We start from the raw sequence: 55,915 nt of genomic DNA on the forward strand, positions 1-55,915 counted from the left end.
AGCCTCCGTCACGTTCGGGGCGGCCGTCTGCACGGCGTCAGGAGCGGGTGCCTGCACGGCTTCCGGGGCCGGCGCCTCCACCGGCTCGGGGGCAGGGGGCTGCACCGCTTCGGGAGCAGGGGGCTGCACCGCTTCGGGAGCAGGGGGCTGCACCGCTTCGGGAGCAGGGAGCTGCACCGCCTCGGCGGCGGGCGCCTCCACTGCCTCGGGGGCCGCTGCCTCCGCCACCTCGGGGGCAGGAGCCTGGACTGCCTCGGCGGCAGGTGCCTCCGCTGCTTCGGCGGCCGCCGTCTGCACCGCTTCCGGGGCAGGCACCTCCACCGCCTCGGGAGCCGGCGCCTGCACAGCTTCCGGTGCCGCGGCATTCGGGTCGGCGGACGTCGCAGGAGCCGCCTCCGCCACGGGAGTCACCTCGGCTTCGGTGACGGCCACCGGGGCCGTCTCGGCAACCGGCGCAGCCGGCACCTCGGCCTCGGCGCTCGCCTGGACCGGAACCGCCTCCGGCTCCGGGGTCGCCTCCGCCGCCGGAGCGGCCTCGGCCTCGGGAGCCGGCGCGGCCGGCACCTCGGCCTCGGGGGCCGCCTGAACAGCAGTCACCTCGGCGGGGACGGCCTCCACAGGGGCGGCCACCGGCTCCGGGGCGGGAGCCGCAGCGGCAGGCGCCGGAACGGGCGCGGGTGCGGCGACGGCCACCGGTGCCGGCTCCGGGGCTGCCGGAACGGCCTCCGGCGCGGCAGCGACGGGCACCGCCTCGGGCGCCGGAGCGGCCTCCGGCTCCGTCGGCTGTGCCGGGGCCACATGGATGACGTCGGGCTCCGGAGCGGTCGCCACCGGCTCGGCGGGCGCCGGCTCGGGAGCCGACTGCTCGTCAGCCGGGACCGGCGGCTCGGCGACGGCGACCGGCGCCGGCGCCTCGGCCGCGGGCTGCGGGGTCAGGTTCGGGACCAGACGGTCGACGAACGCCTGTGCGGCGCCAGGGGCCACTCCCCCGGCGGGCGCGACGGCCGGGCCACGCTGACCCGGGACGGCCTGTGCGGCGGCGGGTGACGCCGCCTCAGCCGCCGGAGCGGCCGCCTCGGCCGCTATGCCGGGCGCCGCGGCACCGGCGCCCTGCGGCGGGACGAAAGCGGGAGCGTCGTCGAGGTACTCGACGCCGCCGACCTGCGGGGCCGGGGAACCGACAGGCTGCTGCGGAGCCGCCGGGCCGCGGTCGGCGAGGGAGCGGACGACGCCGCCGGTGGGGTCCGGCACGGGCGGGCCCATGTGCAGCGGGCGGGGCGGCGCGGTGGCCGGCGCCGGGGGCGGGGTGCGCACACCGGTGTAGTCGAGGGAGCCCGTGTCGCGGCCGCCCGTCTCGTGCGTGCCGGCCTGCGGGGCGGGCTGCTCCATCCAGGCGCCCTGGGCGCCGGGCATCAGCAGCAGGTCGTCCTCGTCCGCGGTGTCGTTGTCGAGGAACGCATACGTGGAGGTCGCGGGGGCTCCGGTGTCGGCAGGGGCTGCGGCGTCCGCTGTCAGCGGCTGGCCGGGCAGTGCGCCTGCGTTCTCCGGCTGTCCCTCGTCCGGGAACCGGCCGGTGTCGGTCATGCGTACCCCTCGCCCATCGGTAGTGCTCCTTCCAACCGCTCACGCCCATAGACAAGAACGAGCGTGGGTGCCTCGCGGCACGTTGTGTGCCGTCCGGTGTCACCCTGCCCTGTACGCGCCAAGCGGGGGGTGCGTTCGGACCATTGGCGACTGTGGTGTCGGACACCGAGCGGCTGCACAACGATCCGCCAGCCTACCCCCCGCAGGTGCCCCCGCACTCAGGGGTGCGTACGACGACCGCTCAGCAGGAAGGCTACGGCGCGCTCGCGCTCGGTCCAGGCGGTTGTGTCCAACTCCACTGCCTGGAGCAGCGTGCACTCCACGGTGTAGCCGCCCTCGGCGAGGACGCGGCCGATGGCCTCGGCGTCGTCGCGGGTGGCGGCGTGGGCGACGATGCGCTCGGGGCGCCGGTCGGCGCAGGCCGCGACGACGGGGGCGCCGCCGCCGCCGACGCGGACGACGTCGGGTTCGGGCAGGTCTTCGAGGACCTGGGGGGCGGTGCCCTGGACGACCTGGAGCAGCACGCCGTGCCGACGGGCGGCCGTGTGGGTGCGCCGGCAGGCTTCGGGGTCGTGGTCGACGGCGATGACGGCGGCGCCGAACCGTGCGGCCTCGACGGCGGCGGCGCCGCTGCCGGAGCCGATGTCCCAGACGAGGTCGCCCACGCGGGGACCGATCCGGGCGAGTTGGGCGGCGCGCAGCTCGGTGGACTCGCCCTCGCCGAGCCCGGGCCCGTACGCGCCGGCGGGCGGGGCCCAGCCGCGGTCGGCGGGCGCGGTGCCGGGGTCGCGGCCGGCGATCCAGGCGCCGCCGCGGGTGGTGGGCGTGCCGGAGCCGCCGATGACGATGACGACGTTGGGGTCCCGCCAGGTGTGGTCGGCGGCCCGGTCGGAGGTGACGACGGTGACCTGTTCGCGCTCGGTGCCGAGCTCCTCGCAGATGACGAAGGTGCGGTGGACGTTCCCGAGGAGGAGGGCCAGTTCGGCGGGGCCGGCGCCCGGGGAGGTGAGGACGGCGACCTTGGGGTGGGCGCGGCAGACGTTGACGGCGCGCCGCAGGTCGCGGCTGTGGGCGACGACGACCTGGGCGTCGTCCCAGGGCATGCCGGCGCGGGCGAAGGCGGTGGCGACGGCGGAGACGGCGGGCACCACCTCGACCTCCAGGCCGTGCTCGGGTGCGCGCAGGGTGCGGACGACGCCGAAGAAGCCGGGGTCGCCGTCGGCGAGGACCACGGCCGAGCCGCGGTGCTGGGCGATGCGGCGGGCGGCGAGGTCCACGCTGCCGAGACGGATGCGTTCGGCGGTGGGCGGGACCTCGGGCAGGGCCAGGTGGTGGGCGGCGCCGGCCACGAGGGTGGCGGCCCCCAGGGCGGAGCGGGCCGCGGCCGTCAGCGGTGAGCCGTCCCAACCGATCACCGTGACCCGGTCGGCCATCGTCGTCTGTCTCCTGGGCTTGTCTCGGGTCCGGGGGCCCACGGGGCGCGGCGGGCAGGAGTGAGCGTACCCCGGCCGGGTGGCCGGAGCAGGTGGCGGCGTCAGCGCCAGTCGGGGTAGGCGGCGGCGTAGTCGTAGCCGCTGCCGGGGCGGCTCTCGCGCACCTCGTCGAGGTCCTCGGGGAGCAGGCTCCAGACGATGAGGTCGGTGCGGGACTCGGTCCAGCCGGCGTCCTCGGTGCGGGTGCGCGCTATCCAGGCGCTGCGCAGGACGCCCTCGCTGACGCAGCCGGTCTTCTGGGCGACCTGCTGGGCGGCGGTGTTGTCGGCGGCCGTGCGCAGTTCGAGGCGTTCGAACTTCTGGTCGCGGAAGAGCCACTCGGCGACGGCGAGGACGGACTCGCAGGCGTAGCCCTCGCCGCGGGCCCAGGGGGCGGTGACGTAGGCGGCCTCCGTGGCCAGGGTGCGCCAGTCGGTGTTGCGCAGGTGTACGGCGCCCACCAGGCGCTGGGTGAGGAACTCGGTGACAGCAAAGACGATTCCGCGGCCGGAGGTCCGCTCGCCCGGTGCCCGGCGCAGGGCCCAGTCGCGGGCGTCGGCGGTGGTGTAGGGGTACGGGGCGGAGGTCCAGGCCGTGATGAGCTCGTCGTTCATCATCTCGGCGAGGGCCGGGATGTCCCCGGCTTCGAACGGGCGCAGCACCAGCCGGTCCGTACTGATGGAGATGTCCGGAAAGGTGGAAGTCATGCGCTGCTCCAACGCCGGGGCGGGTGGGCTCGGGGGTGATGCGTGTGTACTCGGGTGCACCAGCATGCAGCATGGGTGGGTGGGTACGCCAAGCGCCAGGCCCCGCGCACGTCGGATGCGTGCGCGGGGCCTGCGGCCGTACGGGCGGCGGAGGTTACAGGGCGTCAGCTCTGCGGGGTGCCGAAGGCGGGGATGACGGCGCCGTTGCTGAACTTCTCCTGGATGAACTTCTTGACCTCGTCGGAGTTGAGGAGCTTGGCGAGCTTGGCGATGCGGGGGTCGCCCTCGTTGCCCTTCTTGACGGCGAGGAAGTTGGCGTAGGGGTTGCCCTCCGCCTTCTCCAGGGCCAGGGAGTCCTTGGCGGGGTTGAGCTTGGCGCCGATGGCGAAGTTGCCGTTGATGACGGCGGCGTCGACGTCGGCCAGGCGGGAGGGGATCTGGGCGGCCTCCAGCTCGGTGAACTGGACGCCCTTCTTGTCCTCGATGTCGGAGAGCTTGGCGTTGCTGCCGACGCCGTCCTTGAGCTTGATGACGCCGTTGTCGGCGAGCAGCTTCAGCGCGCGGCCCTCGTTGGTGGCGTCGTTGGGGACGGCGACGGTGGAGCCGGAGCCGAGGTCGGAGACCTTCTTGTCCTTCTTGGAGTACAGGCCCAGGGGCTCGATCTCGACGTTGACGACGGGGACGATGTCCGTCTTGTTCTTCTTGTTGAAGTCGTCGAGGTAGGGCTTGTGCTGGAAGAAGTTCGCGTCGACGTCGCCGTTCTGGGTGGCGGTGTTGGGGAGCACGTAGTCGTTGAACTCCTTCACCTCCAGGTTCAGGCCGGCGTCCTTGGCGAGCTTGTCTCTGACGAAGTTGAGGATGTCGCCGTGCGGGGTGGGGCTGGCGGCGACGACGAGCTTGGCGGCCGGGTCGGCGTCCTTGCCCTTCTTCGAGCTGGAGGAGGAGGTGTCGGAGGGGGCGCTGCAGGCACTCAGGCCGAGGGTGAGTGCGGCGGCGGCCGCGACGGCGGCGGTGAGCTTGACGGTGGTACGCACGAAGAGTGCCTTCCTTGCTTGGTTTTCTCTTGGTTCCCCGGGTGTTGCCGCCCGGCAAAGGGTCCGGGCTCCTGGGGGGTTTACGGCCGTGGAGGCCGTGGTTCAGGTGGTCTTGGCGGGCTCCGCGGCCTCGGTGGAGGTGCGGGGCCGGGGGACCGTGGGCGCCCAGAGCCTGCGCAGGCCCACGGGTGCGCTCTGCCGGCCGCTGCGCCGGTTCAGGCGGCGTACGGCCAGGTCGCCGGCGAGCTGGACGATCGTCACGATGGCGATCAGCAGCACGATGGTGACGTTCATCAGACCGGTCTCGTGGCGCATGTAGCCGTAGGTGATGGCCAGGTTGCCGAGGCCGCCGCCGCCGACCGCGCCGGCCATGGCGGAGTAGCCGAGGAGCGCGATGACGGTGGTGGTCAGGCCGGCGATGAGGGAGGGCAGGGCCTGCGGGAGGAGCACCTTGAAGATGACGGTGAAGGTGCCGCCGCCCATGGACTGCGCCGCCTCGGTCAGGCCGTGGTCGACCTCGCGCACGGCGGTCTCCACCAGCCGGGCGAAGAAGGGCACCGCGCCGATGACCAGGGCCACGACGGCGGCACTGGGGCCGATGGAGGTGCCGACGATCATGCGGCTGAAGGGGATCAGCCAGACGAGGAGGATGATGAAGGGCAGCGAGCGGCCGAGGTTGACGACCACGCCGATGACCTTGTTCACCACCACGTTCTGCAGCAGCGCGCCCCGGTCGGTGAGGACCAGCAGGAGGCCCAGCGGGATGCCGCCGACGACCGCCCAGACGCTGGACCACCAGACCATGAAGAGGGTGTCGAGACAGGCGTCGCGCAGCAGGGGCTGCATCTCGGTCCAGGTCACTTGGCACCTTCCTTCAGGAGCGCGTCGGCAGGTGCCGGGGTCTTGACATCGGCCACGTCGACCTGGAGGCCCTGCTCGCGCAGGAAGCCGATGGGGACGACGTTCTCCTCGAAGCGGCCGGGCAGCTCGATGCGCATGCGGCCGACCTGCTTGCCGGCGACGGTGTCCATCGCGGCGCCGAGGATCGAGATGTCGATGTTGTACGTGCGGGAGAGCTGGGAGATGACCGGCTGGGTGGCCGCCTCGCCGTGGAACGTGACGTCGACGACGGTGCGGTCGGGGCCGGAGGGTTCGCCGCCCACGGGGAAGAGCTCTGCGGCGAGCTCGGAGCCGGGGGTGGCGAGGATCTCGGAGACGGTGCCGGACTCCACGACGCGGCCGCCCTTCATCAGGGCCGCGGAGTCGCAGATCGTCTTGACGACCTCCATCTCGTGGGTGATGAGGAGGATGGTCAGGCCGAGCTGCTGGTTGAGGTCGCGCAGCAGCTGCAGGATGGAGCGGGTGGTCTCCGGGTCGAGCGCGGACGTCGACTCGTCGGAGAGCAGCACCTTGGGGTCGCCGGCCAGGGCGCGGGCGATGCCGACGCGCTGCTTCTGGCCGCCGGAGAGCTGGGCGGGATACGCCTTGGCCTTGTCGGCGAGGCCGACGAGGTCCAGCAGCTCCAGGGCCTTGCGCTCGCGCTCCTTGCCGGAGACGCCGAGGATTTCCAGCGGCAGCTCGATGTTGGCCTGGACCGTGCGCGAGGACAGCAGGTTGAAGTGCTGGAAGACCATGCCGATGTGGCTGCGGGCGCTGCGCAGCGCGGCATTGGCGCGGGGGCCGCGGCCGGCGAGGGCGGTGAGGTCCTGGCCGGCGACGGTGACCGTGCCGGAGCTGGGGCGTTCCAGGAGGTTCACGCAGCGGATGAGGGTCGACTTGCCGGCGCCGCTCTGGCCGACGACGCCGTACACCTCGCCCTCTCGGACGTGCAGGTCGACGCCGTCGAGGGCGGTGACCTCGCGGCCGCGTGAGCGGTAGACCTTTGTCAGGCCCGTAGTGGTGATCACAGGGGTTTCCGTCACTGTCGAGTGCGCGGCGGTGGGAGTGCCGGCACGGGCATTCATTGCGGAAGCGCGGCATGGGATCCCCGGGGCGGGCGCGGGGTGCGCGGCGCGGGGGGTCCTGGTGACGCGGGGCGAGTGGTCCGGTCCGGCGGTGGGTGCCGGGCGCGGGGTCCACGGGGTCTCGCTTCGGGGCGCGAGGCTACAGAACGGGGGCCCTCAGCGGTCACACATTCGACACATGCAACGAGCAGCACCGGGCGTCGTCATCGCCTCGGTCGCAAGGGTGCGGGTGCTCGTCGTGGTCATGCGGGCAAGTAAAACAGACGGGCGTGCGAATCGGCCAAGCTTGTCCGAATGCCGGACACGAGTGATCAACCCGTGGACGGGCGGGGTCGGCATGGGAAGGGACGCACCGGGCGATTACAGTCGTCCCATGCCTGTCGAGCCCCCTTCGTCCCCCCGCACCGCCCGGGGTGCCCGTTGATCGGCGCACTGACGCTCGCGGCCGGTCTGGCCGCCCTCGCGCTGGCCGCCTGGTGCGGCTTCGCCTTCTCGCGCGACCAGCCCACCAAGGACTGGCACTTCATCGGCATGGCCGTGGTGACGGTGCTGGCCCTGGTGCAGCTGGTCATCGGTGTGGTGCGGCTGGCCGGGGGCGACAAGCCCGGCCAGGGCACGGCGATCTTCGTGGCCTATCTGCTGGGTGCGGCGGCCGCGGTGCCGGCGGCGGGCTTCATGTCCCTGGCCGAGCGGACCCGCTGGGGCTCGGCCACCGTGGCGGCGGGCGCCGTGATCCTGGCCGTGCTCGAAGTGCGGCTCTACGACATCTGGGGAGGCTGACCGTGCCGGAGCCCACGACACAGGACGAGGCGCAGGGGAAGCGGACGGGCGCCGGGGCCGGCTTCGACCTGGGCCAGGGCCCGGGCCGGCTGCTGGTCTGGCTCTACGGGGTCTTCACCGTCGCGGCGGCCTCCCGCTCGGTCGTCCAGATGATCGTCGACTTCGGCCGGGCGCCCCTGGCGTACGTGCTGTCGGCCGCGGCGGCGCTGGTGTACGCCTTCATCACGTACTCCCTGGTCCGCGGCGGCGAGCAGGCCCGCAAGGCGGCGCTGGTGTGCTGCGCCGCCGAGCTGGCCGGCGTCGTCGTGGTGGGCACCTGGACGCTCGTCGAGCCGTCGGCCTTCCCCGACGCGACGGTCTGGTCGGACTACGGCATGGGCTACCTGTTCATCCCGGTGATCCTGCCGCTGACCGCCATGGCCTGGCTGCGCCGGGCCGAGCGCTGAGGCCCGGCCGGCGCGCCGGCCGTCAGGCGCTCGCCACGAAGGCGGGCGCCGGCACGGCCTCCTTCTCCAGGACGACCAGCGTGAGGGTGCGCGAGACCCGCTCGGTGCCGGTGCGCTCGTAGCCGCGGCTGCGGTACAGGCGCAGGCTCACCTCGCTGCGCTGGCCGGTGGTGAGGCGGTACCGCTTGGCGGACCACTCCCCCGCCAGCCGCTCCTCGATCGCGGCCAGCAGCCGTCCGCCCAGGCCGTGCCGGCGCATGCGGGGGTGGACGATGAGGCCGGTGATGACGGCCGTGCCCGCGCCGTCGACGGTGCCGCGCACGGAACCGACGACCTCCTCGCCGAGCCGGGCCACGAGCACACAGCCGCTGCCCAGTTCGGCGCGCAGGTCGTCGAGGCTCTGCGTGAGGGGCTCGATGGAGTAGTCGCCGTAGAGCTCGGCCTCGCCCTGGTAGCAGAGGTACTGGAGTTTGAGGATCTGCTCGGCGTCGTTCCCGGCCGCGGCCGAGATGGTCACGCTCATGCCCATGTGCGCATGCCTCCCCTTGTGGGTCGCTTACCGCTCCTTTCCCCCGCGTCAAGGAGCCGCAATCTCTGCCATGAGCATTCTGCGCAGGCATCCCAGGCAGCGGGAACGTACAGGTCCTACAGATCCTTGTGACATTCCCAACTTCCCTGCGATTTCCTGGTAGGTCGGGTCGCCCGCCGAGAGCAGCGCCCCCAGGAGCGTGGGACAGCGGCCGGGCAGGCGGCGGACGGCCGCGCGCAGTTCGCGGCGGGCCTCGGCGGCCAGCACCGACTGTTCGACCCCGGGGCCGGTGCCGGCGGGCGGGTCGGCGGTGGGGTCGTAGGGCACCTCGCGCAGCGCCCGGCGGCGGGCCGCGCGGGCCTCGGCCCGTACCGCCGTCCGTAACCGGGCCGCGGCGCCGTCCGCCCGGCGGTCGCTCAGCAGCCGCAGCCAGACGGACTGTTCGAGATCGGCGGCGTCGATGCCGGCGGCGGACGCCTCGGCGGCGCACTCCGCCTTGAGCAGCGGGCCCAGCCGGGTCAGGAGGTCACTCAGCGTCATGGCGGCGGGGACGTCGCCGCGCCCGGCGGCGGTTTCCGCCGGCGGGGCGAACCACCCTTCCGGGTGGCCGCCCCGTGGGCGGTGACGTCACCGCCGCCGGACCGGGGCGGTTACTTGCGGAACGCGTCCCGCGCCATCGCCGCGGTGTCGGGGTTGTCGGAGAAGATGCCGTCGATTCCCGTGGCGAAGTACGTCCGGAACGCACCGAACGCATCACCGTAGGCGTTCGGGTCCGTGCCACGGCGGAAGTCCGCCGGCAGGAAGCTGTTCTCGTTGCGCATCGTGTAGGGGTGCAGGATCAGGCCCGCGGCGTGCGCGTCGCGCACCAGCGTGGTCGGCTTGGTGAGCTTGTCGTTCTTGTCGCGCGGGATGACGAGGTTCAGCCAGGGGCCGATGCCCTGGGCGAAGCCGGCGACCCACTTCAGGCCCTGCGGGGTGATGAGGTCGGCGACCGTGCGCGGGTCCTTGGCCTCGGTGAAGTCCCACGGGCGGGTCGTCAGGTCGTCGAGCAGCAGGACCTTCGGGCAGTCGACGCCCAGCCTGTTCAGCCGCTGGAGGCTGCTGGGCTCGAAGGACTGCAGGAAGGTGTAGCCGTTGCGGCCCGAGCGCCCGTAGCGGCGCAGCAGCTTGGCCAGGCGCTCCTCCAGGCCGAGGCCGGCCTTGCGGAAGTAGGTGGGGTGCTTGGTCTCGACGTGCAGCCAGATGCGGCGCCCGCGCTTGCGGCCCTGCTCCTCGGCCCACTTGAGGACCTCTTCGAAGGTGGGCACCTGCCAGCGGCCGTCGTAGAGGGTGTTGTGCTGGCGGGTGGCGGGGATGCGCTCCTTGGCGCGCAGCGTCCTCAGCTCGGCGAGGGTGAAGTCCTCGGTGAACCAGCCGGTGTGGGCCTCGCCGTCGACGGTCTTGGTGGTCTTGCGGGAGGCGAACTCCGGGCGCGAGGCGACGTCGGTGGTGCCGGTGATGTCGTTCTCGTGACGGCAGACGAGGTGGCCGTCCTTGGTGGGGACGAGGTCCTGCTCGATGACGTCGGCGCCGTTGTCCAGGGCGAACTGGTAGGAGGCGAGGGTGTGCTCGGGGCGGGAGCCGCTGCAGCCCCGGTGGCCGATGACGGTGGGCACCGGCAGGTCCTTGTACGAACCCCCGTGGCCCCTGCCCGCGTCCGCAGCCGTGCCCGCCGCCACCGCCGGGGCCGCTCCGCCGCCGAGGACGGCCGCTCCCGCGCCGAGGGCCGCCGCGGCCCCCAGCACCGTGCGCCTGCCCGGCCGCTGCTCCTGCTGCATGAACTCTCCTCGTTCCGTGGTGTTGCGTTGGCCGGGCGATCGTATGCACGTACGACTTCCCTGTTGAAGAACGGAAACGGAACGGAGTGAAAAGTCACGTCAACACTCTGTTTCGAGTCGGTCAACCACACGTGCACAGGGGTGGTACCGGCGAGTATCGTCAGCGACCGCGCCCCGTGCGCCTGTCCCGAACATCACGACCGGAGGGTCCGTTGTCCCGCATCTTGCTCAAGGCGTTCCTCGGATTGCTCATGCGCGTCCTGTACCGCCCGAAGGTCGAGGGGGCCGAGCACATCGCCGAGAGCGGGCCGGTGATCCTCGCCGGGAACCACACCACGTTCATCGACTCGCTGTTCCTGGCCCTGGTCCTCAAGCGGCAGGTGTTCTTCATCGGCAAGGACGAGTACGTCACGGGCAAGGGCCTCAAGGGGCGGCTCATGGCGTGGTTCTTCACGTCGTCGGGCATGATCCCGGTCGACCGGGACGGCGGCAACGGCGGTGTGGCCGCGCTGATGACGGGCCGGCGGGTGCTGGAGGAGGGCAAGGTCTTCGGCATCTACCCGGAGGGCACCCGCTCCCCCGACGGCCGCCTCTACCGCGGCCGGACGGGCATCGCGCGCCTCGCGCTGATGACGGGCGCGCCCGTGGTGCCGTTCGCGATGATCGGCACCGAGAAGGTGCAGCCCAGCGGCAAGGGCATCCCGCGCATCGCGCCGGTGACGGTGCGCTTCGGCGAGCCGCTGGACTTCTCCCGTTACGAGGGGATGGACCGCGACCGCTACGTCCTGCGCGCCGTCACCGACGAGGTGATGAGCGACGTGATGAGGCTGTCGGGCCAGGAGTACGTGGACATGTACGCCACCAAGGCGCGGGCGGCCAGGGCGGCCTGACCCCTTCCTCGTCCCGGCCCGGGGTCGGCCCGGGCTCACGCCCCGCCGATGCACCGAGGCTGGAAGCCCGGGTCGGCGGGGCCCTTGCGTCCGAGGGCGTTCAGCACCCACTGGGCGACGACCGGGTCCTTGGTGGCCTGGTCGTGCATGTAGAGGTCGAGCGGGCACTTGTCCTGCAGGACGACGTTGGTCAGGCGCTCGGCCGGGCCGGTGAGCAGGGCGCTGGTGTAGGGGATGACCACCTCGTCGTAGCGGGTGGTGACGACCGTGTAGTCCGGGCCGGCGGGCGTCTCGTCGCCCTCGTTGAGCTTCTTCAGCAGGTCGGAGCCGAACTGCTGGTCCACGCACGAGGGGCAGAAGGTCCAGCCCGCCGGGATGGCGAGCGGGTTCTTCGTGCCGTGGTTGGAGGGCACGATGCCCACGAGGTCGTCGACCTTGTCCGCGCCGCCGAGGAACTTCACGTAGTAGCGCGGCAGCATGCCGCCCTGGCTGTGGCCGACGATGTCGACCTTCTCCGCGCCGGTGGCACCGCGCACGGCCTCGACGAAGTCCTTGAGTTCGGCGGCGCCCTGCGGGATGGGGGCGGTCTCCATCTTCCCGTAGTTGAAGGCGAAGACGCAGTAGCCCGCGTCCTTCAGGGCCGGGGAGAGCTTGGCCCAGTTCTCCGCCATCAGCTTGAACGTGCCGTTGACCAGCACGACCGGCTGCGGGTGCGCCGCATCCGGCTTGCAGGACCAGTCGTTGGCGCCCCGGGGCGGGATGTCCAGCGGCGAGGCGGAGGCCGGGGTGGCGTTCAGTCCCATGAGGCCCAGGGCGGCCGTGGCCGCCGCGGTGACCAGGAACCGTGCGGTGGTGCGCAGACGCATGGTGGGGATTCCTTCTGAGCACGGCGTCCGGCTGTGGACGCCCTCGTCCGAACCGCGTTCGACAATGTCGACCGGTGGACGAGATGCTCTCCGGTGCGTCAGGACGGCGTCAATAGGGTTACTGGCCGGTAAACGTCACAGGGGCCGGGGCTTGCCAGCCCCGGCCCCTGTGCGGTTTGCTCATCCGAGCTCTACCCGGCTCAGCCGCCGTAGCCTTCCTCCAGGCGTTGCCCGCGCAGCAGGAACCAGGCCGCGACGGAGGTGACGAGCAGCACCACGGCACCGACGCCGGAGGCGATCTGCAGCCCGTCGACGAAGGCGTCCTGCGCCGAGGCGAGCAGCGCCGCGCCCGTGTCGGCCGGCAGGGTGCCCGCCGACTCGACGGCACCGCCGAGGGACTCGTGGGCCCCGGCGGCCTGCGCCGCGGGAACGTCCGCGGGGACGGCGAAGCCGCGGTAGACGCCCGTGACGATCGAGCCCAGCAGCGCGATGCCGAGGGCGGCGCCGAGCTCGTAGGCCGTCTCGGAGACCGCCGAGGCCGAGCCCGCCTGCTCCTTGGGCACGCTGGAGAGGATCACGTCGGCGGTGACGGTGAACGAGAAGCCCGCTCCCACGCCGACCACCAGCAGCACCGTGCCGAGCACGGGGTAGGAGGTGTCGGGCTCCAGCCACACGAGGGCGCCCAGCGCCAGGCCGATCGCCGCGAGCCCGCCGGCCACCACCGACCGCACCGACCAGCGCCGGGCGGCCTGCCCCGCCAGCAGACCGGCCGTCACCGCGCCGATCGCCGCGGGCAGCTCGGCCAGCCCCGCCTCCAGGGGACTGCGGTCCTGCACCAGCTGCAGGAACTGGGACAGGAAGAACACCATTCCGGACAGGCCCAGCACGGTCAGCAGGTCCGCCATGACCGCGCCGGAGAAGCCCCGGTGGTGGAAGAGCCGCATGTTCAGCAGCGGCGAGTCCAGCGTGAGCTGGCGCCGTACGAACCACCACAGCGCTCCCGCGCCCACCGCGGCCACCAGGCCGGTCTCCCAGGTCAGGCCGTGCGTGGCGCCTTCCTTGATCGCGTAGACGACGGCGATGATGCCCACCATCGACAGCACCACACTGAGCAGGTCCCAGGGCCCGGGCGCGGGGTCGCGCGACTCGGGCAGCAGCTTGATGCCGACCAGGACGAGCACGGCCATGACCGGCAGGTTGATCAGGAAGACCGAGCCCCACCAGAAGTTCTCCAGCAGGAAGCCGCCCACCACCGGGCCCACCGCGGCGCCCGCGGAGGCCATGGCACCCCAGATGCCGATGGCCAGGCTGCGCTCCCGGGGGTCGTGGAAGATGTTGCGGATCAGGGCGAGGGTCGAGGGCATCAGCGTCGCGCCCGCCACGCCCAGCAGCGCCCGGGCGGCGATCATCATCTCGGGGCTGGTCGCGTAGGCGTTGAGCACCGACACCGCGCCGAAGGCCACCGCGCCGCACAGCAGCAGCTTCTTGCGGCCGATGCGGTCGCCGAGGCTGCCCATGGACACGAGCAGGCCGGCGATGACGAAGGAGTAGACGTCGCCGATCCACAGCAGCTGGGTCCCCGAGGGGCGCAGGTCCTCACTGAGGAACGGCGTCGCGAGGCCCAGCACCGTGGCGTCGACGGCGACGAGGAGCACGGCCAGGGCGAGGACGGCGAGGGCGAGCCAGCGGCCCGGCCGCGGCGCTTCCACGCTCTCGTGGGCACCGGACGGCGGGGTGCTGGTCCTGCTGCTCACCGGTCCATCCTCCGCTGTGCACCGCCGAGCAGCAGCTCGGCGACCATGCGGGTGAGGTCCTTAGCGGCCACCCGCCCATCGTGCACGGCCCATGCCCCCGAGGCGATCAGCCCGTACAGCGCGTCGGTGAGCCAGGCGGGTGAGAGGTCGATGCGGAAGGCACCCTCCTCCTGGCCGCGCACGAAGAGCGCGTGCACCCGGGCGTCGAGGCGGTTCCAGCCCTCGTTGATCTCGCCCTCGAAGAGCTGGTTCTCGCTGTAGAGGAAACCCAGGATGCCGGCGACCGGCTCGGTGCGGTCGATGAGCCTCCGTACGGCCTGTGCGGCGTCGCCCTCGTCGAGGCGGGCCTCGTCCAGCGCCCGTTCGAACTGCTCGATGCCGAGCTGTTCGAGGGCACGGACGAGCGCGTCGCGTCCGGCGAAGTGGCGGTGGAGGGTGGCCCGGCTGATGCCCGCGGCCTTGGCGATCTCGTCCATGGAGGCGGTCGCCTTGCGGGTGAGCAGGGCTGCGGCTGCTCTCAGTACACGTTCACGGTCGAGGCTCATGACACGACGATAACCCGAATGAGACACTGATGTCTCATTCGGGCTGTCGCCGTGTCGTTTGTTACATCTGTGAGCCGGTGATCAGTTGTGCCGGGCGTCCGCCCACGCACGCTGGACGACCAGGTCCGCCTTGACCTCCTGCAGCTGCACCGCGACGGCCGACGGGGCCGTGCCGCCGCGTCCGCTGCGCGAGGCCAGCGCGCCGGGGACGCTGAGGACCGAGCGGACCTCGGGCGTCAGGTGCGGGGAGATGGCGGCGAACTGCTCGTCGCTCAGCCCGTCCAGCTCGATGCCCTGGGCCTCGCACTCCTTGACGCACTCCCCCGCGACCTCGTGCGCCACACGGAAGGGCACTCCCCGCTTGACCAGCCACTCGGCGATGTCGGTGGCCAGCGAGAAACCGGCGGGGGCCAGCTCCTCCATCCGGGCGCGGTGGACCGTGAGGGTCGCCATCATCCCGGTGAAGGCCGGCAGCAGGACCTCCAGCTGGTCGCAGGAGTCGAAGACCGGCTCCTTGTCCTCCTGCAGGTCGCGGTTGTACGCGAGCGGCAGGGCCTTGAGCGTGGCGAGCAGGCCGGTGAGGTTGCCGATCAGCCGCCCGGACTTGCCGCGCGCCAGCTCGGCGATGTCGGGGTTCTTCTTCTGCGGCATGATCGAGGAGCCGGTGGAGAAGGCGTCGTGGAGGGTCACGAAGGAGAACTCCTTCGTGTTCCAGATGATGACCTCCTCGGCGATCCGCGACAGGTCGACGCCGATCATCGCCGTGATGAACGCGAACTCCGCGACGAAGTCGCGCGAGGCCGTGCCGTCGATGGAGTTGCCCACCGAGCCGCGCTCGAAGCCGAGGTCGGTGGCGACCGCCTCCGGGTCCAGCCCGAGCGAGGACCCGGCGAGCGCGCCCGAGCCGTAGGGCGAGACCGCCGTGCGCTCGTCCCACTGCCGCAGCCGCTCCGCGTCCCGGGACAGCGCCTGGACGTGGGCGAGCACATGGTGGGCAAAGAGCACCGGCTGGGCGTGCTGCAGATGCGTGCGCCCCGGCATGGCGACGTCCGGGTGGGCCTCGGCGAGGCCGACGAGCGCCTCCTGGAGGTCGGCGATCAGGCCGCCGATGATGCGGGCGTGGTCGCGCAGGTACATCCGGAAGAGCGTGGCGACCTGGTCGTTGCGGGACCGCCCGGCGCGCAGCTTGCCGCCGAGGTCGGGCCCCAGCCGCTCCAGCAGCCCCCGCTCCAGGGCGGTGTGCACGTCCTCGTCGGCGACGGTGCCGGTGAAGGTGCCGGCGGCGACGTCGGCCTCCAGCAGCCCCAGGCCCTCGATCATCCGCTTCAGCTCGTCGTCCGTGAGCAGCCCGGCCTTGTGCAGGACGCGGGCGTGGGCGCGGGAGCCGGCGATGTCGTAGGGGGCGAGCCGCCAGTCGAAGTGGACGGAGGCGGAGAGCTTGGCGAGGGCCTCGGCCGGCCCGTCCGCGAACCGGCCGCCCCACAGCCGTACGTCGCCGCCTCCGGCGGGGGCCTGCGCTCCGGTGGTCATCGTCGGTTGCTCCTCTGCATGGCGCGGTGCTGCGGCCTCCCCGGCCCGGGGGCCGGGGAGGCGCGGGGTGGGGGGTGGCGGTGGACTAGTGGGCCAGGTCCCGCTTGGCCGCGATCTTCGAGGACAGGCCGAAGATCTCGATGAAGCCCTTCGACATCGACTGGTCGAACGTGTCGCCGGTGTCGTAGGTGGCGAGGTTGAAGTCGTAGAGCGACTTCTCCGACCGCCGGCCGGTGACGACGGCGCGACCGCCGTGCAGGGTCATCCGGATGTCACCGGAGACGTGCTCGTTGGCCTCGGCGATGAAGCCGTCCAGGGCCCGCTTGAGCGGGGAGAACCACAGGCCGTCGTAGACGAGCTCGGCCCACCGCTGCTCGACCTGCCGCTTGTACCGGGCGAGCTCGCGCTCGACGGTGACGTCCTCCAGCTCCTGGTGCGCGGTGATCAGCGCGATGGCGCCGGGGGCCTCGTAGATCTCCCGGGACTTGATGCCGACGAGCCGGTCCTCGACCATGTCGAGCCGCCCGACGCCCTGGGCGCCGGCCCGCTCGTTCAGCTGCTGGATGGCCTGGAGCACGGTGACGGGCTTGCCGTCGATGGCGACGGGGACGCCCTTGTCGAAGGTGACGATCACCTCGTCGGCCTCCCGGGGGGTGGCCGGGTTGGCGGTGTAGTCGTAGACGTCCTCGATCGGGGCGTTCCAGATGTCCTCCAGGAAGCCGGTCTCGACGGCCCGCCCGAAGACGTTCTGGTCGATGGAGTACGGCGACTTCTTGGTGGTCGCGATCGGCAGGCCCTTGGTCTCGCAGAAGGCGATGGCCTTGTCGCGGGTCATGGCGTAGTCCCGGACCGGGGCGATGCACTGCAGCTCGGGGGCGAGCGAGGAGATGCCGGCCTCGAACCGCACCTGGTCGTTGCCCTTGCCGGTGCAGCCGTGGGCGACGGTGGTGGCGCCGTGCCTCTTGGCGGCGGCGACGAGGTGCTTGACGATGGTGGGCCGCGAGAGGGCGGAGACCAGCGGGTACCGGTCCATGTAGAGGGCGTTGGCCTTGATCGCCGGGAGGCAGTACTCCTCGGCGAACTCGTCCTTGGCGTCGGCGACCTCCGCCTCCACCGCACCGCAGGCGAGCGCGCGCTTGCGGATGACGTCCAGGTCCTCGCCGCCCTGGCCGACGTCCACGGCGACGGCGATGACCTCGGCGCCCGTCTCCTCGGCGATCCAGCCGATGGCGACGGAGGTGTCAAGGCCGCCGGAATAGGCGAGTACGACGCGCTCGGTCACGGGGTTTCTCCTTACGGTGCGGTGCGCTGCGCTCTCATGCGCTGTTAGGCATAACTATGCACTGCGCCGTATGTTTCGTCAATAGCTCGTGGGGGTGAATCCATCCCGAGTGGATGACTGCCGGCCGGTCTACGATGCGAGTGTCGAGAGGCCCGATCAGGGGAGGTAACTGGTCATGACCGTGCAGGACGACTTCTTGCGAGAGACCGCCGAGCGGGCGGCGTCGGTGTTCGAAGGCTTCAAGATCGAAGTGGTGGGGGGCCGCGTCATCATGACGCCGCAGAGCGACATTCAGGGCTGGACCATCCGGCGCATCCAAAACGCCGTGGAGGACTCCGGTCTCGCCGAAGAGCGCTTTCTGACGGACGTCCTCATCAGCTTTCCCGAGGGCGACCCGCCGCGCTGCCCGGATGTAGCGATCATCGAAGAGGGCTCCACGCGGCCGTACACGCACGAGGATCTACTGGCCGCGATCGAGGTCGTCTCCACGCAGAGCGACGACAATGACTACCGGATCAAGGTGGAGCAGTACGCCCGGTATGGCGTCCCCGCATACCTGATCGTCGACCCGTTCGAGGGCAAGTGCACGCTGCTCACCCACCCGAGGGGCGACACCTACGCGACCAGCGTCATGTACGCGTACGGCGAGATGATCACTATGCACCTGACGGACGGCAGCAAGGTCGAGATCCCCACGGACAAGTTCAAGCGCTGGGGATGACCCCCACTGACCCCCCGGATTTGGATCACAGCGCGGAACAGGATATTTTCTTTCTGCACGCCCCACCGGGAAGAAACGCCCGGAGGGAACGTCGCACCGGGACGTGGCGCAGCTTGGTAGCGCACTTGACTGGGGGTCAAGGGGTCGTGGGTTCAAATCCCGCCGTCCCGACCAGCGATTTTCGCAGGTCGTAGGCCGTTTCCGCACAGCGGGAACGGCCTTTCGCGTTGCCCGGGAAGGGACGCCGACGCCCGCGTACGGGGGCCGGGCCCGTACGCGGGGGCCGCTCAGCGTTCCTTCTGCGCCAGCCTCAGCAGGTGGTCCGCCAGGGCCTGGCCGCCCACCGGGTCGCGGCTGATCAGCAGGACGGTGTCGTCGCCGGCGATGGTGCCGATGATCTCGTGGACGCCCGCCTGGTCGATGGCCGAGGCGAAGAACTGGGCCGCCCCCGGCGGGGTGCGCAGCACCACCAGGTTGGCGGACGCCTCCGCCGAGATCAGCAGCTCGGCGGCCAGGCGGCCCATGCGGGCCTCCGTGGCGGACTCCCCCAGGGGGGCGCGTGGCGTGCGGTCGCCGCCCTCGGAGGGGACGGCGTAGATCAGCTCGCCCCCGGTGTTGCGGATCTTGACGGCACCCAGCTCGTCGAGGTCGCGGGAGAGCGTCGCCTGGGTGACGGAGAGCCCGTCGTCCGCCAGCAGCTTGGCGAGCTGGCTCTGGGACCGCACGGCCTGCCGGCTGAGGATGTCCACGATCCGGCGGTGGCGTGCGGTGCGGGTCTGCGGCACGGCCTGTCCGCCGTGGCCCGGCTCGGTCTCCTGCGCCTCGGTCATCGTTGTCGTCAGTCTCCGGATCGTCATTCCTCGTGGGCCCCGCCGGCGGCGGCGTCCAGGACGCCGGGCAGCGCCCGGAGAAACGCCCCCACCTCATCCTCGGTGATGATCAGTGGCGGGGCCAGCCGCACCACGTCGGGCGCGACCGCGTTCACCAGGAGACCGGCTTCCTGGGCCGCCTGCTGCACCTTCGGTGCGAGGGGCTCGCCAAGGACAATACCCAGGAGCAGGCCCGTACCACGGACGTGGTCGACGAGGGGGTGGCCGAGCGCCGCGATCCCGTCACTCAACAGACCGCCCACGCGCCGGACGTGGGCGAGGATCCCCTCGTCGGCGAGGGTGTCCAGGACCGCGAGCGCGGCCGCGCACGAGACCGGGTTGCCGCCGAAGGTCGAGCCGTGCTGACCGGGCGTCAGCAGCTCGGCGGCGGGGCCGAAGGCCAGCGTGGCGCCGATGGGCAGGCCGCCGCCGAGCCCCTTGGCGAGGGTGACGACGTCGGGCTCGACGCCCTGCGCGAGGTGCTCGAACCAGTGCCCGGTGCGGCCGATACCTGTCTGGATCTCGTCGAGGACCAGCAGCGTCCCCGTGGCCCGGGTGATCTCGCGGGCGGCGGCCAGGTAGCCGGCCGGCGGTACGACCACGCCGTTCTCGCCCTGGACCGGCTCCAGGACGACGAGCGCGGTGTCGGTGGTGACCGCCGCCCGCAAGGCGTCGGCGTCGCCGTAGGGGACGTGGGTGACGTCGCCGGGCAGCGGCAGGAAGGGGCCCTGCTTGCCGGGCTGGCCGGTGAGGGCGAGGGCGCCCATGGTCCGCCCGTGGAAGCCGCCCGCGGCCGCCACCATGTGGGTGCGGCCCGTCCGCCGTCCGATCTTGAAGGCGGCTTCGACCGCTTCCGCGCCGGAGTTGGAGAAGTAGACCCTGCCGGGCCGGCCGGCCAGCGTCAGCAGCCGCTCGGCGAGCTCGACGGTGGGCTCGGCGGTGAAGAGGTTGGAGACGTGGCCGAGGGTGGCGATCTGGTCGGACACCGCCCGGACGACCGCGGGATGGGCGTGGCCGAGGGCGTTGACGGCGATGCCGCCGACGAAGTCGAGGTAGCGGTTGCCGTCGGCGTCCCACACGGCACTCCCCTCCCCGCGCACGAGCGGGATGCGGGGCGTGCCGTAGTTGTCCATCAGCGCGCCCTGCCAGCGCTTCGTCAGGTCCGCATTGCTCACGACTCCCCCTCGGGGTCCGGGACGACCATGGTGCCGATGCCCTCGTCCGTGAAGATCTCCAGCAGGATGGCGTGCTGGACCCGGCCGTCTATCACCCGGGCGGTGGTGACGCCGCCCCGCACGGCGTGCAGGCAGCCCTGCATCTTGGGGACCATGCCGCTGGACAGCTCGGGCAGCAGCTGCTCCAGCTCGCTCGCGGTGAGCTGGCTGATGACGTCGTCGCTGTTCGGCCAGTCCGCGTACAGCCCCTCGACGTCGGTGAGGACCATCAGCGTCTCGGCACCCAGGGCGGCGGCGAGCGCGGCGGCGGCGGTGTCGGCGTTGACGTTGTACACGCCGTCCGCGTCACCGTCGTCGTCGCTGCGCGCGATCGAGGAGATGACCGGGATGCGGCCGTCGTCGAGGAGGGTGCGGACGATGCCCGGGTCGATGCCGGTGACCTCGCCGACCCGGCCGATGTCGACGCGTTCGCCGTCGACGTGGGCGTAGTGCCGGGTGGCCGACATCAGGTGGGCGTCCTCGCCGGTGAGGCCGACGGCGAGCGCGCCGTGCCGGTTGAGCAGCCCGACGAGCTCGCGCTGGACCTGTCCGGCCAGGACCATCCGGACGGCGTCCATCGCCTCGGGCGTGGTGACCCGCAGCCCGGCCTTGAACTCCGACTCCAGTCCCAGCCGGTCGAGGTGGGCGCTGATCTGCGGGCCTCCGCCGTGCACGACGACGGGCTTGAGGCCGGCCTGCCGCAGGAAGACGACGTCCTGGGCGAAGGCGCCCTTGAGCTCGTCGTCGACCATGGCGTTCCCGCCGAACTTGATGACGACGGTCTTGCCGTGATGGCGCGTCAGCCAGGGCAGGGCCTCGACGAGCGTGCGCGCCTTGGGCAGGGCGGTGTGCCGCCGGGTGCTCGTGGACTTCTCGGTGAGGGTCATGAGGAGTACGCGCTGTTCTCGTGGACGTAGTCGGCGGTGAGGTCGTTGGCCCAGACGACGGCCGATTCGGTGCCCTCGGCCAGGTCGGCGGTGATGCGGACCTCCCGGTAGCGCATGTCGACGAGCTCGCGGTCGTCGCCGACGGAGCCGTTCCGGCAGACCCACACGTCGTTGATGGCCACGTTCAGCCTGTCGGGGTCGAAGGCGGCGGAGGTGGTGCCGATGGCGGAGAGCACCCGGCCCCAGTTGGGGTCCTCGCCGTGGATGGCGCACTTGAGGAGGTTGTTGCGGGCGATGGAGCGGCCCACCTCGACGGCGTCGTCCTCGGTGGCCGCACCGATCACCTCGATGCGGATGTCCTTGCTGGCGCCCTCGGCGTCGCCGATGAGCTGGCGGGCGAGGTCGTCGCAGACGGTCCGTACGGCCTCGGCGAACGCGGCCTCGTCCGGGGTGATGCCGGAGGCGCCGGACGCGAGCAGCAGCACGGTGTCGTTGGTGGACATGCAGCCGTCGGAGTCGACCCGGTCGAAGGTCTTCCGGGTCGCCGCGCGCAGGGCGGCGTCGAGGCCGGGGGTGTCCACGTCGGCGTCGGTGGTGAGGACGACGAGCATGGTGGCGAGGCCGGGGGCGAGCATGCCGGCGCCCTTGGCCATGCCGCCCACCGTCCAGCCGTCGCCCTGGGCGACGGCGGTCTTGTGAACGGTGTCGGTGGTCTTGATGGCGATGGCAGCCTTCTCGCCGCCGTGCTCGGAGAGTTCGACCGCGGCCTTGTCGAGGCCGGCCAGGAGCTTGTCCATGGGCAGCCGGACGCCGATGAGGCCGGTGGAGGCGACGGCGATCTCGCCCGCGCTGTGGCCGAGGACGTCCGCGGCCTTCTCGGCGGTGGCGTGCGTGTCCTGGAAGCCCTCGGGGCCGGTGCAGGCGTTGGCGCCGCCGGAGTTGAGGACGACGGCCGACACCTGGCCGCCGCGCAGGACCTGCTGGGACCACAGGACGGGCGCGGCCTTGACGCGGTTGGCGGTGAAGACGCCGGCCGCGGCGAGACGGGGACCGCGGTTGACCACCAGGGCCAGGTCGGGGTTGCCGTTCTCCTTGATCCCGGCCGCGATGCCCGCGGCCGTGAATCCCTTTGCTGCGGTGACGCTCACGCCGTCTCCTTGTGTACCGACTCGATGTTCTTCGTGGACTGCTGGTTGGGGTGACACGGGGTCAGCCGTGACAGAAGGCTCGCGAGCACCCGGCGTACGCTCACGGCGCCACTCCGGTGGCCGGGAGGCCCAGCTCCTCGGGGAGGCCGAGGGCGAGGTTCATGCTCTGGACCGCGCCGCCGGCGGTGCCCTTGGCGAGGTTGTCGATGGCGCTGATCGCGACGAGGCGGCCGGCCGCCTCGTCGAGGGCGACCTGGACGAGTGCGGTGTTGGAGCCGTACACGTGGGCCGTGGCCGGCCACTGCCCCTCGGGCAGGAGCCGGACGAACGGCTCGTCCTGGAAAGCCTTCTCGTACGCGGCCCGGACGGCCTGCGCGGTGACCCCCGGCTTCGCCTTGGCGCTGCACGTGGCGAGGATGCCGCGCGGCATGGGCGCCAGGGTGGGCGTGAAGGAGACGGTGACGGGCTCGCCCGCGGCGGCGGAGAGGTTCTGGCTCATCTCCGGGGTGTGCCGGTGGCCGCCGCCCACGCCGTACGGGCTCATGGACCCCATCACCTCGCTGCCGAGCAGGTGCGGCTTGGCGGCCTTGCCGGCGCCGGAGGTGCCGGACGCGGCGACGATCACCGCCTCGGGCTCGGCGAGGGACGCCGCGTAGGCGGGGAAGAGCGCGAGCGAGACGGCGGTCGGGTAGCAGCCGGGCACGGCGATCCGCCGGGCGCCGCGCAGCGCCTCCCGTCCGCCGGGCAGCTCGGGCAGCCCGTACGGCCAGGTACCGGCGTGCGGCGTGCCGTAGAACCGCTCCCACTCCCCCGCGTCCTTCAGCCGGAAGTCCGCGCCGCAGTCGATGACCGTCACCGCGTCGCCGAGCTCGGCGGCGACGGCGGCGGACTGTCCGTGCGGGAGGGCGAGGAAGACGACGTCGTGGCCGGCGAGCGCCTCGGCGGTGGTGGGCTGCAGGACACGGTCGGCCAGGGCCGGCAGGTGCGGCTGGAGCGCACCGAGCGGCTGTCCGGCGTTGGAGTTGCCCGTGAGGGCGCCGATGCGGACCTCGGGATGCCCCAGCAGCAGGCGCAGCACTTCCCCGCCCGCGTATCCGCTCGCCCCGGCCACTGCCGCTCGTATCGCCGCCATCGATTCCTCCTCGGTGATGGCATGACTATACGAATGAAGGCAGTTTTATGCAATAGGGGCCGCATAAAGCGCCACCCGACGAGGAGGGGCACGAGGGCAGGGGACCCCGCCCGGCCGGCGGCCGGGCGGTGGCGAGCGTTACGAGCGGCGGCGGGGCTTGCCGCGCTTGGCGGCGGCCTTGGGGGCGCCGGAACCGCCGCGGCCCTTGGCCGCCGACTGGCCCTTGCCGGCCGCGGGCTTCCGCCGGGCGCCCGCGGCGTCGGGGCGCTTGCGCTGCTGCTTCGGCTGTTCCTGGGCAGGGGTACGGCCCCGGGAGCTGTTGACGGTCCGACCGCGGACGATCCCGATGAAGTCCTCCACCATGTCGGTGGTCTTCTCCTCCGGCCACGACAGCGCGACGCGCGACGCCGGGGCGTCGACGACCGGCCGGTACGTGAGGTCCTTGCGGTGGTGCAGGCGGGCGAGCGACTGCGGGACGACGAGCACACCGATGCCCGCCGCGACCAGCTCGATCGCGTCCGCCGTGGTGGCGGGGCGCTCGAACGCGGGCTTGCCGGGCAGCTGCTCCCATTCGAGGGTGTCGTCGAGGGGGTGCAGCACGATCTCGTCGGCCAGGTCCTCGGCCACCACTTCCTCGACCGCCGCCACGAGGTGGTCCTTGGGAACCACGACGACCGTCGTCTCGGTGTAGAGGGGGATGGCGCTGAGAACGGTCTTGTCGACCGGCAGCCGCACGAATCCGGCGTCGGCGCCGCCGTCCAGCAGGAGCCCGGGGGCCTCGGCGGCGGTCACCTGGAGGAGCGTCAGCGGGATGTCGGGCAGCCGCTCGTTCCAGATGCGCACCCATTTGGCCGGCGTCACGCCCGGGACGTACGCGAGGCGGAAGGAAGGGGGTGCGTCGGAGCCTGTCACTCCCCCAGGTTACCGGGCGTGGTCGGAGGTATCGCACACGCTCGCTACTCTTGACACCATGACGTCGCACCACACCGCCCAGACGATGAAGCCCGCAACCGCGGCGAAGAAGCTGGGTGTGTACCTTGAGGCCACCCCCGCCGAGTTCCGCGAGGGTGTCGTCTCGCGCAGCGAGCTCAACGCGCTGCAGACCGACCCGCCCGAGTGGCTGCGGGAGCTGCGGCGCAACGGTCCGCACCCCCGCCCCGTCGTCGCGGCGAAGCTCGGCATCTCCATCTCCGGTCTCGCCCGCGGCGGTGTGACGGAGGCCCTCACCACCGAGCAGATCGACGCGCTCAAGCAGGACAACCCCGAGTGGCTGCAGAAGGAACGCGCCACCCAGGCCGAGGTCCGCAAGGAAGCGGTGCGCATCAAGGAGAAGAACGCGGAGCGCGCCGCCGAGCAGGCCCGCGACCCGCGTTCCTGATCTCCGGCACCTCCGGCCCTTCCGGCTCCGACTCGCGGACGCTGCCGGCGGTCCCCCGACAGGGGGCCGCCGGCAGCGTCCTTTTTTGCGCGCGGAGCATCGGAGCACCGTGTGCGCCCACCCCCGCGTACGACGTTCATGTACCGCACAACAATGACCGGACCCAACAATTCCTCCACGCCTGAGTCCGTGCGCTGCCGCACCACCGACACCGCAGCGACCTTGGCAAAGTTGCTGTCGAGTCGATCTCCCCTCGTGATCATCTGCGAAGGGGGTTGTGCGTCTACGACAAAGGGGGTTGTTCGGTGAGCATGTACACCAGCGATGTGGTGGTGACGGGCCTGGGGGCGACGACGCCGCTCGGCGGGGACGTCGCCTCGACGTGGGCGGCGATGCTGGCCGGGGAATCGGGGATCAGCGCGATCGAGGAGGAGTGGGCCGCGGAGCTGCCGGTGCGGATCGCGGGCCGGCTGAAGGCCGATCCGGGCGAGGTCATCGACCGGGTGCAGGCCCGCCGCATGGACCGGTGCGAGCAGATCGCGCTCGTGGCCGCCCGCGAGGCGTGGGCCGACGCGGGCCGGCCCGAGGTGGACCCGGAACGGCTGGCCGTGGTGATCGGCACGGGCACCGGGGGCGTCCTGACGATGCTGGCCCAGGACGACGTGCTGGAGACCTCCGGTGTGCGGCGGGTGTCGCCGCACACGGTGCCGATGCTGATGGCGAACGGCCCCGCGGCGTGGGTCAGCATCGAGCTCGGGGCCCGGGGCGGGGCGCACACGCCGGTCAGCGCCTGTGCGTCCGGCGCGGAGGCCATCGCCATGGGGCTGGACCTCATCCGGCTGGGCCGGGCCGACGTGGTCGTCGCCGGGGGCGCCGAAGCCTGCATCCACCCGCTGCCGCTGGCCGGGTTCGCGCAGGCCAAGGCCCACTCCACCCGCAACGACGCACCGCAGCGGGCCTCACGGCCCTTCGACGCCGACCGGGACGGCTTCGTCATCGGCGAGGGCGCCGCCGTGGTCGTCCTGGAGCGCGCCGACCGCGCCGCCGCCCGCGCGGCCCGGGCCCACGCGACGCTCGCCGGGGCCGGCGTCACCTCCGACGCCCACCACATCACCGCCTCGCACGCCGACGGGCAGGTGCGCGCGATGCGCCTGGCGCTGGCCGCGGCGGGGCTCGCCCCGCAGGACGTCGGGCACGTCCACGCCCATGCGACGTCCACGCCCCTGGGCGACCTCGTCGAGGCCCGGTCGGTCACCGAGGCGATCGGCAGCCACCCGGCCGTCACCGCCACCAAGTCGATGACCGGGCACCTCTTCGGCGCGGCCGGGGCCGTCGGCGCGCTCGCCGCGATCCTCGCGGTGCGCGACGGCGTCATCCCCGCCACGCAGAACCTGGAGAACCCCGACCCGGAGGTGAAGCTCGACGTCGTCACCGGCGGCCCCCGGCGCGGCCCGCTGCGGGCGGCGCTGACGAACTCGTTCGGCTTCGGCGGTCACAACGCCTCCCTGGTGTTCACACCCGCCCCCTGATCCGGGCACGGGCCGGGGCCGGCACACCCGGCCCGCGCCCGGTGGGCGCGCTGCGGACCGCGTCGCCCGCCGTCGGGTGCAGGCGCAGCGCGCCGGCCAGGGCGCCGAGGGAGAGCAGGGCGAGGAGGCAGAAGGCGACGCCGTAGGGGGTGGCGGCGGTCGCCGGGCCCGGCAGCCACGCGCCGAGGGGGTCGCCGGCGCGCAGGGCGAGGGTGGCGGCGGCAACGCCGAGGCCCGCGGCGGCCTGCTGGGCGGTGGACTGCAGGGTGTTGGCGTGTCGCATGCGCTCCTGCGGGACGTCGGCGAAGGCGATGACCTGGTAGCAGGTCAGGCCCAGGGAGCGGGCGGCGCCCGCGGCGACGGCGAGGACGAGGACGACGGCCACCGGCGTCGTGGCGGTGAGGACGCCGCACAGGGCGGTGGTGACGGCGACGCCCAGCGCGGCGGCGATCAGCAGGGGGCGGAAGCCGAAGCGGTCGAGCAGGCGGTTGGCGGCCGGTTTGATGGCGATGTTGCCCACGAAGACGAAGAGCACCACGGCGCCCGACCGGATCGCGCTCCAGCCGAACGCCTCCTGGAACAGCAGCGGCAGCAGGAAGGGGACGGCCGCGACGACGACCCAGAAGAGCGAGCCCCCGGACACCGAGGCCCGCAGGGTCGTCACCTTCAGCATCCGCAGGTCGATCAGCGGCTCGTCCGTGCGCAGCAGGTGCCGGGTGGCCGCCGCCGTCAGCAGGACGGCCGCACCCGCGGCACACAGCACCTCGGCCCGGTCCGCGCCCGGTTCGGACAGCAGGTGCGCGGTCCAGGTCAGCGCGCCGAGGCCGGTGGAGACGAGGGCGACGCCCCACCGGTCCAGGCGCGGCGGCGGGCCGGCGGTGTGCGGCGGGGCGTCGATCAGACGGCGGGCGACGGCGAACGCCACCGCGCCCAGGGGGAGGTTGACGAGGAACATCCACCGCCAGCCGGCGTAGGTGGTGAGGAACCCGCCGGCCAGGGGTGCGATCACCGGAGCGGCCAGGGCCGGCCAGACGACGTACGAGACCAGCCGGGGCATGTCGGTCTTCTCCGCGCCGGAGACCACCACCAGCCGTCCGACGGGCACCATCATGGCGCCGCCCGCCCCCTGCAGGACGCGCATGGCCACGAGCATGCCGAGGCCGGTGCTCAGGGCGCAGGCGAGCGAGGCCAGGGTGAAGACGGCGATGGCGGTCAGGAAGACGCGGCGTGCGCCGAAGCGGGCGGTCAGCCAGCCGCTGAGCGGTATGAGGACGGCGAGCGTGACCAGGTACGCGGTGACGACCAGGCCGATGGCGGCCGGGGCGACTCCGAGGGCGTCCGCCATCCGGGGTGCGGCCGTCGAGACGATCGTGCCGTCGAGGTTCTCCATGAAGAAGCAGCCCGCGACCAGAAGCGCGGTGTGGCGTTGCCTGGCGTCGATCATCTCGGCTCTCCCTTTCCGGTTCCCGGCCATGGTGGTCCGAGGCATGGTTGACTACAAGGTCCGCATACTCAGCCAGGATTGACCCTCATGCAACTACCGGACATGAACCTGCTGCCCGCGCTCGACGCCCTGCTGCGCGAGGGCAGCGTGACGGGCGCCGCCGCCCGCATGAACGTCTCGGCGTCCGCGATGAGCCGCACGCTGGGGCGGCTGCGCCGGGTGCTGGGCGATCCGCTGCTGGCGCCCGCCGGGCGGGGGCTGACGCTCACTCCGCGGGCGGTGGAGCTGCGGCCGCAGGTGGAGGCGGCCCTCGCGGGGGCGCTGGCGGCGCTGCGGCCGGCCGATCCGCTCGACATCGCCTCGGTGGAGCGGAACTTCACGCTCCGAACGAACGACGCCTTCGCCGTGGTCGCCGGTCCGGCGCTGACCGCGCGGGTCGCCCGCGAGGCGCCCGGCATCCGGCTGCGCTTCCTGCCCGAGGGCGACGAGGACCCCGCCGACCTGCGCGACGGCGTCGACCTGGACGTCGGGCACCTGCCCGGCCTCCCCCACGACGTGCGCAGTTCCCCGCTCACCCGGCACCGTTACGTCGCCGTCTGCCGGGCCGGGGCGCCGCACGCCGACGAACCGCTGACCGTCGAGCGGTTCGCCGCGCTCCCCCACATCACCGTCACCCGCCGGGGCCGCCTGCACGGCGTCGTCGACGACCTGCTCGCCGGTCTGGGCCTCGGCCGCCACGTCCTGGCGACCGTGCCGAGCCATGCGACGGCGTGCTTCCTGGCCCTGGACTCGGACGCCCTGGCCCTGGTGGCCGCTCCCGTGGCGGCGCACGCCGCCCGGCTGATGCCGCTGGTCGTCCGGGACGTTCCGCTGTCCCTGCCGGACGTCGCGACGGGCATGGCCTGGCACGTGCGTCTCGACGACGATCCGGCGCACCGGTGGCTGCGGGAGGCGGTGGCGGAGGCCGACCGCGGGCTCGTCAGCGAGCCGCGGTGAGTTCCTCGTACGCCGTGCGCAACCGGCGGACGCCCTCGGCCAGTTCGGCGGTGCCCGCCGCGCCCGCGAAGCACAGGCGCAGGTGGGGGGCCGGGGGCTCGGCGCAGTAGAACGGGCGGCCGGCGTTGACGGCGACCCCGGCGCGGAGCGCGGCGGCGGCCAGGGCGCTCTCGTCGGTGCCGTCCGGGAGGCGGAACCAGATGTGGAAACCCCCCTGTGCCACGACCTCCGGGACGAGCACGGGCAGTTCGCGGGCCAGTTCGGCCAGGAGCACCTCGCGGCGGGTGCGCAGTTCGGCGGCGACCGCGCGGCGGTGACGGGACCAGGCGGGCGCGCCGACGAGTTCGAGCGCCGTCTCCTGCAGCGGGCGGGGCACGAAGAAGCTGTCGACGACCTGGATGGCCCGCAGCCGTTCCAGGACGGGGCCGCGGGCGGCGAGGGCCCCCACGCGCAGGCTGGGCGAGGTGAACTTGGTCAGCGAGCAGACGTGGACGACGACGCCGTCCACGTCCTGCGAGGCCAGCGTGGGCGGCAGCGGCGGGGCGCCCTCGTGGACGAGGCGGCGCGCGAAGTCGTCCTCGATGACGAAGGCCCCGGCCGCGCGGGCGATCCGCAGGACCTCCCGGCGCCGGCCGTCGGCCAGCACCGTGCCCGTGGGGTTCTGGAAGAGCGGCTGGCAGACGAAGACCCTGGCCCCGCTGGCCCGGAAGGCGTCGGCGAGCAGGTCGGTGCGTACGCCGTGCTCGTCCACGGGCACGGGCACGGGCCGCAGTCCCGAGGCGCGCGCGGCGGAGACCATGCCGGGGTAGGTGGGGGACTCGACGAGCACGGGTGCGCCGGGCGGGGCGAGGGCGCGCAGGGCGGTGGTGAGAGCGCTCTGGCCGCCGGAGGTGATCAGTACGCCGGAGGGGGCGACCGTTCCGGCCGGGCCGCCGATCTCGCGGGCGAACCAGGACCGCAGCTCCTCGACGCCTTCCAGCGGCGGGCGCTCCCACGCGCCCGGCCGGCGCCCGGCCCGGCCGAGCGCGGCGGCCAGGGCGCGTTCGGGCTGGAGGCCGGGGTGGAGGTAGCCGCCGCTGAGTTCGATGACGCCGGGCGGTGGGCTGGCGAGGGAGGTGAGGACGCCGCCGGAGTCGACGGAGCGCGGGACGGCCTCGTCGCCGGTCTCGGCGCTGAGCGCGACCTGCTGCCAGGACGTGTCGCCGGTCCGGGCGGGGGCGCTGTGCGGCTCGGCCCGGAAGACGCCCGCGCCGGGCCGGGTGCGGACCAGGCCCTCGGCGGCCAGGACGGCCAGCGCCCGGGAGACGGTGACGGGGCTGACGTGGAAGCGCTCGACGAGAGCCCGGCTGGGCGGCAGCTTCTCACCCGGAGAGTAGCGGTCGAGCTCTCCACGCAGGATCCCGGCGAGTTCGGCGACGCTGTTACGCTCGTGCATGACAGCACAAGATAGCGCTACTGCCCCTTCTTCGATAGCGGTGAGCACCCGGGCCGAGCCCGTCCCCGGGACGGACACCGCGGGCCCGCGCGGCCGTTCCGCCGGAGGGACGCTCCTCGCCGTGCTCGGGGTCGGCATGTTCTCGCTGACCTTTCCCGCGACCGCCTGGGCCCTGGAGGGGCTGGGCCCGTGGTCGGTGACGTCCTGCCGGGCCGTGCTGGCCGCGCTGATCGCGGGGGCGTGCCTGCTCGCCGGGCGGGTGCCGCTGCCGGCCCGCCGCCACCGCCTCCCCCTGGCGGCCGTGGCCGCGGGCACCGTCGTGGGGTTTCCACTGCTCACCACGCTGGCGCTGCAGACCTCCACCACCTCGCACGCGGCCGTGGTGGTGGGCCTGCTGCCGCTGACGACGGCCGCGTACTCCTCGCTGCGGACCGGGACCCGGCACTCGCGCGGCTTCTGGGCGGCCGCACTGACCGGGGCGGCCGTGGTCGTCGTCTTCGCCCTGCAGCAGAGCGGCGGGCGGCCCTCGCTCAGCGACCTCTACCTGCTCGGGGCCCTGCTGATCTGCGCGGCGGGTTACGCCGAGGGCGGCAGGCTGGCGCGGGAGCTCCCCGGCTGGCAGATCATCGGCTGGGCGCTGGTGCTGTGCCTGCCGCTGTCGCTGGCCGGGGCGGTCCTCGCCCTGCTCGCCGAACCCGTGCGGCCCACCGGGCACGCGGTCGCCGGACTGCTCTGGCTGGGCACGGCCCAGTTCGTCAGCCTGTGGGTCTGGTACCGCGGCATGGGCGTGATCGGGGTGGCCCGGGCCAGCCAGCTGCAGCTGGCCCAGCCGCTGCTCACCCTGGTGTGGTCGGTCGCCCTGCTGGGCGAACGGCTCTCCCCCGCCGCCCCCGTGGCGGCCGTCGCCGTGCTCGTGTGCATCGGCGCCACCCAGCGGGCCTCGCGATGAGTCCCGCCCCGGCACGGCCGGTGCGCCGGCCGGGGACTTCCTGAGCGCGCCCTATACCGCCGGTCGCCCTAGGCTGGGAGTATCCGAGTGCACCTGTCTCTCACGACGAAAGGGTCACGTCGATGCATGCGAGCAAGGGCGACCGGTTGGTGGTGCACGGCCGTGTGGTCGGCAAACAGGACCACACCGTGGAGATCATCGAGGTCCTGGGCTCCCATGGCAGCCCGCCCTACCGGGTCAGGGACGACAAGGGGCACGAGACCATCATGTCGCCGGGGCCGGACTCCGTGGTGGACCACCGCAAGGCCGGCGACCAGCGGTAGCGCCGTAGCCGTCAGCGCGGCGGGCGCGCGCGGTGGGGGTAGTGGTCCTTCACCACGCGCGCCATCGCCCCGATGCGATCGGCCGCCACCTGCTTGGCGGAGAAGTAGACGTTGCCGAGCACTTCGGGGTGCGTACGGCTCAGGGCGATGTGGCGGGAGAGCTCGGCCGGGTCCTGCCAGGGGGCGGGCTGCGCGGGGTCGCCGGCCCGGTAGAGGGCCTCGCCGATGTAGAGGTGGACGCCCGTGCCACGGACGGTCCCGGCCCACCAGGGCACGAGCTTGGCGTAGTCGGCGGCGGCGAAGCCGATGTGCCAGTAGCACTGCGGGACGATGTAGTCGATCCAGCCCTCGCGGACCCACTTGCGGGTGTCGGCGTACAGGTCGTCGTAGGTCTGCACCCCGGCCCGGGTGTCGGAGCCCAGGGGATCGGTGGAGCGGTTGCGCCAGACGGCGAACGGGCTGACGCCGAACCGCACGTGCCGCTTGCGTTTCTTGATGCGCTCGCGCGTCTCCCGCACCAGGCGGTCGATGTTGTCGCGCCGCCAGGACGCCCGGTCGGGGAAGCCGGCGCCGTAGCGCTCGTAGGCCGCCGTGTCGTCGAAGCTCTGCCCGGCCACGGGGTAGGGGTAGAAGTAGTCGTCGAAGTGCACGCCGTCCAGGTCGTAGCGCCAGACCGCGTCGAGCATGGCGTCCTGGACGAAGCGGCGGACCTCGGGCAGGCCGGGGTTGTAGTAGAGCTTGCCGCCGTAGGCGACGGCCCAGCCGGGGTGGACGCGCGCCGGATGGGAGGGGACGAGCCGCCGGGGGTCGGTGTGGTTGGCGATGCGGTAGGGGTTGAACCAACCGTGCAGCTCCAGACGGCGTCTGTGTGCCTCGCGCACCGCGAAGGCCAGCGGGTCCCAGCCGGGTGACCGCCCTTGAGTGCCGGTCAGGTACTCCGACCACGGCTCGTAGCGGGACGGCCAGAAGGCGTCGGCGGTCGGCCGGATCTGCAGCAGCACCGCGTTGAGCCGGCGCGCCACCGCCGTGTCGAAGAGGGCCAGCAGCTCGGCCCGTTGGCGCTCCGGCGACAGACCGGGCGCCGAGGGCCAGTCGACGTTGACGACCGTGGCCATCCACGTGCCGCGGAACTCACGCCTGCGGGCCGGGGCGCCGCCCCCCGCCGGCTCCAGTGCAGCCGTCTCTCCCGTCGCCAGCATCACCGTCATCGCACCCGCCGCCGCCACGGTGAACCCTCTTCTGCTGATATGCCCCATGTGTAACCCTCCTTTTCCGCCCGTGTTCGATCCGTCACACACGTGTGCGCAGAGCATGCCCGCCCCGGCGCCCTCGGCACCGCGCCGCGCGGAGTAACGTCTTTCCGGGGCGGGACCGGATGACCTCCGGCCGCCACCGGACCAAGATCAGCGACTCAGCGAAAGGCACGATGTGACCGACATCGAACGCGTCGGAGTGGTGGGCTGCGGCCAGATGGGCGCGGGCATCGCGGAGGTGTGTGCCCGGGCGGGGCTGGACGTCAGGGTCGCCGAGACCACGGGCGAGGCGCTGGAGCTGGGCCGTACCCGCCTGACCAACTCCCTCGGCAAGGCCGCCGAGCGCGGCAAGATCACCGAGGCGGAGCGCGACGCCACCCTGGCCCGTCTGAGCTTCACCACGGACCTGGGCGAATTCGCCGACCGCGACCTCGTCATCGAGGCCGTCGTCGAGAACGAGCAGGTCAAGACGGAGATCTTCCAGGTCCTGGACCAGGTGGTCACCCGGCCCGACGCCATCCTGGCGTCCAACACCTCCTCCATCCCGCTGGTGAAGCTGGCCGTGGCGACCTCCCGTCCCGACCAGGTGATCGGCATCCACTTCTTCAACCCGGCCCCGGTGCAGCAGCTCGTCGAGCTGATCCCCGCGCTGACCACGGGTGAGGAGACCATCAAGCGCGCCGAAATACTGGTCGGCAACGTCCTGGGCAAGCACGCCATCCGCGCCCAGGACCGCTCCGGCTTCGTCGTCAACGCCCTGCTCATCCCGTACCTGCTCTCCGCGATCCGGATGTTCGAGTCGGGCATGGCCAGCCGCGAGGACATCGACAACGGCATGGAGCTCGGCTGCGCCCACCCCATGGGCCCGCTCAAGCTCTCCGACCTGATCGGCCTCGACACGGTCGCCTCCGTGGCCGACAGCATGTACGCGGAGTACAAGGAGCCCCTGTACGCCGCTCCCCCGCTGCTGCAGCGCATGGTCGACGCGGGCCGCCTCGGCCGCAAGACCGGCTCGGGCTTCTACACCTACTGATCCGTCACCCACGGTCACCGGTCACCGGCGCTCACCCCCGCTTCACACGGGGTGTGCGCCGGTGACCCGCACATGCCCCCCGCACACGCTCCCGCCCTGCCTGCCGAAGCGGTTGACTCGGCTCGTCGGCAAGCAGCACAGGGATTCTTCCGGAAGGGGTACGGACAGTGACCACCCATCCCGAGCACGCCGCGAGGGCGGCCGAGCTCGCGGAGCTCAGGCGCAGTCTCGATGTCGGCGTGGTCCGCATCGACGGCCACCTCGCTCTGCTCACCCAGCGCAGCGACCAGGCCGAGCGCGACATCAGCGAGGTCACCCAGCGGGTACGGGCCCTGGAGCACGGCAGGTGGCCGCTGCCCTCGCTCGCCGCGCTCACCGGCCTCGCCGGGCTGGCGGTCGCCGTCTGGCAGGCGGCCGGCCGATGAGCGCAGATCACGGGGACGGCTCGTGAGGGCTGTCAGCCGAGCCGGATGTGGTGCAGGAGCAGCAGCGCGGCCGCCATGTTGGCGGCCGGCACCTCACCGCGGGCGATCAGGTCGGGCACCAGCTTGAGCGGCACCCACTCGCGGCGGTCCGACTCGAACGCGTCCTCGGGGTCACCGATGTACTCCGCCTCGTCCGACCAGTAGATGTGGTGCCGGGCGTCGGTGAGCCCGTTGGACGGCTCGACGGACATCAGGTGCTGCAGCCGGCCGGGCCGCCAGCCGGTCTCCTCCTCCATCTCACGGGCCGCCGCGAAGGCGATGTCCTCGCCGTCCTCGACGACGCCGGCCGCCAGCTCCCAGCCCCAGTTGTCGGTGATGAAACGGTGCCGCCACAGCAGCAGGACCTCATTGGCCGCGTTGACCACCGTGGCCACGGCGACGGGCCGCAGCCGGATGAGGAAATGGTCGAGATGCCGGCCGTCGGGGAGTTCGACGTCCGCGAGATTGACCCGGAACCACCGGTTCTCGTAGACCGTCAACTCCTTGAGATTCTTCCAACGCACGTGTCTGCCACCTTCCGCCGAGGTGGCCACCGCCCGGGCGCTGTCCTGGCAACATCCCTCACAAGGGCACGCGCAGCGCCCCGTCGATCATCTCGGCGGCCTCGGCCGTGGCCGCGCACCCACTTTCGATCAGGTGCTCGCGCACCGCACGGAGCCGGTCCCGTAAGCGCTGCGATTCCATGCCTCTCGCCTGCTCGGTCATCTCCCGTGCGGTGGCCACCGCCTTGTCCGCGTCTCCCTGACGCAGCTCGATGTGCGTGAGCATGGCGAGCCGGTGGACACGCCCCCGGTCGTGGGCGGGGGTGTCGACGGCCCGGTCCGCGTGCTCACGGGCGGGTCCGAGGTCGCCGAGGCTGAGCAGCGCCTCCGCCACCTGTACGTTCACCAGGCCGGGCTGGACGTATCCGGTCTCGGCGGGCTCCCGGCCGCGGTGGATGCGCTCGGCGGCCGCCTCCGCCCGCCGGATGCAGGCCAGTGCCCCGGCGCCGTCGCCGAGCCGTGCGTAGGCTTTGGCCTGCATGGCGTAGAGGTCGGCCGCCAGGGCGGGCGTGAGGTCGGCGCCCCCGGCGCGCAGCGCGGACTCGGCGAAGGCGACCGCCTGCCGGTACTCCCCCATGAACAGCGACTGGTTGACGAGGAGGGCGATCACGTAGGCGCCCAGGCCCCGGTCGCCGCTGGCCTTGGCCAGCCGCAGCGCCTGGTGGAAGTAGCGCTGGGCGAGGCCGTGCGCGTCGGAGTCGTAGGCGCAGATGCCGGCCACGGCCACCAGCCCGCCGGTGGCGCGGTGGAGCTGGCGCCCGGTGGCGTCGGAGTAGCTGCCGCGCAGCAGGGGCGCCGTCTCGGCGTTGAGGAAGCCGACGACCCGGGCCCGGGTCGCCACGCCGCCCGCCTTGCGGTACATCTGCTCGTAGTGCGCCCGGGCGGCGCGCAGCATGTCGATGTCGTCCATGGAGACCCGGGTCAGGCCGCGGCGTGAGACGTCGGCGTCCTCGGGAGGGTTCTCCCACTCCCAGACCGGGATGACCGCCGGGGTGCCGGTGACGGCGGGGGCTCTGACGACGTGTTCGCGCTGCTGTTCGTCGGAGCGCCACAGCGCGGTGGCGCGCTCGACGAAGCCGGACAGCGGGGTGCCGGGCACCCGGGGCGTGCCGGGGGTGCCGAGGCCGATGTCGTCGAGGGTCAGCGCGCGGTGCAGCCGCTCGCCGAGGACCTCGCAGATCAGGTCCGGCACCTGGCCGCGCGGCCGCTGGCCCTTGAGCCAGCGGGCGACGGCGGTGTGTTCGTAACGCAACGCCAGCCCCCGTGCCCGGCCCGCCGCGTTGACGTGGGCGGCCAGACCGGCGTGGGAAATTCCCGCTTCGTCGAGGACGGCGTCGAGCAGTGTGTTGGGCTCCATCCCTGCCCCCCGGTGCGCTCGGTGGGATCAGCGTAGTGGAGATCCCTTCGCACGGGGTGTGAACGGGCCACGGCCGGCCGGGGCCCTCAGGGGCGCAGGCAGGAGCGTACGAGCGGTGGGCTCGGGCGCTGCGCGGGGACGCGCTCGCGGTCGTTGCGCAGCGCCAGGAGGGCGAAGTCGTCCGAGAGCAGCCCTCCGGTGTGGCGCAGCAGGGCGTCCTGCAGCCTCGCGACGACGGCCGCGGGGGCCGGGGCCGTGGGGCGGGCGGCCTCGGCCAGGGCGCCGGCGAAAGGGAAGAACTCCCCGCGGGCGTCGCGGGCGTCCTCGGCCCCGTCGGTGTGCAGGACGAGGCCGTCGCCGGGCAGCAGCCGGGTCAGGGCGAGCACGGGCACGTCGGCGGGGAGCGGGAACATGCCGAGCGGCGGCAGCGGTTCGCACGGGGCAAGGGCGGTGGTGCGGGCGCCGTCGGGGGTGCCGGCGAGCCGGTGGGGCCAGGGGTGCCCGCAGTTGAGCGCCATGACCTCGCCGTGCTCGCGCACCTCCAGCAGGAGGACGGTGGCGAACTCCTCGGTGTCCGCGGTGCGGTGGGCGGGGAGGGCGTCGCCGGCCGCCGGCTGATCGGCGCGGGCCCGGTCCCGCAGGTGGCGGTGGAAGGCGCGCTCCAAGCGGCGCAGGACGCCGGCCAGTTCGCCCTCGTCGTGGGCGGCGTCGCGGAAACTGCCGAGCAGGGCGGCGACGGTGCCCAGGGCGGGCAGGCCGTGGCCGCGCACGTCGCCCATGATGATGCGCACGCCGTGGGGGGTGGACTGCACGTCGTACAGATCGCCGCCGACGAGGACGCCCTCGTCGGCGGAGAGGTGGCCGCCGGCCAGGGCGATCCCGTCGAGCCGGGGCGGCAGGGGGCGCAGCAGGGCGCGCTGCGCGGTGAGCGCGATCTCCTTGGTCCGCTCCAGCTCGTCCGCGAGCCGCCGGCCGCGACGGCTGGTGGCGTAGCCGGCGCAGGCGAGCGCGACGGTGGCGGTGAGGAGTGGGACGAGGTGTGTGGCGAGTGGGCTCAGGTACTCCCAGACGACGACTGCGAGCACCCACAGGCCGGGTAGCGCGAACACCACACCCCGCCAGCAGTGCAGCGCCCCGGTACGGATCATGCCGTGCCCCCCATAGCAGCAATGACGGGCTCGATTCTTGCGGAGCAATCAGGCGAAAGTAACGACCCGACCCCCCAATTCCACCCCATTGAGTGATGTTCGAGCGGTGCTTCGCTGACGGGGCGTGACATGCGAAGGGGCGCCCCGGAGTTCCGGGGCGCCCCTGGCCGTCACGCGCGGCTCGCGGGCAGCGCGGACAGCCCGCGCTGCCGTGCGGACGCGGCCTAGGCGCCGCGCAGCACCGCGCCCGTGCGCTCGACGGCCGTGGCGACCGCGGCGTCGCGGGCGGCCGACGCCTCGTCGGCGGTCAGGGTGCGGTCGTCGGCACGGAAGCGCAGCGCGTAGGCCAGCGACTTCTTGCCGGAGCCGAGCTGCTCGCCGGTGAAGACGTCGAACAGGCGCAGCGACTCCAGGAGTTCGCCGGCGCCGTCCCGCAGGGCGGCCTCGACGTCGGCCGCGGCGACCGAGGCGTCCACGACGAGGGCGACGTCCTGGGTGGCCACGGGGAACGAGGAGACGTGCGGGGCCTGGACGGTCCCTCCGCCGGCCCGCTCCAGCCGGTCCAGGTCGATCTCCATCGCGCAGGTGCGCTCCGGCAGGCCGAACGCCTTGGTGACGCGCGGGTGCAGCTCACCGGCGTTGCCGACGAGCACCTCCTCGCCGTCCAGGACGACGAGCAGCGCGGCGCAGCGGCCCGGGTGGAACGGCGCCTGCTGGTCCTGGCGGACGATCAGCTCGGCACCGGCCTCACGGGCCACGGTGCGGCCGGCCTCGACGGCGTCCGCCCACGTGGACGGGCGGCCCTTGCCCCACCAGCCGGCCTGCTCGCGGGCACCGGCGAGGACCACGGCGGCGTGCCGCGGCTGCCGGGGCAGCGCGGCGTCCAGGCCGGCGATCTCCTCGTCGGTCGGGCGGCGGTCGACGGGCAGCCGCACGGGGGCCGTCTCCTCACCGGTCGGCAGGAAGACCGAGCCGGTCTCGAAGAGCGCCAGGTCGTGCTCGCCGCGGCTGTCGTTGCGGCGCAGGGCGGCGAACAGCCCCGGCAGCAGCGTGGTGCGCAGCGACGGCTCGGCGTCGGAGAGCGGGTTGAGCAGGCGCACGGTGGTGCGGCGCGGGTCGCCGGCCTCCAGGCCCAGGTGGTCCAGGGCCCAGTCCCCGATGAAGGGGTAGTTGAGGGCCTCGACGTACCCGGCTCCGGCCAGCGCCCGGCCGACCCGGCGGTGCAGGCGCTGACGCGAGGTCAGGCCGCGGCCGGCCGGCGGGTGCGGCAGGGTGGCGGGGAGGTTCTCGTAGCCCTCCAGCCGGATGACCTCTTCGGCGAGGTCGTTGGGGTCGGTGAGGTCGGGACGCCAGCTGGGCACGGTGACGATGAGCTCGTCCTGCCCGTAGACGTCGCAGCCGACCTCCTGGAGGCGGCGCACGACCGTCTCGCGGCCGTACTCGACGCCGGCGACGCGGTCGGGGTGGTCGGCGCTCAGGGAGATGGTGCGCGGCCCGCTGGGCGCGACGATCTCGGTGACGCCGGCCTCCGCCGTGCCGCCCGCGAGCAGCACCAGCAGGTCGACCGTGCGCTGGGCGGCCGCGGAGGCCGCCTGCGGGTCGACGCCGCGCTCGAAGCGCTTCGACGCCTCGGTGGACAGCTTGTGGCGGCGGGCCGCCCGGGCGATCGCGACGGCGTCGAAGTGCGCCGCCTCGATGACGACCTCGGTGGAGCCCTGGCCGGCCGCGTGGTCCGCGATCTCGGTGTCGGCGCCGCCCATGACACCGGCGAGCCCGATGGGACCGCGGTTGTCGGTGATGACCAGGTCCTCGGCGTCCAGGACGCGCTTGGTGCCGTCGAGCGTGGTCAGCTTCTCGCCGGCCTGGGCGCGGCGCACGCCGATGGTGCCCTCGACGCGGGAGCGGTCGTAGGCGTGCAGCGGCTGGCCGAGTTCGAGCATCACGTAGTTGGTGATGTCCACGGCGAGCGAGACCGGCCGCATGCCCGCCTTCTGCAGACGGCGCTGCAGCCAGATCGGGGAACGGGCCTCGGGGTCGAGGCCGGTGACCGTGCGGGCGGTGAAGCGGTCGCAGCCGGTGGGGTCGGCGACCTGGACGGGGTAGCCGTAGCCGTTCGGCGCCGGCACGTCCAGCAGGGCGGGGTCGCGCAGCGGCAGGCCGTAGGCGGTGGCGGCCTCGCGGGCGATGCCGCGCATCGACAGGCAGTAGCCCCGGTCGGGGGTGACGGCGATGTCGAGGACCTCGTCGACGAGCTCCAGCAGCTCGATGGCGTCGGTGCCGGGCTCGTACTCCTGCGGCAGCACGATGATGCCGTGCGTGCCGTCGTCGCCCATGCCCAGCTCCTCGCCGGAGCAGATCATGCCGTGCGAGGTCCTGCCGTAGGTCTTGCGGGCGGCGATGGCGAAGTCACCGGGCAGCACGGCGCCGGGCAGGACCACGACGACCTTGTCGCCGACGGCGAAGTTGCGGGCGCCGCAGACGATCTCCTGCGGCTCGCCGGTGCCGTTGGCCATGCCGACGTCGACCGTGCAGAAGCGGATGGGCTTGCGGAAGCCCTCCAGCTCCTCGATGGTGAGGACCTTGCCGACGACGAGGGGGCCCTTGAGGCCGGCGCCGAGCTGCTCGACGCGCTCGACCTCCAGGCCGGCGGCGATGAGCTTGGCCTGCACGTCGCGGCCGGTCTCACCGGCCGGCAGGTCGACGTATTCCCGCAGCCAGGAAAGCGGGGCGCGCATCAGATCTCCATCCCGAACGGCCGGGTGAAGCGCACGTCACCTTCGACCATGTCTCGCATGTCCTCGACGTTGTGGCGGAACATCAGCTTGCGTTCGATGCCGAAGCCGAACGCGAACCCGCTGTACTTCTCCGGGTCGATGCCCGCGGCGACCAGCACCCGCGGGTTGACCATGCCGCAGCCGCCCAGCTCGATCCAGCCCTCGCTGGAGCAGGTGCGGCAGGGGCGCTCGGGGTTGCCGACGGACTCGCCGCGGCAGGCGAAGCACACCATGTCCATCTCGGCGGACGGCTCGGTGAACGGGAAGTAGGACGGGCGCAGCCGGGTCCGCATGTCCTCGCCGAAGAGCACCCGCACCATGTGGTCCAGGGTGCCCTTGAGGTCCGCCATGGTCAGGCCCTCGTCGATGGCGAGGAGCTCGACCTGGTGGAAGACGGGGGTGTGGGTGGCGTCCAGCTCGTCGGTGCGGTAGACGCGGCCCGGGCAGATCACGTAGACCGGGGGCTCGCGGTCGAGCATCGAGCGGATCTGCACCGGGGAGGTGTGGGTGCGCAGCACGACGCCGGACTCGGCGTCCTTCTTGGCGCCCTGCACGAAGAAGGTGTCCTGCATGGTGCGGGCGGGGTGGTCCGGCGCGATGTTGAGGGCGTCGAAGTTGAACCACTCGGTCTCGACCTCGGGGCCCTCGGCGACCTCGTAGCCCATGGCCACGAAGACGTCCTCGATGCGCTCGCTGAGCGTGGTCAGCGGGTGCCGGGCACCGGCGGGCACGCGGTCGTACGCCAGGGTGACGTCCACCGCCTCCTCGACCAGCACACGGGCGTCACGCTCGGCCTCCAGCTCCGCCTGACGGGCGGCGAGGGCCTTGTTCACGGCACCGCGGGCCATGCCCACGCGCTTGCCGGCCTCGGCCTTGGCCTGCGGCGGCAGGGCGCCGATCTCGCGGTTGGCGAGGGCGAGCGGGGACCGGTCGCCCATGTGGGCGGCCTTGGCCTCGCGCAGGGCATCGAGGTCGGCGGCGGCGGCGAAGGCGGCGAGCGCCTCGTCCCTCCTGCGCTCGATCTCTTCCGGTTTCAGTGCCTCGACCTCGACAGGGTCGTACGACTTATTGGGTGCCGACATCTCTTCCCGTGCTTCCGATTAGGTCCCCCAGCTACCGCTGGGAGGTGCCCCCGGGCTTCGCTGTGCTGCCCGGCGCTTGCCCGATGACGTTGGCCAAAGGTGGTGCCAAAGGTGCCAAAGGTCGAGTCTAAGGGGCGCGTGTGGTCCGGTGAGCCCGTGGGGCGTGACTTCAGGACTGGCTGAGGAAGGCCGGGGCGCCCACGGGCAGGGTAAATCGGAACCGGGCACCGCCCCGGGGGGCCCGGCCCACCGTGACCGTGCCGCCGTGGGCCTCGACGATTCCCTTGACGATGTACAGGCCCAGGCCGGTGCCGCCGCGCTTGCTGCCCCGCCAGAAGCGGGTGAAGACGCGGGCCATCGACTCCTCGGGAATCCCGGGGCCCTCATCGCTCACGGTGACCGCCGTCCCCTCCGCCCGGGCTTTCATCAGTGCTGGTGCCACTTCTATGGTGACCGTTCCCTCGCCGTGGCGCACTGCGTTTTCCAGGAGGTTGCCCAGCACCTGGTCGATCTTGTCCGGATCGGCCCAGAGGGCCGGCAGCGGCTCGGCGACCTCGATGCGGAACCGGTCGGCCCGCAGCCCGGCGCGGGTGTACGCCTCGACGTGGCGGCGCACGGCCGCGGCCATGTCGACCGGCTGGCGGCGCACCTCCAGCCGGCCGGAGTCGATGCGCGAGATGTCCAGCAGCTCGGCGATGAGCCGGGTGACACGGTCGGCGTCGGCGTCGACCGTCTCCAGCATCAGCCGCTTCTGGTCGTCGGTGAACCGCTCCCACTTGGCCAGCAGCGTGGCGGTGAACCCCTTGACGGAGGTCAGCGGGGAGCGCAGCTCGTGGGCGACGGTGGCGATCAGCTCGGCGTGGCTGCGCTCGGTGCGGCGGCGCGCCTCGGTGCCGCGCAGCTGGACCACGACGCGCACGACGGAGCCGCCCGGCCGCTCGCGGACGTACCGGGCGGAGACGAGCACCTGGCGGCCGCCCGGCAGGAGGAGGTTCCGCTCGGGCTGGCCCGTGCGCGTGGCGAGCCCGCCGTAGGGGTCGGTCAGCGGCCACCAGCGGCGGCCGTCGAGGTCCTCCAGCGGCAGGGCGCTCTCCAGTGGCCGGCCGAGGGCCTCGGCCGGGCGGACGGCCGTGATGCGGGCGGCCGCGGCGTTGAAGCACGTCACGCGGCCGGCGGCGTCGGCGACGACCAGGCCGTCGGGCAGGTCGTCGGCGTGCAGGCCGAAGGCGCCCGGAGCGCCCGAGGAGCCCGGCGCACCGGAGGAGGCGGCCGGGCAGGTGCCGGTGGCCACCACGCTCCCGGAAGTCCTGACGTTTCTCATCCCGCACCCCCTCCCGAGCCCCCGGAGCGCCACCCTACTAGCTGGAGGTCACGGAGCGGCACCCTCCGGACGCGCGCTGCGCACGGGCGGAGGCATACAGGCACACGGCGGCGGCCGTGGCGAGGTTGAGGCTCTCGGCCTTTCCGTGGATCGGGACCCGCACCACGGCGTCGGCGAGCGCCCGGGTCTCCTCCGGCAGGCCCCACGCCTCGTTGCCGAAGATCCAGGCGGTGGGGCCGCCCATGGTGCCCTCGTCCAGCTCGGCGTCGAGGTCCCTCTCGCCCGCGCCGTCGGCGGCCAGGATCCGTGCCCCGGCGTCCTGCAGACCGCGCACGGCCTGCTCGACGGGGACGCCCACGGCCACCGGCAGGTGGAAGAGCGAGCCGACGGAGGCCCGGACGGACTTGGGGTTGTACAGGTCCACCGAGGCGTCGGTGAGCACCACGGCCTCGGCGCCGGCGGCGTCGGCGCAGCGCAGGACCGTACCGGCGTTTCCGGGGTCGCGGACGTGCGCGAGGACGGCCACCAGCTTGGGCCGGGCGGCGAGGATCTCCTCGAAGGGCGAGTCCAGGAAGCGGCAGACGCCGACCAGGCCCTGGGGGGTCACGGTCTGCGAGAGGTCGGCGATCACCTCGTCGGTGGCGAGGTGGAAGCGCACCCCGGCGGCGCGGGCGGCGCCGACGATCTCGGCGTGCCGCTCGGCGGCCTCGACGGTGGCGAACAGCTCCAGCAGGGTCGGCTCACCGCCGCTGCGGTGGTCGATCGCCTCGCGCACGGCCTGGGGGCCCTCGGCGATGAACCTGCGCTCCTTGACCCGGAAACTGCGCTTGGCCAGCCGGCGGGCGGCGATGACGCGGGGGGAACGCGGGGAGATCAGCTCGGGGGTGCCCATGGGTGGCGGCTCACTTCACTGGGAGGGGGTCTGCTGCCTCGCGCACGCGAGGGGTGCCCTGCCCGCGCGCGTGCGGGCAGGCAAACGGCAGCGGACCCGCAGGCCCGGGGGCCTGCGGGTCCGCTCGAAGCCGTGGAGGGCGCCGGATCAGGCGGCGGCCTTCGGGGCGTTGACGTCGGCCGGCAGCGCCTTCTGCGCAACCTCGACGAGCGCGGCGAACGCGTTCATGTCGTTGACCGCGAGCTCGGCCAGGATCTTGCGGTCCACCTCGATGTTGGCGGCCTTCAGACCCTGGATGAGGCGGTTGTACGTCATGCCGTTCTGGCGGGCAGCGGCGTTGATGCGCTGGATCCACAGCTGACGGAAGTCGCCCTTGCGCTTCTTGCGGTCGTTGTAGTTGTAGACCAGGGAGTGGGTGACCTGCTCCTTGGCCTTGCGGTACAGACGCGAGCGCTGGCCGCGGTAACCGCTGGCCTGCTCCAGGATCGCCCGACGCTTCTTGTGCGCGTTGACTGCGCGCTTGACGCGTGCCACTTGTTAACTCCTTGTAGCGGGGTCGCGGGGGATGTTCACACGACCCGAAATCGATTGGGTCCCGGTGCGGACGTTTCGGCGCGGAGCGCCGGACGTCACTTGCCGAGAAGCTTCTTGATCTTCGCGGCGTCGGCCGGGGCCATCTCGGCGTTGCCGGTGAGGCGACGCGTCAGGCGCGACGACTTGTGCTCAAGCAGGTGGCGCTTGCCGGCGCGCTCGCGCAGCACCTTGCCGGAGCCGGTGACCTTGAAGCGCTTCTTGGCACCGCTGTGCGTCTTGTTCTTCGGCATAGCGCCGTTCTCTCCTCATCGGTGACACTCCACGGCCCGGTCAAGGGCGCACGGGAGCGACATCTGTGTCGGTTTGCTGTCCGGGGCGGCTGCCCCGGGTGAGCCGCGGGGCACGGGACCCCGGGATCACGCCTCTGCGGGCTCCTCGGCGGCGTCCGCGCTGGATCCACCCTGGCGCTCGGCCTTGCGGGCGGCCTGCGCCTCGCGGGCTTCGGCCATCGCCTCGGTCTTCTTCTTGTGCGGACCGAGAACCATGATCATGTTTCGGCCGTCCTGCTTGGGGTTCGACTCGACGAAACCCAGCTCCTGGACGTCCTCCGCGAGCCGCTGCAGCAGTCGGTAGCCCAGCTCGGGGCGGGACTGCTCGCGACCACGGAACATGATCGTGATCTTGACCTTGTCGCCCTGCTTGAGGAACCGTACGACGTGACCCTTCTTGGTGTCGTAGTCGTGCGGGTCGATCTTCGGCCGGAGCTTCATCTCCTTGATGACCGTGTGCGCCTGGTTCTTGCGCGCCTCACGGGCCTTCATGGCCGACTCGTACTTGAACTTCCCGTAGTCCATGAGCTTGCAGACCGGCGGACGTGCGTTCGCCGCGACCTCGACCAGGTCGAGGTCGTACTCCTGCGCAAGCTCCAGGGCCTTCGCAAGCGGCACGATGCCGACCTGCTCGCCACTGGGACCGACAAGTCGCACCTCGGGGACTCGGATCCGGTCGTTGATGCGGGGCTCGGCGCTGATGGGGCCTCCTCGGTAGCACCACGCGACGCCCTCACGGGCGGCCGCGCAACGTCTTTTCGTAAAGACCAACCGCGCCGGCACATGAAAAATGCCCCGACGGGACACAGGCGGGGCTCCATGAAACCGGAACACCGCCACGGCATGCCGCGGGGCGCATCGGGCGGTTCCATCGTCCGTACGGAACGATGGGGACCACCTGACCGGAGACCTGCCGACCCGTGGTCGGCGAGGTGGGAGATCGGAGCTCCACTTGTGGGCCGGGCACAGGAGCGCCCAGCCGGTCGTTCCACAACCTTAGCAGCTGGTGAGCGGGCGTGCTAACCGGTGGCGAACCGATTCGTCAACGGGACGTATCGTGTCCGCCATGAGCGACGCGACCCCCAGCATCAACGGCAACGCCGAGAGCGCTGACCAGACGAGCACCGGCTTCGACACCATGACCCGCGACATCGCGGAGGTCCCCGCGGTCGAGGTGATCACCACGGTCGCGGTGCACCTGATGAGCGCGGCGGCGGTCAACCTCGGCCTGGCCGAGGAGGGCGAGCAGCACAAGGACCTGGACGAGGCCAGGAAGCTGATCCACGCGCTGGCCGGTCTGGTGACCGCGAGCGCCACCGAGGTCAGCAACTTCCACGCGGCGCCGCTGCGCGACGGTCTGAAGTCGCTGCAGCTGGCCTTCCGCGAGGCGTCCGTGGTGCCGGACGAGCCGGGCCAGGGGCCGGGCGAGAAGTTCACCGGCCCGGTCTTCGGCTGACGGGGCCGGCCGGCAGGACGGCCGTACCGGCCTGAGGGGTCCGGTCTTCCGGGGCCCGCCTCAGGCCCGGCCGCCGAAGTGGGGACGGTCCGGGCGCCCCTCGCCCGGGCCCGCCAGGGGCTCCGGGAGCGCCCGTTCGTCCGCGACGTTGGCCGCGCCGTGGAACGGGTGTGTGACGCGGTGCGCGTAGGCGGCGAGGGCGCCGCCGATCAGGGGCGCGATGATGAACAGCCACAGCTGTGACAGCGCCCCGTCGCCCGCGAAGAGGGCGGGGCCGATGCTGCGGGCCGGGTTGACGGACGTGCCCGTCAGCGGCACGCCGATCAGGTGCACCACGGCGAGCGCCACGCCCGCGGCCAGCCCGTCGAAGCCGACCATGGCGATGCGGTGGGTCACCGAGAGGACGACGTAGACCAGCAGGAAGGTCATCACGATCTCGGCCAGGAACGCGCCGCCCGTGTTGAGGTGCACCGCCGAGCGGTCGGCGAAGCCGTTGCTGCCGAAGGCGCCGTGCGTCTTGAGCCCGGGCACCTGCTTGGCGAGCAGGAAGAGGATGGCCGCACCCACGATGCCGCCGAGCAGCTGGGCGATCCAGTACTCGATGGCCGTGTGCAGCGAGATACGCCGCTCCAGCAGCATCCCGAGCGTCACCGCCGGGTTGACGTGGCAGCCGGAGACGGGCCCCAGGGCGTACGCGAGGGCCAGAAGAGTGAAGCCGAAGGTCAGCGCAATGCCGAGCACACCGATGTAATCGGCCGCGAGCACGACGGATCCGACGGCGAAGAACACCAGCAGCAGCGTGCCGAGGAACTCGGCGCTGAGGGTCCTCACCTTCACCTCGTCGAGGTTTTCCAGGGCCGGTTTCACGTTCTTCAGGGCGTCCATGGCGTCCTCCTGAGGATCTCGTGGACCGTCCACTGGCATTGTCGGACGATCCACGACCGGGCGCCTGTCGGGCCCCGGCCCGGCCCGGCGGCCCGGCTCAGCGGCTCAGCGGCTCAGCGGCTCAGCGGCTGACGAGGCTCTCCCCCGGGACGTTCGCCCCCGGCGGCAGCAGCGCCAGGTCCAGGCCCCGCACGAGACGGGCCCGCAGCACCTCGTCCGCGGCCAGGGCCTCCGCCACGCGACGCACCACGTCCTGCGCCCCGGCGCCGTCCGCCAGGGCGAGGGCCAGGGTGCCGTCGGCGTCCTGCGAGGGCATGAGGTGCGCGCGCAGGACGCCGGGCTCGGCCTCCAGGACGGCGCGCAGCGCGGCGGTGACGGCGGGGTCGGCGAGCGGGTCGGCGCTCTCGCGCCCCTCGGCCAGCGCGAGCAGGGCGGGACCGGTCAGCGGGTAGGTGACCGGGCCGGCCAGGTCCAGGACGATCGTGTCCGCCTTCTCGTGCGCGGCCGCCTGCAGCGCCTGGTGCAGCGGGACGGCGACGGGGCGGGCGTCCGCGCGCCAGCGGGCCAGCGTCTCGATGGAGGTGAAGGCGGGCAGCGCCTTGCGGCCGTCGGGCGCCTGCAGGGTGGGCACGGCCATGTCGCTGGTCTTCTCGCGCCGGAGGCCGTCGGGCCCGGTCTCCACCTCGCCGAGCACGGCCACGACGGGCACGAGCAGCCGTGCTCCGCGCAGGGCGGCGAGCACGCCCGCCTCGGCGGAGGGATCGGCCGCCCAGGCGGCGAGCGCCTCGGTCAGGGCGGCGTCGGCGGAGCCGTCGTCGTCGGAGAAGCCGGGGTCGGGAATGTTCTTGAGGGCCACCCCCCGACCCTATCCGCCCCCCGCCCCCCGCCACGGCGCCGGGTGCGTCCGGCCCGGAGGCGGTCCCGTCAGGGGAACGGGTACGGAGGCGGGTTGGTGGGGCGGGGGCGGCGGCGGTGGAGGACTGCTGCCGTCACCAGGAGCAGGACGCCCGCCCCGCCCGCGGCCAGTGCCGGGACGCCGGGGAGGCGGCCGGGGGCGTCCGGATGGGACGGGCTGGGGCCGTCGCCGAAGTAGCGCGGGGCCTGGGGGCCGCTGCGGCCGTCCACCGGCTCCTCCTGCACGGCACGTGCGATGGCCGCCGCCGGGTCGATCATCCCGGCGCCGAGCTCGTCGCTGCGTCCTCCCGGCGGCGCGTCCTGCGCGGTCTCGGTCAGCAGCTCCCGCACCCGCGCCGGGCTCAGACCGGGCCGGGCCGCCCGTACCAGCGCCGCCGCCCCCGAGACGAACGCGGCCGCGGCACTGGTGCCCCAGCCCTCGTAGTAGCGCCGGTCCGGGTCGGCGATCACGACGTCGACGCCGGGCGCGCTGACGGTGGAGTACCAGCGGCGGGTGGAGAACGGGGCGCGGCTGCCGTAGCGGTCGACGGCCGTCACGGCGATCACGCCGGGGTAGGCCGCGGGGTACGAGACGTGGTCGCCGTGCTCGCCGCCGTTGCCGGCCGAGGCGACGACGACGGCGCCCTTGGAGAGCGCGTACTGCACGGCGGCGTCCTCGCGCGGCTCGGGGTGGGCGGTGTCGCTGTCGTCGCCGAGGGAGAGGTTGATGACGTCGGCGCCGTGGTCGGCGGCCCAGCGGATGCCGTCCGCGAGGGCCCCGCCGCGCGCTCCGCGGGCCTTGCTCCGGGCGGGATCGGTGTCCTCCAGGATTACGCGCACGGGCAGGATGCGGGCCTCGGGGGCGACGCCGGTGACGCCGTCGGCGTCCCCCTCGCCGTGGCCACGGCCGGCGATGATGCCGGCCATGGCGGTCCCGTGCCGGGCCCAGGGCCGCTCCCCGGGTCCCGCACCGAACCCGATCAGGTCCTTGCCCGGCAGCACGCGGCCGCGCAGGTCGGGGTGGCCGTCGTCGACGCCGGTGTCGAGGACGGCGACCGTGACCCCGGCGCCCTTGGTCGTCCGCCAGGCGTCCTGGGCGTGCAGCGCGTCGAGCGCCCACTCCTGGGCCCGTATGGCGTCCGCCCGCGCGGGCGCGCCGGCGAGCAGCGCGAGCGCGACGCCGGCCGCGAGGGCGCCGAGCCCGCGCCGCGCACGACGGACGGGAACGGTCCCGCGGGGCCCTCGCCGTCGCCCGCGTGGCGTCAGTGACGTGAGCGTCGTCGGTGCTGTCATCGGGGTGCCCCATTCCGCCGTTCACGCGCCGCTTCGCGGAAGACGCGCTCGACTTCCTCCGCGAGGGCCGTCGCCTCGTGCCCGAGCCCCGCCTGACCGGCGACGGTGGTGGCGCCGGGGGCCACGGCCTGGGCGGCCGGCTGGGCCGGAACGCCCGTGCGGCCGTCGGCGAAGCCCGTGACGGCGTAGACGACCGCCGGGACGTCCGTCAGGACGTTGACGCGCCAGCTCACGCGCTGCGCCAGCCCGAAGCGGTCGGCGACCGTGCCCTGGGGGGCGTACGGGCGGGGCATCAGGTCGGGGCGCTCGTCGAGGCGTTCGTCGGCGAACCGCTTGCGCAGGGCCCGCATGCCGGCCGTGTCCGCCTCGGTGACGAGCAGGCCGACCGTGGTCACGCTGGAGGACGTGACGTCGGTGTAGGTGGCGCGCAGCAGGCGCTTGCAGCCGACGGGGGCGAGGGCGGTGGCCAGGAGGGGGTCGAACGCCTCGGTGCAGTCGGCGGCGGGGGCGACGCCGACGCGCACCCACTCGCGGGGCGCGCCACCGGGACCGGCCGCGTCGTCGCGGACGGTGGACGGGAAGAGCTGCGCGACCGGGATCTCCTGCCAGAGGGTGGCCCCGCGCGCGTACGTCGCTTCGGCGGCCGAGCGCTCGCGGGGACCGCCCGCGAGCCAACTGCCCGCCACCGCCCCCGCTATGAGGCCCAGGCCGAGGACGAGGCACACCGCGGCCGCCGCGGTCCGCCCGCGCGCGGCGGGCATGTCCGGCATGTCGGGTGGCGGAGCGTCATGGGAGAGGGTGGGCGGCGGCATGGCATCCGCTTCGGTGCTCACCTGCGCTCCCCCTCGCGAGCCTGTTCGCCGTACCGCCCCGTGGCGGGCGTGGCCACGGCCCGTGAGCGGTGGCGTGCGCGCCACTCTACGGTGCGTGGTGCGTGAGGTGCCATTTCGTCCGTGCAGGACCTCTATCCAGGGCAATTCCGGTCTGGCAAGCTGCGCGCCATGTCGTCCGACAGAGTGCGCTACGACCGGGCCACCGCCCATCTGGACGCCCCGCTGGCGGTGGTCGACCTGCGGGCGTTCGACGCCAACGCCGCCGATCTGGTGCGGCGGGCGCGGGGCAAGCCGGTGCGGGTGGCGAGCAAGTCGGTGCGCTGCCGGGCGCTGTTGGAGCGGGTGCTGGCGCGGGACGGGTTCGCCGGGGTGATGGGCTACACCCTGGAGGAGTCGCTGTGGCTGGCGCGTTCGGGGGTGCCGGACGTGCTGCTGGCCTACCCGTCGGCCGACCGGGCGGGTTTCGCCGAGCTCACGTCGGACCCGAAGCTGGCCCGGGCGGTCACGGTCACGGTCGACGACCCGGCGCAGCTGGCGCTGGTCGACGCGGCCCGTGCCGGGCGTGAAGAGGTGCGGGTGTGTCTGGAGTTCGACGTCTCGTTGCGGCTGCTCGGCGGCCGCGTGCGGGTCGGGGCGCTGCGCTCGCCGCTGCACGTGCCCGAGCGGCTGGCGGAGCTGGCCCGGGCCGTGGCACGCCGCCCGGGCTTCCGGCTGGTGGGGTTGATGGCGTACGAGGCCCATGTGGCGGGTGTGGGTGACGCGGTCAGGGGCCGGCCGGTGCGTTCCGGTGCCGTCCGGCTGATGCAGTCCGTCGCCCGCAGCCGGCTGGCGACCCTGCGGGCCGAGGCGGTGGCGGCGGTACGGGACGTGGCGGAGCTGGAGTTCGTCAACGGCGGTGGCACGGGCAGCGTGCAGCACACGGCCGCGGAGGACGCGGTGACGGAGGTCGCCGCCGGGTCGGGGCTGTACGTGCCGCGGCTCTTCGACCACTACTCGTCGTTCGAGGGCCGCCCGGCGGCGCTCTTCGCACTGCCGGTGGTGCGCCGGCCGGGGATCGGCGTGGTGACCGTGCTGGGCGGCGGCTACCCCGCGTCGGGCGCGGCCGGCCCGGACCGGCTGCCGGCCCCGTACCTGCCGGCGGGGCTGCGGCTGGCGCCGCGCGAGGGGGCGGGCGAGGTGCAGACGCCGCTGCTGGGGCAGGCCGCGGACGATCTGCTGATCGGGGACAAGGTGTGGTTCCGGCACGCGAAGGCGGGTGAGCTGTGCGAGCGCTTCCCGGCGCTGCACCTCGTCGACGGCGAGCGGGTGGTGGAGACGGCCCCCACCTACCGGGGTGAGGGCCGCAGCTTCCTGTGAGGGCGGTCCCTCAGGGGATCAGGACGAGCCGGACGGGGTCGCCCTCCTTCTTCTGCAGGCGCTCGACGCCGGCCGCAGCCTCGGCCAGCGGCAGCGTGGCGCTGACGGAGCGGCTGAGGTCGAGCCGGTGCAGGCGGGCGAGGGCGACGAGTTCGTCCACGTGGGAGGGCGCCGAGCCGTAGTGGCCGAGGACGCGCTGCTCCAGATAGCTGAAGGCGATGCCGTCGGCGAGGGTCAGCGGGGCGGGGGCCAGGCCCACGAGGACGAGGCGGCCGCCGTGGCCCAGGCAGCGCACGGCCTGGTCGCGGACGGCGGGGACGCCCGCCAGGTCGAGGGCGAGGTCGAGCCCGAGGCCGCCGGTGGCGGCGAGGACCCGCTCGCGGAGGTCGGGGGCGGCGGGGTCCAGGGCGAGGTCGGCGCCGAACTCCAGGGCGCGCTCCCGGGCGGCCGGCAGCGGGTCGACGGCGATGACGGGGGCGGCTCCGACGAGCCGCAGCAGCTGGACGGCGTGGGCGCCGAGACCGCCCACGCCCCACACGCCGGCGGGCCGGGCGGGACGCGCCCGGCCGGTGGCGGTGATGGCGGCCCACGGGGTGGAGACGGCGTCGGGGATGACGGCCGCCTGCTCGAAGGGGAGGTCGTCGGGGAGCGCGACGAGCGTGTGGTGGGTGGCCAGGGCGTACTCGGCCCAGCCTCCGTCGTAGTCGAAGCCGCGGGTGCGCACCCTGGGACACGGTTCGTGGCGCAGGCAGGCGGCGCAGCCGCCGCAGCGCTCCCCCGCCTGCAGCAGGACGCGCTGCCCCACGGTCCAGGGGCCGGGCACGTCCGGGCCGAGGACGTCGATGACGCCCGCCGTCTCGTGACCGACGGTGATCGTGTCGGCGGTGGCGTAGGCGGGCCGGAGGCTGCCGTCGATGAGGTGGACGTCCGACAGGCAGATGCCGGCGGCCCTGACCCTGATCCGGACCTGTCCGGGGCCGGGCTCGGGGACGGGGGTCTCCTCGACGGCGAAGCGTCCGGAGCGCAGGTCGAACCGTCCGGCGAGCATGGTGTCGGGCATGGCGGGAGCCTCCTGGGAGTGAGCGGTCCGGCGTGCCGAGCGGATCCATGATGGATCGGACGCCGCGTGGGGCGCAGGCCCCCGGCAGGACCGGAACGGCCGGAAAACGCCGGCAGGGACCGGTGGTGCCGATGGCCACCGGTCCCTGCCGCCCTCCCCTGCGGGAACGTTCCGGCGGATCGTCGGATCGTCGGATACGACGGAACCGAGGTTCCGTCAGAACGCCTTGTCCGCCTGGTCCGGGATCACGCTGCCGTCGGCGCGCCGCACCGGCACCTTCGTGCCGTCGGCGGCGGTGGCACCCGTCGTCGAGCACGGGTACGTACCGGACTTGCGCGGCATCGGCTCGATGAACATCGGGTTGGCCACCCAGCGGCCGTCCGCGTCGTCGTAGGCGCGGCACATGAGCTCGGACTTGTTGCGGTTGATGGCGACGTGCGCGCCCGTGGCGTCGTTGACGAACGTCACGTCCGTGTCGGCGTCACCGGCGCCGAGGGCGATGCGGTGGGCGGCGTCCTGCTGCTGCCACGCCTTCGCGCCCTTGATCTTGAAGATCTCCTGGTTGATCATGCAGCGCTTGCCGTCCATGTACGGCAGGGCGTCGCCGCGGCCGGTCTCCACGCCGCCGCAGCCCTTGAGGGCCGTGGTCAGCCGACCGTGCTCGGTGATGCTGCGGATGCCGATGGTGTGCTTGCGGTCGAGGCCGACGCCGCTCGACCACGCCTCGGCGATCGGCTCGGAGGAGGCGGAGACGATGTAGACGTCGAAGCCGGCCGCCTTGAGCGTGCGGATCAGGTCCTTCTGCTGGTCGTAGTAGCGGATGTAGCCGGCGATGGTGTGGGTGCCGACGGTCTGCTTCGTGCCCACGGGCGCGGCGAGCTGCTCGGCACGGGCCTGCTGGGCGAAGGAGGTCAGGGCGGCGGGGGTGTGCCCGGCGAACAGCTGGGGGATCCAGCCGTAGGCGGGGACCGTGCGCCGGTGGTTCCAGTCGCCGGCGAAGGCGGCCTCGCCGGCCATGGTCTGCGACTTCTCGCGTATCTCGAAGATCTCGTCGGTGCAGGCGGTGTTCTTCGAGGTGGGCAGCGGCCGGCCGACGGGCACGGAGGTGCCGCACGCCTTGGTGAGGGCCTCGTCGGCGGCCGGGGTGAGCCAGGCGCTGGTGTCGCTCCAGCGCTGGGGCCGCAGGATCTTGTCGTGCTTGAGCGCCCAGGCGAGCGTGGCGTCCGTGATGTCGTTCTTGACGACGGTGTTGTCCCAGTCGAACGCGGCGACCGGGCGCGGGCCGCGGTTGCCGGAGCAGGTGCCGCGCTCGTCGATCATCTTCTGCAGCCGGGCGCGGTTGTCGCCGGCCCAGGGGAGGTTCTTGTCGAGCTGCGGGCAGCTCCGGCGGGTCTCGTGGTGGGCGGGGGCCGCGGTGGCCGGGACCGACGCGGCGAGGGCCGCGGCGGCAGCGAGGCCGACGACGATGGCGGACTTGGTGCGCATGTGCTCTCTTTGGTGCGTGAGGAGGGCAGGACGTACGCCGGGCCGGACCGGTGACATGACGGCCCGGTCCCGGCGTTTGATCATGGACCCTACAGCGGGGTCACATAGGCGCCCGCGATGCCACCGTCCACGAGGAACTCGGCGGCGTTGACGAAGGACGAGTCGTCGCTGGCGAGGAAGGCGACGGCGGCGGCGATCTCCTCCGGCTCGGCGAAGCGTCCGACCGGCACGTGCACCAGGCGTCGCGCGGCCCGCTCGGGGTCCTTGGCGAACAGCTCCTTGAGCAGCGGGGTGTTCACCGGGCCCGGGCACAGCGCGTTGACGCGGATGCCCTCGCGGGCGAACTGCACGCCCAGTTCGCGGGACATGGCCAGCACGCCGCCCTTGGAGGCGGTGTAGCTGATCTGCGAGGTGGCGGCGCCCATCACGGCGACGAAGGAGGCGGTGTTGATGATGGAGCCCTTGCCCTGCCGCTGCATGTACGGCAGCGCCGCCTTGCAGCAGAGATACACGGAGGTGAGGTTGACCTCCTGGACGCGCTTCCAGGCGTCGAGGCCGGTGGTGAGGATGGAGTCGTCGTCGGGCGGGGAGATGCCGGCGTTGTTGAAGGCGATGTCGACCGAGCCGTAGGTGTCGTAGGCGGTCCTGAAGAGCGCCTCGACCTCCTCGGGGCTGGTGACGTCGACCTTGACGTACAGGCCGCCGACCTCGGCGGCGGCGGCCTTGCCGGCGCTCTCGTCGATGTCGGCGCAGACGACGCTGGCGCCCTCGGAGGCCAGGCGCCGGGCGGTGGCCAGGCCGATGCCGCTGCCGGCTCCGGTCACGACGGCGGTGCGGCCGACGAGGCGGCGGCAGACGGGGGTCTGGTCGGTCACGTGGTCTCCTCCAGAGGGTCGATGGCGATGAAGACGTTCTTGGTCTCGGTGAAGGCGGACAGCGCGTCCGGGCCCAGCTCGCGGCCGAGGCCGGACTGTTTGAAGCCGCCGAAGGGGGTCCAGTAGCGGACGCTGCTGTGGGAGTTGACGGAGAGGTTGCCGGCGGCGACGGCCCGGGAGACCCGCAGGGCGCGGGAGACGTCCCGGGTCCACAGGGAGCCGGACAGGCCGTAGTCGGTGGCGTTGGCCAGGCGCACGGCCTCCGCCTCGTCCTCGAAGGGGGTGACGACGGCGACGGGGCCGAAGATCTCCTCACGGGCGAGGCGGTCGTCCGGGCCGGCTTCGAGGACGGTCGCCGGGTACCAGAAGCCCTTGCCCTGCGGGGCCTCGCCCCGGATGGCGGCGGGCGCGGTCTCGGGGACGTAGGACCGCACGCGCTCGCGGTGCGCCGCGGAGACCAGCGGGCCCATCTGGGTGGCCGGATCGGTGGGGTCGCCCACGACGTAGGACGTCACGGCCGGCTCCAGCAGCTCCATGAAGCGGTCGTACACCGTGCGCTGGACGAGGATGCGGCTGCGGGCGCAGCAGTCCTGGCCGGTGTTGTCGAGGAAGGAGCCGGGGGCGGCCGCGGCGGCCCGTTCGACGTCGGCGTCGGCGAAGACGATGTTGGGGCTCTTGCCGCCCAGTTCGAGGGTCACGCGCTTCACGCCGGCCGCGCACTTGGCCATGATCTGCTTGCCGACGGCGGTGGAGCCGGTGAAGACGACCTTGGCCACGCCGGGGTGGACGACGAGCTCGTCGCCCGCGACGGGCCCGGCCCCGGGGAGGACCTGCAGGAGCCCCTCGGGCAGCCCTGCCTCCAGGGCCAGTCCGGCCAGGCGCAGGGCGGTCAGCGGGGTGGTCTCGGCGGGTTTGACGACGACGGCGTTGCCCGCGGCCAGGGCGGGGGCGAAGCCCCAGGCGGCGATGGGCATGGGGAAGTTCCACGGGGCGATGACGGCGACGACGCCGAGCGGTTCGTGGAAGGTGACGTCGAGGCCGCCCGCGACGGGGATCTGCGAGCCGGTGAGCCGCTCGATGCCGGCGGCCGCGTACTCCAGCAGGTCGCGGGCGTTGCCCGCCTCCCACCGGGCGTTGCCGATGGGGTGGCCGGCCTCGGCGACCTCCAGCCGGGCGAGCTCGTCGAGATGGTCGTCGACGGCCGCGGCGAAGCGGCGCAGCAGACGGGCGCGGTCGCCGGGGGCGAGCCGGGCCCAGCTGCGCTGGGCGTCGGCGGCGCGCGTCACGGCCGCGTGGACGTCCTGCCGCGTCGCGGCCGGGACGGTGGCGACGATCTCCTCGGTCGCCGGGTTGAGTACGTGTAGCTCCTGCAAGTCGTCTCCTGTGGTTCGCTGCGCCGCGTTTCGTGTCCGACTGCACGCCGGTGGTCGCGTTGTGCCCACCCTCCCCCAGCTACCGCTGGGGGTGCCCCCAGCCCCGCGGAACGATGGCCCACAACACGGCGGGCGCGTCACATCCGTTCGAAGGAGCGGAAGCGCTCCCAGTCCGTGACGGCGGTGTCGTACGCCTCCTGTTCGACACGCGCCATGTTGAGGTAGTGCTCGACGACCTCGTCGCCGAAGGCGGCCCGGGCCAGGGGGCTGGCCTCCCACAGGTCGGCGGCCTCGCGCAGGGTGGCGGGGACGTGCGCGGCGCCGCCGGTGTAGGCGTTGCCGGTGCAGACCTCGGGGAGCTCCAGCTCGTGCTCGACGCCGTGCAGGCCGGCGGCGACCATGCCGGCGACGGCGAGGTAGGGGTTGACGT

At 73.1% G+C, this 55,915-nt stretch carries 54 protein-coding genes, 1 tRNA gene and 1 pseudogene (1 of these 56 cut by a window edge); 14 read left to right on the top strand and 42 right to left on the bottom strand.

What is annotated here, in order from left to right:
* The 6 genes and pseudogenes from LE181_RS11315 to LE181_RS11340 all read right to left on the bottom strand — a co-directional run.
* Positions 1 to 1,584, bottom strand: a pseudogene (locus LE181_RS11315) (nicotinate-nucleotide--dimethylbenzimidazole phosphoribosyltransferase); the annotation flags it as partial.
* Between the two features lie 218 nt (positions 1,585 to 1,802).
* Positions 1,803 to 3,017 carry a precorrin-6y C5,15-methyltransferase (decarboxylating) subunit CbiE gene (cbiE, locus tag LE181_RS11320; RefSeq protein WP_225661096.1) on the bottom strand — a complete coding sequence of 405 codons (1,215 nt, stop codon included), beginning with the start codon at positions 3,015 to 3,017 and terminating at the stop codon, positions 1,803 to 1,805.
* A 101-nt stretch (positions 3,018 to 3,118) separates the two neighbouring features.
* Positions 3,119 to 3,763 carry a GNAT family N-acetyltransferase gene (locus tag LE181_RS11325; RefSeq protein WP_225661097.1) on the bottom strand — a complete coding sequence of 215 codons (645 nt, stop codon included), beginning with the start codon at positions 3,761 to 3,763 and terminating at the stop codon, positions 3,119 to 3,121.
* Between the two features lie 164 nt (positions 3,764 to 3,927).
* A complete protein-coding gene (locus LE181_RS11330) occupies positions 3,928 to 4,797 on the bottom strand; it encodes a MetQ/NlpA family ABC transporter substrate-binding protein (protein WP_225661098.1) in 870 nt (289 codons plus the stop codon).
* 102 nt (positions 4,798 to 4,899) lie between these two features.
* A complete protein-coding gene (locus LE181_RS11335) occupies positions 4,900 to 5,658 on the bottom strand; it encodes a methionine ABC transporter permease (protein ID WP_225661099.1) in 759 nt (252 codons plus the stop codon).
* Positions 5,655 to 6,704: a methionine ABC transporter ATP-binding protein gene (locus tag LE181_RS11340; RefSeq protein ID WP_225661100.1), complete on the bottom strand. Its 1,050-nt coding sequence runs from the start codon at positions 6,702 to 6,704 to the stop codon at positions 5,655 to 5,657. Before LE181_RS11340 ends, LE181_RS11335 begins: the two co-directional genes overlap by 4 nt.
* Before the next feature lie 477 nt (positions 6,705 to 7,181).
* Here LE181_RS11340 and LE181_RS11345 point away from each other — a divergent pair, with 477 nt between their 5' ends.
* Together LE181_RS11345 and LE181_RS11350 are read left to right on the top strand one after the other, a co-directional pair.
* A complete protein-coding gene (locus tag LE181_RS11345; protein WP_225661101.1) occupies positions 7,182 to 7,541 on the top strand; it encodes a hypothetical protein in 360 nt (119 codons plus the stop codon).
* Positions 7,542 to 7,543: 2 nt separating this feature from the next.
* Positions 7,544 to 7,987, top strand: a complete 444-nt coding sequence (locus LE181_RS11350) for a hypothetical protein (protein WP_225661102.1) — start codon at positions 7,544 to 7,546, stop codon at positions 7,985 to 7,987.
* 22 nt (positions 7,988 to 8,009) lie between these two features.
* Here the strand turns inward: LE181_RS11350 and LE181_RS11355 are convergent, their stop codons facing one another.
* From LE181_RS11355 to LE181_RS11365, 3 genes are all read right to left on the bottom strand, one after another.
* Entirely contained in the window at positions 8,010 to 8,516 is a 507-nt protein-coding gene (locus tag LE181_RS11355; RefSeq protein WP_225661103.1) for a GNAT family N-acetyltransferase, read from the bottom strand.
* 48 nt (positions 8,517 to 8,564) lie between these two features.
* Positions 8,565 to 9,056 (bottom strand): RNA polymerase sigma factor, encoded by a 492-nt coding sequence (locus LE181_RS11360; protein WP_225661104.1) that lies wholly within the window; start codon positions 9,054 to 9,056, stop codon positions 8,565 to 8,567.
* 110 nt (positions 9,057 to 9,166) lie between these two features.
* Complete coding sequence (locus tag LE181_RS11365; RefSeq protein WP_225661105.1) at positions 9,167 to 10,333, bottom strand: glycerophosphodiester phosphodiesterase; 1,167 nt, start codon at positions 10,331 to 10,333, stop codon at positions 9,167 to 9,169.
* A gap of 212 nt (positions 10,334 to 10,545) precedes the next feature.
* On the opposite strand from LE181_RS11365, the gene LE181_RS11370 reads away from it, so the two are divergent.
* A complete protein-coding gene (locus tag LE181_RS11370) occupies positions 10,546 to 11,223 on the top strand; it encodes a lysophospholipid acyltransferase family protein (protein ID WP_225661106.1) in 678 nt (225 codons plus the stop codon).
* 35 nt (positions 11,224 to 11,258) lie between these two features.
* On the opposite strand, the gene LE181_RS11375 is transcribed toward LE181_RS11370, so the two are convergent.
* The 5 genes from LE181_RS11375 to LE181_RS11395 form a co-directional block, all read right to left on the bottom strand.
* Positions 11,259 to 12,089 carry an alpha/beta fold hydrolase gene (locus LE181_RS11375; protein WP_225661107.1) on the bottom strand — a complete coding sequence of 277 codons (831 nt, stop codon included), beginning with the start codon at positions 12,087 to 12,089 and terminating at the stop codon, positions 11,259 to 11,261.
* 200 nt (positions 12,090 to 12,289) lie between these two features.
* Positions 12,290 to 13,798 (bottom strand): MFS transporter, encoded by a 1,509-nt coding sequence (locus tag LE181_RS11380; RefSeq protein WP_372458321.1) that lies wholly within the window; start codon positions 13,796 to 13,798, stop codon positions 12,290 to 12,292.
* Between the two features lie 41 nt (positions 13,799 to 13,839).
* Positions 13,840 to 14,388, bottom strand: coding sequence for a TetR/AcrR family transcriptional regulator (locus LE181_RS11385; protein WP_225661109.1), 549 nt, complete (start codon positions 14,386 to 14,388; stop codon positions 13,840 to 13,842).
* Positions 14,389 to 14,469: 81 nt separating this feature from the next.
* A complete protein-coding gene (gene argH / locus LE181_RS11390; protein ID WP_225661110.1) occupies positions 14,470 to 15,918 on the bottom strand; it encodes an argininosuccinate lyase in 1,449 nt (482 codons plus the stop codon).
* A gap of 85 nt (positions 15,919 to 16,003) precedes the next feature.
* Positions 16,004 to 17,200 carry an argininosuccinate synthase gene (locus tag LE181_RS11395; protein WP_225661111.1) on the bottom strand — a complete coding sequence of 399 codons (1,197 nt, stop codon included), beginning with the start codon at positions 17,198 to 17,200 and terminating at the stop codon, positions 16,004 to 16,006.
* Positions 17,201 to 17,375: 175 nt separating this feature from the next.
* Between LE181_RS11395 and LE181_RS11400 the strand changes: the two genes are divergently transcribed.
* Both LE181_RS11400 and LE181_RS11405 read left to right on the top strand, forming a co-directional pair.
* A complete protein-coding gene (locus LE181_RS11400; protein ID WP_225661112.1) occupies positions 17,376 to 17,921 on the top strand; it encodes a Uma2 family endonuclease in 546 nt (181 codons plus the stop codon).
* 97 nt (positions 17,922 to 18,018) lie between these two features.
* Positions 18,019 to 18,095 (top strand) — tRNA-Pro (locus tag LE181_RS11405).
* 113 nt (positions 18,096 to 18,208) lie between these two features.
* Here LE181_RS11405 and LE181_RS11410 read toward each other — a convergent pair.
* The 6 genes from LE181_RS11410 to LE181_RS11435 all read right to left on the bottom strand — a co-directional run bounded on the left by LE181_RS11410 (position 18,209) and on the right by LE181_RS11435 (position 24,083).
* Positions 18,209 to 18,751: an arginine repressor gene (locus LE181_RS11410; protein ID WP_190108952.1), complete on the bottom strand. Its 543-nt coding sequence runs from the start codon at positions 18,749 to 18,751 to the stop codon at positions 18,209 to 18,211.
* A 23-nt stretch (positions 18,752 to 18,774) separates the two neighbouring features.
* Entirely contained in the window at positions 18,775 to 19,965 is a 1,191-nt protein-coding gene (locus LE181_RS11415; RefSeq protein ID WP_225661113.1) for an acetylornithine transaminase, read from the bottom strand.
* Positions 19,962 to 20,891, bottom strand: a complete 930-nt coding sequence (gene argB / locus LE181_RS11420; protein ID WP_225661114.1) for an acetylglutamate kinase — start codon at positions 20,889 to 20,891, stop codon at positions 19,962 to 19,964. The genes LE181_RS11415 and argB overlap by 4 nt, the downstream gene beginning before the upstream one ends.
* Positions 20,888 to 22,039 (bottom strand): bifunctional glutamate N-acetyltransferase/amino-acid acetyltransferase ArgJ, encoded by a 1,152-nt coding sequence (gene argJ, locus LE181_RS11425; protein ID WP_225661115.1) that lies wholly within the window; start codon positions 22,037 to 22,039, stop codon positions 20,888 to 20,890. Before argJ ends, argB begins: the two co-directional genes overlap by 4 nt.
* Positions 22,040 to 22,139: 100 nt before the next feature.
* A complete protein-coding gene (gene argC, locus LE181_RS11430) occupies positions 22,140 to 23,171 on the bottom strand; it encodes an N-acetyl-gamma-glutamyl-phosphate reductase (RefSeq protein ID WP_225661116.1) in 1,032 nt (343 codons plus the stop codon).
* A 138-nt stretch (positions 23,172 to 23,309) separates the two neighbouring features.
* On the bottom strand, positions 23,310 to 24,083 hold the full coding sequence (locus tag LE181_RS11435) for a LysR family transcriptional regulator substrate-binding protein (RefSeq protein WP_225661117.1): 774 nt from the start codon (positions 24,081 to 24,083) through the stop codon (positions 23,310 to 23,312).
* Between the two features lie 58 nt (positions 24,084 to 24,141).
* Between LE181_RS11435 and LE181_RS11440 the strand changes: the two genes are divergently transcribed.
* Together LE181_RS11440 and LE181_RS11445 are read left to right on the top strand one after the other, a co-directional pair.
* Entirely contained in the window at positions 24,142 to 24,549 is a 408-nt protein-coding gene (locus LE181_RS11440) for a DUF5997 family protein (protein WP_225661118.1), read from the top strand.
* A gap of 311 nt (positions 24,550 to 24,860) precedes the next feature.
* A complete protein-coding gene (locus LE181_RS11445; protein ID WP_225661176.1) occupies positions 24,861 to 26,078 on the top strand; it encodes a beta-ketoacyl-[acyl-carrier-protein] synthase family protein in 1,218 nt (405 codons plus the stop codon).
* Here LE181_RS11445 and LE181_RS11450 read toward each other — a convergent pair.
* Complete coding sequence (locus LE181_RS11450) at positions 26,062 to 27,522, bottom strand: MFS transporter (protein ID WP_225661119.1); 1,461 nt, start codon at positions 27,520 to 27,522, stop codon at positions 26,062 to 26,064. The two genes, LE181_RS11445 and LE181_RS11450, sit on opposite strands and share 17 nt — an antisense overlap.
* 87 nt (positions 27,523 to 27,609) lie before the next feature.
* Here LE181_RS11450 and LE181_RS11455 point away from each other — a divergent pair, with 87 nt between their 5' ends.
* A complete protein-coding gene (locus tag LE181_RS11455; RefSeq protein WP_225661120.1) occupies positions 27,610 to 28,518 on the top strand; it encodes a LysR family transcriptional regulator in 909 nt (302 codons plus the stop codon).
* Here the strand turns inward: LE181_RS11455 and LE181_RS11460 are convergent.
* Positions 28,502 to 29,953, bottom strand: a complete 1,452-nt coding sequence (locus LE181_RS11460; protein ID WP_225661121.1) for an aminotransferase-like domain-containing protein — start codon at positions 29,951 to 29,953, stop codon at positions 28,502 to 28,504. The genes LE181_RS11455 and LE181_RS11460 overlap by 17 nt on opposite strands.
* Here LE181_RS11460 and LE181_RS11465 point away from each other — a divergent pair.
* Both LE181_RS11465 and LE181_RS11470 read left to right on the top strand, forming a co-directional pair.
* Positions 29,952 to 30,902, top strand: coding sequence for a DMT family transporter (locus tag LE181_RS11465; RefSeq protein WP_225661122.1), 951 nt, complete (start codon positions 29,952 to 29,954; stop codon positions 30,900 to 30,902). The two genes, LE181_RS11460 and LE181_RS11465, sit on opposite strands and share 2 nt — an antisense overlap.
* 122 nt (positions 30,903 to 31,024) lie before the next feature.
* Positions 31,025 to 31,225, top strand: coding sequence for a DUF1918 domain-containing protein (locus LE181_RS11470; RefSeq protein ID WP_225661123.1), 201 nt, complete (start codon positions 31,025 to 31,027; stop codon positions 31,223 to 31,225).
* Between the two features lie 11 nt (positions 31,226 to 31,236).
* Here LE181_RS11470 and LE181_RS11475 read toward each other — a convergent pair whose 3' ends face one another.
* Positions 31,237 to 32,481 (bottom strand): glycoside hydrolase family 10-like protein, encoded by a 1,245-nt coding sequence (locus tag LE181_RS11475; RefSeq protein ID WP_225661124.1) that lies wholly within the window; start codon positions 32,479 to 32,481, stop codon positions 31,237 to 31,239.
* Between the two features lie 172 nt (positions 32,482 to 32,653).
* Here LE181_RS11475 and LE181_RS11480 point away from each other — a divergent pair, with 172 nt between their 5' ends.
* Entirely contained in the window at positions 32,654 to 33,511 is an 858-nt protein-coding gene (locus tag LE181_RS11480) for a 3-hydroxybutyryl-CoA dehydrogenase (RefSeq protein WP_225661125.1), read from the top strand.
* Positions 33,512 to 33,678: 167 nt separating this feature from the next.
* Entirely contained in the window at positions 33,679 to 33,936 is a 258-nt protein-coding gene (locus LE181_RS11485; protein WP_190108939.1) for a hypothetical protein, read from the top strand.
* A gap of 32 nt (positions 33,937 to 33,968) precedes the next feature.
* On the opposite strand, the gene LE181_RS11490 is transcribed toward LE181_RS11485, so the two are convergent.
* The 10 genes from LE181_RS11490 to infC form a co-directional block, all read right to left on the bottom strand.
* Positions 33,969 to 34,499 carry an NUDIX hydrolase gene (locus LE181_RS11490; RefSeq protein WP_190108938.1) on the bottom strand — a complete coding sequence of 177 codons (531 nt, stop codon included), beginning with the start codon at positions 34,497 to 34,499 and terminating at the stop codon, positions 33,969 to 33,971.
* 58 nt (positions 34,500 to 34,557) lie between these two features.
* Positions 34,558 to 35,895 (bottom strand): tetratricopeptide repeat protein, encoded by a 1,338-nt coding sequence (locus LE181_RS11495; protein WP_225661126.1) that lies wholly within the window; start codon positions 35,893 to 35,895, stop codon positions 34,558 to 34,560.
* 86 nt (positions 35,896 to 35,981) lie between these two features.
* Positions 35,982 to 37,043, bottom strand: coding sequence for a PP2C family protein-serine/threonine phosphatase (locus tag LE181_RS11500; RefSeq protein ID WP_225661127.1), 1,062 nt, complete (start codon positions 37,041 to 37,043; stop codon positions 35,982 to 35,984).
* Positions 37,044 to 37,267: 224 nt separating this feature from the next.
* The gene (gene pheT / locus LE181_RS11505) at positions 37,268 to 39,778 is read right to left on the bottom strand and encodes a phenylalanine--tRNA ligase subunit beta (protein ID WP_225661128.1); all 2,511 of its coding nucleotides are present in this window, start codon (positions 39,776 to 39,778) and stop codon (positions 37,268 to 37,270) included.
* Positions 39,778 to 40,899, bottom strand: a complete 1,122-nt coding sequence (gene pheS / locus LE181_RS11510; RefSeq protein ID WP_225661129.1) for a phenylalanine--tRNA ligase subunit alpha — start codon at positions 40,897 to 40,899, stop codon at positions 39,778 to 39,780. The genes pheT and pheS overlap by 1 nt, the downstream gene beginning before the upstream one ends.
* Before the next feature lie 169 nt (positions 40,900 to 41,068).
* Positions 41,069 to 42,220, bottom strand: a complete 1,152-nt coding sequence (locus LE181_RS11515; RefSeq protein WP_225661130.1) for a sensor histidine kinase — start codon at positions 42,218 to 42,220, stop codon at positions 41,069 to 41,071.
* A 37-nt stretch (positions 42,221 to 42,257) separates the two neighbouring features.
* Positions 42,258 to 43,112, bottom strand: a complete 855-nt coding sequence (locus LE181_RS11520) for a TrmH family RNA methyltransferase (protein WP_225661131.1) — start codon at positions 43,110 to 43,112, stop codon at positions 42,258 to 42,260.
* A gap of 147 nt (positions 43,113 to 43,259) precedes the next feature.
* Positions 43,260 to 43,646 carry a 50S ribosomal protein L20 gene (gene rplT / locus LE181_RS11525; RefSeq protein WP_004944290.1) on the bottom strand — a complete coding sequence of 129 codons (387 nt, stop codon included), beginning with the start codon at positions 43,644 to 43,646 and terminating at the stop codon, positions 43,260 to 43,262.
* A gap of 95 nt (positions 43,647 to 43,741) precedes the next feature.
* Entirely contained in the window at positions 43,742 to 43,936 is a 195-nt protein-coding gene (rpmI, locus tag LE181_RS11530; protein ID WP_099202169.1) for a 50S ribosomal protein L35, read from the bottom strand.
* A 126-nt stretch (positions 43,937 to 44,062) separates the two neighbouring features.
* Positions 44,063 to 44,746, bottom strand: coding sequence for a translation initiation factor IF-3 (infC, locus tag LE181_RS11535; RefSeq protein ID WP_225661177.1), 684 nt, complete (start codon positions 44,744 to 44,746; stop codon positions 44,063 to 44,065).
* A gap of 295 nt (positions 44,747 to 45,041) precedes the next feature.
* Here infC and LE181_RS11540 point away from each other — a divergent pair, with 295 nt between their 5' ends.
* Positions 45,042 to 45,431 (top strand): DUF1844 domain-containing protein, encoded by a 390-nt coding sequence (locus LE181_RS11540; protein ID WP_225661132.1) that lies wholly within the window; start codon positions 45,042 to 45,044, stop codon positions 45,429 to 45,431.
* A 60-nt stretch (positions 45,432 to 45,491) separates the two neighbouring features.
* Here LE181_RS11540 and LE181_RS11545 read toward each other — a convergent pair whose 3' ends face one another.
* From LE181_RS11545 to LE181_RS11560, 4 genes are all read right to left on the bottom strand, one after another.
* On the bottom strand, positions 45,492 to 46,316 hold the full coding sequence (locus LE181_RS11545) for an MIP family channel protein (protein WP_263868774.1): 825 nt from the start codon (positions 46,314 to 46,316) through the stop codon (positions 45,492 to 45,494).
* Positions 46,317 to 46,437: 121 nt separating this feature from the next.
* Entirely contained in the window at positions 46,438 to 47,172 is a 735-nt protein-coding gene (locus LE181_RS11550) for an SseB family protein (protein ID WP_225661133.1), read from the bottom strand.
* Between the two features lie 68 nt (positions 47,173 to 47,240).
* Positions 47,241 to 48,503, bottom strand: a complete 1,263-nt coding sequence (gene mycP, locus LE181_RS11555; protein ID WP_225661134.1) for a type VII secretion-associated serine protease mycosin — start codon at positions 48,501 to 48,503, stop codon at positions 47,241 to 47,243.
* Positions 48,500 to 49,336 carry a hypothetical protein gene (locus tag LE181_RS11560; protein ID WP_308103122.1) on the bottom strand — a complete coding sequence of 279 codons (837 nt, stop codon included), beginning with the start codon at positions 49,334 to 49,336 and terminating at the stop codon, positions 48,500 to 48,502. Before LE181_RS11560 ends, mycP begins: the two co-directional genes overlap by 4 nt.
* Before the next feature lie 168 nt (positions 49,337 to 49,504).
* Between LE181_RS11560 and LE181_RS11565 the strand changes: the two genes are divergently transcribed.
* On the top strand, positions 49,505 to 50,692 hold the full coding sequence (locus tag LE181_RS11565) for an amino acid deaminase/aldolase (RefSeq protein WP_372458317.1): 1,188 nt from the start codon (positions 49,505 to 49,507) through the stop codon (positions 50,690 to 50,692).
* A gap of 10 nt (positions 50,693 to 50,702) precedes the next feature.
* Here LE181_RS11565 and LE181_RS11570 read toward each other — a convergent pair whose 3' ends face one another.
* The 5 genes from LE181_RS11570 to LE181_RS11590 form a co-directional block, all read right to left on the bottom strand.
* Positions 50,703 to 51,752: a zinc-binding dehydrogenase gene (locus LE181_RS11570; protein WP_225661135.1), complete on the bottom strand. Its 1,050-nt coding sequence runs from the start codon at positions 51,750 to 51,752 to the stop codon at positions 50,703 to 50,705.
* A 216-nt stretch (positions 51,753 to 51,968) separates the two neighbouring features.
* On the bottom strand, positions 51,969 to 53,237 hold the full coding sequence (locus tag LE181_RS11575) for an HAD family hydrolase (protein ID WP_225661136.1): 1,269 nt from the start codon (positions 53,235 to 53,237) through the stop codon (positions 51,969 to 51,971).
* Between the two features lie 89 nt (positions 53,238 to 53,326).
* Positions 53,327 to 54,112 carry a 3-oxoacyl-ACP reductase gene (locus tag LE181_RS11580; protein WP_225661137.1) on the bottom strand — a complete coding sequence of 262 codons (786 nt, stop codon included), beginning with the start codon at positions 54,110 to 54,112 and terminating at the stop codon, positions 53,327 to 53,329.
* Positions 54,109 to 55,485 (bottom strand): aldehyde dehydrogenase family protein, encoded by a 1,377-nt coding sequence (locus LE181_RS11585; RefSeq protein ID WP_225661138.1) that lies wholly within the window; start codon positions 55,483 to 55,485, stop codon positions 54,109 to 54,111. Before LE181_RS11585 ends, LE181_RS11580 begins: the two co-directional genes overlap by 4 nt.
* A gap of 137 nt (positions 55,486 to 55,622) precedes the next feature.
* On the bottom strand, positions 55,623 to 55,915 hold the 3' end of the coding sequence (locus LE181_RS11590) for a glutamine synthetase family protein (protein ID WP_225661139.1). It continues 1,075 nt past the right edge of the window; only the last 293 of its 1,368 coding nucleotides appear in the window; its start codon lies off the right edge, out of view; it ends in the stop codon at positions 55,623 to 55,625.

Source organism: Streptomyces sichuanensis (assembly GCF_020328095.1).
GTDB classification, from domain to species: Bacteria; Actinomycetota; Actinomycetes; order Streptomycetales; family Streptomycetaceae; genus Streptomyces; species Streptomyces cinnamoneus.

Coding starts and splice junctions, on each gene's coding strand:
- LE181_RS11355 (WP_225661103.1), bottom strand. CDS start 8,516: ATGGGCATGAGCGTGACCATCTCGGCCGCGGCCGGGAACGACGCCGAG.
- mycP (WP_225661134.1), bottom strand. CDS start 48,503: ATGACAGCACCGACGACGCTCACGTCACTGACGCCACGCGGGCGACGG.
- LE181_RS11545 (WP_263868774.1), bottom strand. CDS start 46,316: ATGGACGCCCTGAAGAACGTGAAACCGGCCCTGGAAAACCTCGACGAG.
- pheT (WP_225661128.1), bottom strand. CDS start 39,778: ATGCGCGCCCCGCTTTCCTGGCTGCGGGAATACGTCGACCTGCCGGCC.
- LE181_RS11450 (WP_225661119.1), bottom strand. CDS start 27,522: ATGATCGACGCCAGGCAACGCCACACCGCGCTTCTGGTCGCGGGCTGC.
- LE181_RS11385 (WP_225661109.1), bottom strand. CDS start 14,388: ATGAGCCTCGACCGTGAACGTGTACTGAGAGCAGCCGCAGCCCTGCTC.
- pheS (WP_225661129.1), bottom strand. CDS start 40,899: ATGTCGGCACCCAATAAGTCGTACGACCCTGTCGAGGTCGAGGCACTG.
- argC (WP_225661116.1), bottom strand. CDS start 23,171: ATGGCGGCGATACGAGCGGCAGTGGCCGGGGCGAGCGGATACGCGGGC.
- LE181_RS11400 (WP_225661112.1), top strand. CDS start 17,376: ATGACCGTGCAGGACGACTTCTTGCGAGAGACCGCCGAGCGGGCGGCG.
- LE181_RS11375 (WP_225661107.1), bottom strand. CDS start 12,089: ATGCGTCTGCGCACCACCGCACGGTTCCTGGTCACCGCGGCGGCCACG.
- LE181_RS11475 (WP_225661124.1), bottom strand. CDS start 32,481: ATGGGGCATATCAGCAGAAGAGGGTTCACCGTGGCGGCGGCGGGTGCG.
- LE181_RS11360 (WP_225661104.1), bottom strand. CDS start 9,056: ATGACGCTGAGTGACCTCCTGACCCGGCTGGGCCCGCTGCTCAAGGCG.
- LE181_RS11515 (WP_225661130.1), bottom strand. CDS start 42,220: ATGAGAAACGTCAGGACTTCCGGGAGCGTGGTGGCCACCGGCACCTGC.
- LE181_RS11540 (WP_225661132.1), top strand. CDS start 45,042: ATGAGCGACGCGACCCCCAGCATCAACGGCAACGCCGAGAGCGCTGAC.
- LE181_RS11495 (WP_225661126.1), bottom strand. CDS start 35,895: ATGGAGCCCAACACACTGCTCGACGCCGTCCTCGACGAAGCGGGAATT.
- LE181_RS11575 (WP_225661136.1), bottom strand. CDS start 53,237: ATGCGCACCAAGTCCGCCATCGTCGTCGGCCTCGCTGCCGCCGCGGCC.
- rpmI (WP_099202169.1), bottom strand. CDS start 43,936: ATGCCGAAGAACAAGACGCACAGCGGTGCCAAGAAGCGCTTCAAGGTC.
- LE181_RS11460 (WP_225661121.1), bottom strand. CDS start 29,953: ATGCACGAGCGTAACAGCGTCGCCGAACTCGCCGGGATCCTGCGTGGA.
- LE181_RS11565 (WP_372458317.1), top strand. CDS start 49,505: ATGTCGTCCGACAGAGTGCGCTACGACCGGGCCACCGCCCATCTGGAC.
- LE181_RS11570 (WP_225661135.1), bottom strand. CDS start 51,752: ATGCCCGACACCATGCTCGCCGGACGGTTCGACCTGCGCTCCGGACGC.
- LE181_RS11445 (WP_225661176.1), top strand. CDS start 24,861: ATGTACACCAGCGATGTGGTGGTGACGGGCCTGGGGGCGACGACGCCG.
- LE181_RS11440 (WP_225661118.1), top strand. CDS start 24,142: ATGACGTCGCACCACACCGCCCAGACGATGAAGCCCGCAACCGCGGCG.
- argB (WP_225661114.1), bottom strand. CDS start 20,891: ATGACCCTCACCGAGAAGTCCACGAGCACCCGGCGGCACACCGCCCTG.
- LE181_RS11455 (WP_225661120.1), top strand. CDS start 27,610: ATGCAACTACCGGACATGAACCTGCTGCCCGCGCTCGACGCCCTGCTG.
- cbiE (WP_225661096.1), bottom strand. CDS start 3,017: ATGGCCGACCGGGTCACGGTGATCGGTTGGGACGGCTCACCGCTGACG.
- LE181_RS11410 (WP_190108952.1), bottom strand. CDS start 18,751: ATGACCGAGGCGCAGGAGACCGAGCCGGGCCACGGCGGACAGGCCGTG.
- LE181_RS11500 (WP_225661127.1), bottom strand. CDS start 37,043: ATGATCCGTACCGGGGCGCTGCACTGCTGGCGGGGTGTGGTGTTCGCG.
- LE181_RS11470 (WP_225661123.1), top strand. CDS start 31,025: ATGCATGCGAGCAAGGGCGACCGGTTGGTGGTGCACGGCCGTGTGGTC.
- LE181_RS11365 (WP_225661105.1), bottom strand. CDS start 10,333: ATGCAGCAGGAGCAGCGGCCGGGCAGGCGCACGGTGCTGGGGGCCGCG.
- LE181_RS11465 (WP_225661122.1), top strand. CDS start 29,952: ATGACAGCACAAGATAGCGCTACTGCCCCTTCTTCGATAGCGGTGAGC.
- LE181_RS11325 (WP_225661097.1), bottom strand. CDS start 3,763: ATGACTTCCACCTTTCCGGACATCTCCATCAGTACGGACCGGCTGGTG.
- LE181_RS11520 (WP_225661131.1), bottom strand. CDS start 43,112: ATGGGCACCCCCGAGCTGATCTCCCCGCGTTCCCCCCGCGTCATCGCC.
- argH (WP_225661110.1), bottom strand. CDS start 15,918: ATGACCACCGGAGCGCAGGCCCCCGCCGGAGGCGGCGACGTACGGCTG.